The sequence below is a fragment of the Kocuria sediminis genome (genome assembly GCF_009735315.1).
In the GTDB taxonomy this organism is placed as follows: Bacteria; Actinomycetota; Actinomycetes; order Actinomycetales; family Micrococcaceae; genus Kocuria; species Kocuria turfanensis.
This window is the reverse complement of record NZ_WOGU01000008.1, coordinates 1-56189: the sequence shown is the minus strand read 5'-3', so window position 1 is coordinate 56189 and position 56189 is coordinate 1. Positions and strand designations below refer to the sequence as shown.

Annotated in this window: 54 protein-coding genes (1 of these 54 running past the window's edge); 44 read left to right on the top strand and 10 right to left on the bottom strand. The window is 73.9% G+C overall.

Features of this window, described 5'->3' with window-relative positions; all coding sequences use genetic code 11:
- The 9 genes from GMA12_RS10690 to miaA all read left to right on the top strand — a co-directional run.
- A protein-coding gene (locus GMA12_RS10690; RefSeq protein ID WP_156269509.1) for an FtsK/SpoIIIE family DNA translocase crosses the window boundary here: on the top strand, nt 1-2628 show its 3' portion. It extends 360 nt beyond the left edge of the window; the window shows 2628 of its 2988 coding nt (coding positions 361-2988); its start codon lies beyond the left edge, outside the window; it ends in the stop codon at nt 2626-2628.
- A gap of 38 nt (nt 2629-2666) precedes the next feature.
- The gene (pgsA, locus tag GMA12_RS10685; RefSeq protein WP_062736742.1) at nt 2667-3272 is read left to right on the top strand and encodes a CDP-diacylglycerol--glycerol-3-phosphate 3-phosphatidyltransferase; all 606 of its coding nucleotides are present in this window, start codon (nt 2667-2669) and stop codon (nt 3270-3272) included.
- Nucleotides 3269-3763 (top strand): CinA family protein, encoded by a 495-nt coding sequence (locus GMA12_RS10680; protein ID WP_162459733.1) that lies wholly within the window; start codon nt 3269-3271, stop codon nt 3761-3763. Before pgsA ends, GMA12_RS10680 begins: the two co-directional genes overlap by 4 nt.
- 164 nt (nt 3764-3927) lie before the next feature.
- Entirely contained in the window at nt 3928-4359 is a 432-nt protein-coding gene (locus tag GMA12_RS10675; protein ID WP_062736744.1) for a helix-turn-helix domain-containing protein, read from the top strand.
- A gap of 200 nt (nt 4360-4559) precedes the next feature.
- A complete protein-coding gene (locus GMA12_RS10670; protein WP_047802786.1) occupies nt 4560-4781 on the top strand; it encodes a DUF3046 domain-containing protein in 222 nt (73 codons plus the stop codon).
- Between the two features lie 231 nt (nt 4782-5012).
- Nucleotides 5013-6122 (top strand): recombinase RecA, encoded by a 1110-nt coding sequence (recA, locus tag GMA12_RS10665; protein ID WP_156269508.1) that lies wholly within the window; start codon nt 5013-5015, stop codon nt 6120-6122.
- 8 nt (nt 6123-6130) lie between these two features.
- Nucleotides 6131-6763 carry a regulatory protein RecX gene (locus GMA12_RS10660; protein WP_162459732.1) on the top strand — a complete coding sequence of 211 codons (633 nt, stop codon included), beginning with the start codon at nt 6131-6133 and terminating at the stop codon, nt 6761-6763.
- Between the two features lie 112 nt (nt 6764-6875).
- Nucleotides 6876-8402 carry a tRNA (N6-isopentenyl adenosine(37)-C2)-methylthiotransferase MiaB gene (miaB, locus tag GMA12_RS10655; RefSeq protein ID WP_162459759.1) on the top strand — a complete coding sequence of 509 codons (1527 nt, stop codon included), beginning with the start codon at nt 6876-6878 and terminating at the stop codon, nt 8400-8402.
- Entirely contained in the window at nt 8399-9328 is a 930-nt protein-coding gene (gene miaA / locus GMA12_RS10650; RefSeq protein WP_162459731.1) for a tRNA (adenosine(37)-N6)-dimethylallyltransferase MiaA, read from the top strand. Before miaB ends, miaA begins: the two co-directional genes overlap by 4 nt.
- Here miaA and GMA12_RS10645 read toward each other — a convergent pair.
- Nucleotides 9325-10017: a TMEM175 family protein gene (locus GMA12_RS10645; RefSeq protein WP_370831198.1), complete on the bottom strand. Its 693-nt coding sequence runs from the start codon at nt 10015-10017 to the stop codon at nt 9325-9327. The two genes, miaA and GMA12_RS10645, sit on opposite strands and share 4 nt — an antisense overlap.
- Nucleotides 10007-10897: an LssY C-terminal domain-containing protein gene (locus GMA12_RS10640; protein ID WP_370831195.1), complete on the bottom strand. Its 891-nt coding sequence runs from the start codon at nt 10895-10897 to the stop codon at nt 10007-10009. Before GMA12_RS10640 ends, GMA12_RS10645 begins: the two co-directional genes overlap by 11 nt.
- 131 nt (nt 10898-11028) lie before the next feature.
- On the opposite strand from GMA12_RS10640, the gene dapF reads away from it, so the two are divergent.
- Entirely contained in the window at nt 11029-11994 is a 966-nt protein-coding gene (gene dapF / locus GMA12_RS10635; protein WP_162459730.1) for a diaminopimelate epimerase, read from the top strand.
- Nucleotides 11995-12014: 20 nt separating this feature from the next.
- Here the strand turns inward: dapF and GMA12_RS10630 are convergent, their stop codons facing one another.
- On the bottom strand, nt 12015-12677 hold the full coding sequence (locus GMA12_RS10630) for a class I SAM-dependent methyltransferase (RefSeq protein WP_156269506.1): 663 nt from the start codon (nt 12675-12677) through the stop codon (nt 12015-12017).
- 120 nt (nt 12678-12797) lie between these two features.
- On the opposite strand from GMA12_RS10630, the gene hflX reads away from it, so the two are divergent.
- Nucleotides 12798-14444: a GTPase HflX gene (hflX, locus tag GMA12_RS10625; RefSeq protein ID WP_156269505.1), complete on the top strand. Its 1647-nt coding sequence runs from the start codon at nt 12798-12800 to the stop codon at nt 14442-14444.
- 4 nt (nt 14445-14448) lie between these two features.
- Entirely contained in the window at nt 14449-16530 is a 2082-nt protein-coding gene (locus GMA12_RS10620) for an ATP-dependent DNA helicase (RefSeq protein ID WP_162459729.1), read from the top strand.
- Nucleotides 16531-16660: 130 nt separating this feature from the next.
- On the opposite strand, the gene lexA is transcribed toward GMA12_RS10620, so the two are convergent.
- Complete coding sequence (lexA, locus tag GMA12_RS10615) at nt 16661-17344, bottom strand: transcriptional repressor LexA (RefSeq protein WP_370831305.1); 684 nt, start codon at nt 17342-17344, stop codon at nt 16661-16663.
- A gap of 423 nt (nt 17345-17767) precedes the next feature.
- Here lexA and GMA12_RS10610 point away from each other — a divergent pair, with 423 nt between their 5' ends.
- The 9 genes from GMA12_RS10610 (at nt 17768) to GMA12_RS10570 (ending at nt 23624) form a co-directional block, all read left to right on the top strand.
- Nucleotides 17768-18187, top strand: a complete 420-nt coding sequence (locus GMA12_RS10610; RefSeq protein WP_156269503.1) for a LysM peptidoglycan-binding domain-containing protein — start codon at nt 17768-17770, stop codon at nt 18185-18187.
- A gap of 98 nt (nt 18188-18285) precedes the next feature.
- A complete protein-coding gene (locus GMA12_RS10605) occupies nt 18286-18723 on the top strand; it encodes a DMT family transporter (protein WP_156269502.1) in 438 nt (145 codons plus the stop codon).
- Entirely contained in the window at nt 18723-19043 is a 321-nt protein-coding gene (locus GMA12_RS10600; RefSeq protein ID WP_156269501.1) for a DMT family transporter, read from the top strand. The genes GMA12_RS10605 and GMA12_RS10600 overlap by 1 nt, the downstream gene beginning before the upstream one ends.
- A gap of 67 nt (nt 19044-19110) precedes the next feature.
- Complete coding sequence (locus GMA12_RS10595; RefSeq protein ID WP_162459728.1) at nt 19111-20214, top strand: histidinol-phosphate transaminase; 1104 nt, start codon at nt 19111-19113, stop codon at nt 20212-20214.
- A gap of 142 nt (nt 20215-20356) precedes the next feature.
- Nucleotides 20357-20986: an imidazoleglycerol-phosphate dehydratase HisB gene (gene hisB / locus GMA12_RS10590; RefSeq protein WP_156269500.1), complete on the top strand. Its 630-nt coding sequence runs from the start codon at nt 20357-20359 to the stop codon at nt 20984-20986.
- Between the two features lie 17 nt (nt 20987-21003).
- Entirely contained in the window at nt 21004-21750 is a 747-nt protein-coding gene (hisH, locus tag GMA12_RS10585; RefSeq protein WP_156269499.1) for an imidazole glycerol phosphate synthase subunit HisH, read from the top strand.
- Nucleotides 21747-21908: a CG2302 family histidine operon protein gene (locus tag GMA12_RS18445; protein ID WP_156269498.1), complete on the top strand. Its 162-nt coding sequence runs from the start codon at nt 21747-21749 to the stop codon at nt 21906-21908. Before hisH ends, GMA12_RS18445 begins: the two co-directional genes overlap by 4 nt.
- 112 nt (nt 21909-22020) lie before the next feature.
- Entirely contained in the window at nt 22021-22773 is a 753-nt protein-coding gene (gene priA, locus GMA12_RS10575; RefSeq protein WP_156269497.1) for a bifunctional 1-(5-phosphoribosyl)-5-((5-phosphoribosylamino)methylideneamino)imidazole-4-carboxamide isomerase/phosphoribosylanthranilate isomerase PriA, read from the top strand.
- Nucleotides 22770-23624 (top strand): SseB family protein, encoded by an 855-nt coding sequence (locus GMA12_RS10570; RefSeq protein WP_162459726.1) that lies wholly within the window; start codon nt 22770-22772, stop codon nt 23622-23624. Before priA ends, GMA12_RS10570 begins: the two co-directional genes overlap by 4 nt.
- Before the next feature lie 48 nt (nt 23625-23672).
- Here GMA12_RS10570 and GMA12_RS10565 read toward each other — a convergent pair whose 3' ends face one another.
- Nucleotides 23673-24083 (bottom strand): DUF1844 domain-containing protein, encoded by a 411-nt coding sequence (locus GMA12_RS10565; RefSeq protein WP_156269496.1) that lies wholly within the window; start codon nt 24081-24083, stop codon nt 23673-23675.
- Between the two features lie 83 nt (nt 24084-24166).
- On the opposite strand from GMA12_RS10565, the gene GMA12_RS10560 reads away from it, so the two are divergent.
- The 6 genes from GMA12_RS10560 (at nt 24167) to GMA12_RS10535 (ending at nt 27979) form a co-directional block, all read left to right on the top strand.
- Nucleotides 24167-24463 carry a DUF503 domain-containing protein gene (locus GMA12_RS10560; RefSeq protein WP_162459725.1) on the top strand — a complete coding sequence of 99 codons (297 nt, stop codon included), beginning with the start codon at nt 24167-24169 and terminating at the stop codon, nt 24461-24463.
- Between the two features lie 293 nt (nt 24464-24756).
- Nucleotides 24757-25767: a translation initiation factor IF-3 gene (gene infC, locus GMA12_RS10555; RefSeq protein WP_162459758.1), complete on the top strand. Its 1011-nt coding sequence runs from the start codon at nt 24757-24759 to the stop codon at nt 25765-25767.
- A gap of 159 nt (nt 25768-25926) precedes the next feature.
- Nucleotides 25927-26121: a 50S ribosomal protein L35 gene (rpmI, locus tag GMA12_RS10550; RefSeq protein WP_047803998.1), complete on the top strand. Its 195-nt coding sequence runs from the start codon at nt 25927-25929 to the stop codon at nt 26119-26121.
- Nucleotides 26122-26215: 94 nt separating this feature from the next.
- Nucleotides 26216-26605 carry a 50S ribosomal protein L20 gene (rplT, locus tag GMA12_RS10545; protein WP_031282709.1) on the top strand — a complete coding sequence of 130 codons (390 nt, stop codon included), beginning with the start codon at nt 26216-26218 and terminating at the stop codon, nt 26603-26605.
- 13 nt (nt 26606-26618) lie between these two features.
- The gene (locus GMA12_RS10540; protein WP_162459724.1) at nt 26619-27530 is read left to right on the top strand and encodes a TrmH family RNA methyltransferase; all 912 of its coding nucleotides are present in this window, start codon (nt 26619-26621) and stop codon (nt 27528-27530) included.
- On the top strand, nt 27527-27979 hold the full coding sequence (locus GMA12_RS10535; protein WP_370831180.1) for a (deoxy)nucleoside triphosphate pyrophosphohydrolase: 453 nt from the start codon (nt 27527-27529) through the stop codon (nt 27977-27979). Before GMA12_RS10540 ends, GMA12_RS10535 begins: the two co-directional genes overlap by 4 nt.
- A gap of 229 nt (nt 27980-28208) precedes the next feature.
- Here the strand turns inward: GMA12_RS10535 and GMA12_RS10530 are convergent, their stop codons facing one another.
- Nucleotides 28209-28655: an eCIS core domain-containing protein gene (locus tag GMA12_RS10530; protein WP_156269494.1), complete on the bottom strand. Its 447-nt coding sequence runs from the start codon at nt 28653-28655 to the stop codon at nt 28209-28211.
- Nucleotides 28656-28894: 239 nt separating this feature from the next.
- Between GMA12_RS10530 and pheS the strand changes: the two genes are divergently transcribed.
- The 3 genes from pheS to GMA12_RS10515 all read left to right on the top strand — a co-directional run bounded on the left by pheS (nt 28895) and on the right by GMA12_RS10515 (nt 33344).
- Entirely contained in the window at nt 28895-29965 is a 1071-nt protein-coding gene (pheS, locus tag GMA12_RS10525) for a phenylalanine--tRNA ligase subunit alpha (RefSeq protein WP_156269493.1), read from the top strand.
- A gap of 4 nt (nt 29966-29969) precedes the next feature.
- The gene (pheT, locus tag GMA12_RS10520; protein ID WP_156269492.1) at nt 29970-32522 is read left to right on the top strand and encodes a phenylalanine--tRNA ligase subunit beta; all 2553 of its coding nucleotides are present in this window, start codon (nt 29970-29972) and stop codon (nt 32520-32522) included.
- Nucleotides 32523-32726: 204 nt separating this feature from the next.
- Entirely contained in the window at nt 32727-33344 is a 618-nt protein-coding gene (locus tag GMA12_RS10515; RefSeq protein ID WP_156269491.1) for a hypothetical protein, read from the top strand.
- Nucleotides 33345-33468: 124 nt separating this feature from the next.
- On the opposite strand, the gene GMA12_RS10510 is transcribed toward GMA12_RS10515, so the two are convergent.
- Nucleotides 33469-34851 (bottom strand): M1 family metallopeptidase, encoded by a 1383-nt coding sequence (locus tag GMA12_RS10510; protein WP_156269490.1) that lies wholly within the window; start codon nt 34849-34851, stop codon nt 33469-33471.
- Nucleotides 34848-35816 (bottom strand): quinone oxidoreductase family protein, encoded by a 969-nt coding sequence (locus tag GMA12_RS10505; protein WP_240898773.1) that lies wholly within the window; start codon nt 35814-35816, stop codon nt 34848-34850. Before GMA12_RS10505 ends, GMA12_RS10510 begins: the two co-directional genes overlap by 4 nt.
- A gap of 333 nt (nt 35817-36149) precedes the next feature.
- Here GMA12_RS10505 and argC point away from each other — a divergent pair, with 333 nt between their 5' ends.
- The 7 genes from argC (at nt 36150) to GMA12_RS10470 (ending at nt 43813) form a co-directional block, all read left to right on the top strand.
- Nucleotides 36150-37199: an N-acetyl-gamma-glutamyl-phosphate reductase gene (gene argC, locus GMA12_RS10500; RefSeq protein WP_156269489.1), complete on the top strand. Its 1050-nt coding sequence runs from the start codon at nt 36150-36152 to the stop codon at nt 37197-37199.
- Entirely contained in the window at nt 37196-38410 is a 1215-nt protein-coding gene (gene argJ, locus GMA12_RS10495) for a bifunctional glutamate N-acetyltransferase/amino-acid acetyltransferase ArgJ (protein ID WP_370831172.1), read from the top strand. Before argC ends, argJ begins: the two co-directional genes overlap by 4 nt.
- Before the next feature lie 52 nt (nt 38411-38462).
- The gene (argB, locus tag GMA12_RS10490; RefSeq protein ID WP_156269488.1) at nt 38463-39392 is read left to right on the top strand and encodes an acetylglutamate kinase; all 930 of its coding nucleotides are present in this window, start codon (nt 38463-38465) and stop codon (nt 39390-39392) included.
- The gene (locus GMA12_RS10485; RefSeq protein WP_156269487.1) at nt 39389-40720 is read left to right on the top strand and encodes an acetylornithine transaminase; all 1332 of its coding nucleotides are present in this window, start codon (nt 39389-39391) and stop codon (nt 40718-40720) included. The genes argB and GMA12_RS10485 overlap by 4 nt, the downstream gene beginning before the upstream one ends.
- An 8-nt stretch (nt 40721-40728) precedes the next feature.
- Nucleotides 40729-41697, top strand: a complete 969-nt coding sequence (argF, locus tag GMA12_RS10480) for an ornithine carbamoyltransferase (RefSeq protein ID WP_370831169.1) — start codon at nt 40729-40731, stop codon at nt 41695-41697.
- Nucleotides 41694-42188, top strand: coding sequence for an arginine repressor (locus GMA12_RS10475; protein WP_156269485.1), 495 nt, complete (start codon nt 41694-41696; stop codon nt 42186-42188). Before argF ends, GMA12_RS10475 begins: the two co-directional genes overlap by 4 nt.
- A gap of 122 nt (nt 42189-42310) precedes the next feature.
- Complete coding sequence (locus tag GMA12_RS10470; RefSeq protein WP_156269484.1) at nt 42311-43813, top strand: long-chain-fatty-acid--CoA ligase; 1503 nt, start codon at nt 42311-42313, stop codon at nt 43811-43813.
- Here the strand turns inward: GMA12_RS10470 and GMA12_RS10465 are convergent.
- Nucleotides 43810-44244 carry an ankyrin repeat domain-containing protein gene (locus tag GMA12_RS10465; protein WP_370831165.1) on the bottom strand — a complete coding sequence of 145 codons (435 nt, stop codon included), beginning with the start codon at nt 44242-44244 and terminating at the stop codon, nt 43810-43812. The genes GMA12_RS10470 and GMA12_RS10465 overlap by 4 nt on opposite strands.
- A 183-nt stretch (nt 44245-44427) precedes the next feature.
- Here GMA12_RS10465 and GMA12_RS10460 point away from each other — a divergent pair, with 183 nt between their 5' ends.
- Nucleotides 44428-45948, top strand: coding sequence for a long-chain-fatty-acid--CoA ligase (locus tag GMA12_RS10460; protein ID WP_156269483.1), 1521 nt, complete (start codon nt 44428-44430; stop codon nt 45946-45948).
- A gap of 119 nt (nt 45949-46067) precedes the next feature.
- On the opposite strand, the gene GMA12_RS10455 is transcribed toward GMA12_RS10460, so the two are convergent.
- Nucleotides 46068-47741 carry a catalase gene (locus GMA12_RS10455; RefSeq protein WP_156269482.1) on the bottom strand — a complete coding sequence of 558 codons (1674 nt, stop codon included), beginning with the start codon at nt 47739-47741 and terminating at the stop codon, nt 46068-46070.
- A gap of 275 nt (nt 47742-48016) precedes the next feature.
- Here GMA12_RS10455 and GMA12_RS10450 point away from each other — a divergent pair, with 275 nt between their 5' ends.
- From GMA12_RS10450 to tyrS, 6 genes are all read left to right on the top strand, one after another.
- Nucleotides 48017-49228, top strand: a complete 1212-nt coding sequence (locus GMA12_RS10450; protein ID WP_162459723.1) for an argininosuccinate synthase — start codon at nt 48017-48019, stop codon at nt 49226-49228.
- A 159-nt stretch (nt 49229-49387) separates the two neighbouring features.
- The gene (gene argH / locus GMA12_RS10445; RefSeq protein WP_156269480.1) at nt 49388-50836 is read left to right on the top strand and encodes an argininosuccinate lyase; all 1449 of its coding nucleotides are present in this window, start codon (nt 49388-49390) and stop codon (nt 50834-50836) included.
- Nucleotides 50833-51513, top strand: a complete 681-nt coding sequence (locus GMA12_RS10440; RefSeq protein WP_156269479.1) for a DNA-3-methyladenine glycosylase — start codon at nt 50833-50835, stop codon at nt 51511-51513. The genes argH and GMA12_RS10440 overlap by 4 nt, the downstream gene beginning before the upstream one ends.
- A 26-nt stretch (nt 51514-51539) precedes the next feature.
- Complete coding sequence (locus tag GMA12_RS10435) at nt 51540-52076, top strand: adenine phosphoribosyltransferase (protein WP_156269478.1); 537 nt, start codon at nt 51540-51542, stop codon at nt 52074-52076.
- Nucleotides 52077-52195: 119 nt separating this feature from the next.
- Entirely contained in the window at nt 52196-54454 is a 2259-nt protein-coding gene (locus tag GMA12_RS10430) for a HelD family protein (RefSeq protein WP_156269477.1), read from the top strand.
- 61 nt (nt 54455-54515) lie between these two features.
- Entirely contained in the window at nt 54516-55826 is a 1311-nt protein-coding gene (tyrS, locus tag GMA12_RS10425) for a tyrosine--tRNA ligase (RefSeq protein ID WP_162459722.1), read from the top strand.
- Nucleotides 55827-56189: the final 363 nt, after the last annotated feature.

Below are 56189 nucleotides of genomic sequence, written 5' to 3'. Positions count from 1 at the left end.
TGGAGCCTGCCCGCCGCTCCGGCCGCGTGGGTCGCCGTGCCCGCCGCCGTGGTGCACCAGGTGCTCGCCGGCACCTTCGGCTGGATGGCCCTGGTGCTGCCCCTGCCCCTGGCCGGCTTCGCCCTGCGCCGCTTCCGGCACCCGGAGGAGACCTCCGCCAACAACCGGATCGCCATCGGCCTGGGCGCCGCGGTGGTGGCCGGCTCGGGCCTGGCCCACCTGTTCCTGGGCCGCCCCTCGATGAGCGACGGCCGCGAGGCCCTGGGCACCGCCGGGGGCACCGTCGGCTTCCTCGCCGCCGATCCGCTCAGCGCCCTCGTCACCCCGGTCGGGGCGGGCGCGGTGTTCGTCGCCGTCCTGTTCCTCTCCGTGCTCGTGATCACCGCGACCCCCGTGAACCTCATCGGGCCCCGGCTGAAGCAGGGCTACTGGCGGCTGATGGGCCAGGACGGGCCCGTCTCCGCGACCGACCTGTCCTCCGAGCGCCACGACCGCTCCTACCTCGACGAGCACCACGCGCGCGCGGAGGCCGGCAAGACCCGGCGGCAGAAGCGCCGCGAGCGCAAGGAGGCAGAGGCCGAGCGGCGCGCCCTCGACGGCTACCGCGGGGACGAGGCCTTCGAGCGGGCCGTCGTCGACCAGGAGCGGTCCGGGGCCGAGGCGCCCACCCGCGTCTTCGACGTCGACTCCGCCCGCGCCGCCCGGCGGAGGGCCGCCGCCGGGGCCGCCGCCACCGCGGACCCGGCCGGCACACCTGCCGCCACCGAGCAGACGCCGCAGCAGCCGGCCGGCCCGCGCCCGGGGCAGAAGCGCCCCACCCAGGAGCAGCTCGCCGCCACGAGGCTGCGCCGGGAGCAGGGCCTCGAGCCGGCCGCGGACACGGCCGCCGGCTCCGGCTCCCCGGCGCTCGAGGACGTCGCGGCCGCACCGACGGGCTCGACCTCCGTCACCGCCCGCACGCACACCCCCGAGGCCCCCATCCCGGCCCGGGCCGAGCAGCTCAAGCTCGAGGGGGACATCGCCTACTCCCTGCCCACGCCCGGCGCACTCGTGCAGGGCCCCCCGCCCAAGGAGCGCTCGGAGGCCAACGACGCCGTGGTCGCCGCCCTGACCAGCGTCCTGGAGCAGTTCAACGTCGACGCCGTGGTCACGGGCTTCTCCCGCGGGCCCACGGTCACCCGGTACGAGATCGAGCTGGGCTCCGGCACCAAGGTCGAGCGCGTCACGGCGCTGTCGAAGAACATCGCCTACGCGGTCGCCTCCGCCGACGTGCGCATCCTCTCGCCGATCCCGGGCCGCTCCGCGATCGGGATCGAGATCCCCAACACCGACCGCGAGACGGTGTCCCTCGGCGACGTCCTGCGCTCGCACAACGCCCGCAAGACCGAGCACCCCATGGTCATGGGCGTGGGCAAGGACGTGGAGGGCGGCTACGTGGTGGCCAACCTCGCGAAGATGCCGCACCTGCTCGTGGCCGGCGCCACCGGCGCGGGCAAGTCGAGCTTCGTGAACTCGATGATCGTCTCCCTGCTGATGCGCGCCACCCCCGACGAGGTGCGGATGGTCATGGTCGACCCCAAGCGCGTCGAGCTGACCGCCTACGAGGGCGTCCCGCACCTGATCACCCCCATCATCACCAACCCCAAGAAGGCCGCCGAGGCGCTGCAGTGGGTCGTGCGGGAGATGGACGCCCGCTACGACGACCTCTCCCACTACGGCTACAAGCACGTCGACGACTTCAACAAGGCCGTGCGCAACGGCAAGGTCCAGCCCGAGCCCGGCTCCAAGCGGGTGATCCGGCCCTACCCGTACCTGCTCGTGATCGTGGACGAGCTCGCCGACCTCATGATGGTCGCCCCGCGCGACGTCGAGGACGCGATCGTGCGGATCACCCAGCTCGCCCGCGCGGCCGGGATCCACCTGGTGCTCGCGACCCAGCGCCCCTCCGTGGACGTGGTCACCGGCCTGATCAAGGCCAACGTGCCCTCCCGGATGGCGTTCGCCACCTCCTCGGTCACCGACTCCCGCGTGGTCCTGGACCAGCCCGGCGCCGAGAAGCTCATCGGCCAGGGCGACGCCCTCTTCCTGCCCATGGGCGCCTCCAAGCCCATGCGCGTGCAGGGCGCGTGGGTCTCCGAGTCGGAGATCCACGAGGTCGTCGACCACGTCAAGGGCCAGATGAAGGCCCACTACCGGGACGACGTCGTCCAGGAGGCCCCCAAGAAGGCCATCGACGAGGACATCGGGGACGACCTCGACGTGCTCCTGCAGGCCACCGAGCTCGTGGTCACCACGCAGTTCGGCTCCACCTCCATGCTGCAGCGCAAGCTGCGGGTGGGCTTCGCCAAGGCCGGCCGGCTCATGGACCTGCTGGAGTCCCGGGGCGTCGTCGGGCCCTCCGAGGGCTCCAAGGCCCGGGACGTGCTCGTCAAGCCCGACGACCTCGCCGCGACCCTGGCCGTGCTCCGCGGCGAGGAGCCGCCGGCGCCGGTCCCCCCGGCCGGCAGGTCCGTCGACTACGGGGAGGACCCGGTCGAGGCCTCGCTGGCCGCCACCGCGGTCGACCACCACGACGGCGCCGAGGACCCCGAGGGCTCCGAGGACGCCTGGCAGCTCACCGGCCGCTGAGCCCGCACCGACCACCACCACCAGGAAGCGAGCACCCGATGAGCCCCGCGGACCCGGCCTCCAACCTCAACCTGCCCAATGCGCTCACCGCCCTGCGCATCGTGCTGGTGCCCTTCTTCGTCTGGTTCCTGTGGGCGGGCGGCACCCAGGGGGAGGACTCCGCGGCCATGCGGTGGGCCGCCCTCGCGGTGTTCGCCGTGGCCATGTACACCGACAAGCTCGACGGCGACATCGCCCGGGCCCGCGGGCTGATCACCAGCTTCGGCAAGATCGCCGACCCGATCGCGGACAAGCTGCTGACCGGGGCCGCCTTCGTGGTGCTCTCGATGCTGGGGGAGCTGTGGTGGTGGGTCACCGTGGTGATCCTGGTGCGCGAGTGGGGCATCACGGTGCTGCGCTTCGTCGTGATCCGCTACGGGGTGATGGCCGCCTCCAAGGGCGGGAAGCTCAAGACGGTCCTGCAGACCGTCGCCCTGCTGCTGCTGCTCCTGCCGCTGGCCCCGCTGGTGGGTGCCTGGTGGCCGTGGCTGGGCTGGACCGTCATGGGCGCCGCGCTGGTGGTCACGGTGGTGACCGGCGTGGACTACGTGGTCAAGGCCGTGCAGCTGCGCCGCCGCTCGCTGGCCGGGCGGAACCCGGCGTGAGCGGCCCGCGGCCGGGCGCCCGCGCGCTCGTCGAGGCGGCCGTCCGGCGGGGCCTGACGATCGGCACCGCCGAGTCCCTGACCGGGGGCGCGCTGGCCGCCGCCGTGGTCGACGTCCCCGGGGCCTCGGGGTGCTTCGAGGGCGCGGTCGTGTCCTACTCCAACCGGGTCAAGACCGAGGTCCTCGGCGTCCCGGCGGCGCTGCTGGCCGAGCGCGGCTCCGTGGACCCCGACGTCGCGGCGGCCATGGCCGAGGGCGCCCGCCGGGTGCTGGGCACGGACTGGGCCGTGGCCACCACCGGCGTGGCCGGCCCGGAGCCGCACGACGGCCGGCCGGTGGGCACGGTCTTCCTCGGCCTGGCCGGCCCCCGGGGCGCGACCGCCCTGGAGCTGCAGGCCACGGGCGACCGCGCGGCCGTCCGGGCGGCCACCGTGGCCGCCGCCCTGGAGCGGCTCACCGCCGCCATCCTGCTCCCAGACAACTCCCAGTGAAAAAGTGCGGTCGGCGGGGAAGAATGGAAACGTCAGGGTGGTTAGCAATGATCGCAGGCTCGAGTTGAGCCGTTCGAAGTCAAGATGTCGACCGGCCGGCGCCGGGGACACCGTCCGCAGCAGGCGGTGACACTGCCGCACACATGAGGAGACAAGCGATTCACATGACGAAGCAACCCGTGTCCGTCAATGGCGTCGTCCGTTGGAAGGACGTGGGCCTGGACGAGCACAGCGGTACCGAGACGAAGGACATGAAGATGGGTGTACTCCGCCAGGAGATCGGTGAGGTTCTCCGCAACGTCCGTCAGCGTCAGGGGCGCACCCTCCGGGAGGTCTCCCACAGCGCCCGTGTCTCCCTCGGCTACCTGAGCGAGGTGGAGCGCGGGCAGAAGGAGGCCTCCTCGGAGCTGCTCGCCTCGATCTGTGCCGCCCTCGACATCCCGATGTCCCAGATGCTTCGCGAGGTCGCGGACCGCCTGGCCTACGCCGAGGGCCTCCTGGTCCCGGACACGGTGCCCAGCGACCTGACCGAGCAGTACTCGCGGGAGTTCGGGCGCGTCAACGGCGGCGAGGCCGCCGCGGCCGGCGCCCGCTGAGCACCCCGGGCGGGATCCCGCCCACCACGACGTCCCGGAGGGCTCGTCGGTCCCAGGACCGCCGGGCCCTCCGGCACGTGACCCGCCGGCCCCCCGGCCGGCGCACCGTGACCGGCACCGCACGGCGACGCACCACGACGGGGCACGGCACGACCACGCACTGCGGCCGGCGGGCCGCAGCACGACCGAGGAGGACGCGCATGAGGCTCAGCAGCTTCTGGGAGCTGATGGCCGACGAGTTCGGGGCGGGCTACAGCAAGGTCCTGGCCCGGGACCTCGTGCTCGGGGAGCTCGGTCACCGCACGGCCGCGGAGGCCATCGAGGACGGGGTGGACCCGCGCACCGTGTGGTTCGCCCTGTGCCGGGCCCAGGACGTGCCGGAGTCGCGCTGGTGGGGCGCGGACCGGCCACCGCGGAGCTGATCGGCGCCGGCCCCGGCGCGCCCGTGGACCCCGGGAGAGTTCGAAGGTATATTCGACACCGCAGCGTGGACTGCACAGCCCGCTCCCGCCCGGGCCGCCGGCCGGCGGGCGTCCCCAGGCCCGGTGCGCAGGCCTTAGGGTGTCCGACGGCGGCGATACCGTGGAACACGAAACGACCAGCAAGAACGGTTCCGGCCGCACCGGCGGAACCCCCCGACCACGAGGTGAACCATGGCAGCCAAGGGCAACAAACAGAGCGCCGACCAGCAGTTCGGCAGCGACCGCGAGAAGGCTCTCGAGACCGTCCTCGCGCAGATCGACAAGAACTACGGCAAGGGCTCGGTGATGCGCCTGGGCGACCGCCCGGCGACCAAGATCGAGACCATCCCCACCGGCTCCATCGCGATGGACGTCGCGCTGGGCATCGGGGGGTTCCCGCGCGGGCGCGTCGTGGAGATCTACGGCCCGGAGTCCTCCGGCAAGACCACCGTGGCGCTGCACGCGGTGGCCAACGTGCAGAAGGCCGGCGGGATCGCCGCCTTCATCGACGCCGAGCACGCCCTGGACCCCGCCTACGCCGAGAAGCTGGGCGTGGACACCGACAGCCTGCTCGTCTCGCAGCCGGACACCGGTGAGCAGGCCCTCGAGATCATGGACATGCTGGTGGGCTCCGGGTCCATCGACATCATCGTGATCGACTCGGTGGCGGCCCTGGTCCCCAAGGCCGAGATCGAGGGGGAGATGGGCGACAGCCACGTGGGTCTGCAGGCCCGGCTCATGAGCCAGGCGCTGCGCAAGATCACCGGGCGGCTCTCGCACTCGAACACCACCGCGATCTTCATCAACCAGCTGCGCGAGAAGATCGGCGTGTTCTTCGGCAGCCCCGAGACCACCACCGGTGGCAAGGCGCTGAAGTTCTACGCCTCGGTGCGCGTGGACGTGCGCCGCATCGAGACGCTCAAGGACGGGGCGAACCCGGTGGGCAACCGCACCCGCGCCAAGATCGTCAAGAACAAGATGGCCCCGCCCTTCAAGCAGGCCGAGTTCGACATCCTCTACGGGGAGGGCATCTCCACCGAGGGCGGGCTCATCGACATGGGGGTGGAGCACGGCATCGTGAAGAAGTCCGGGGCCTGGTTCACCTACGAGGGCGACCAGCTCGGGCAGGGCAAGGAGAACGCCCGCCGGTTCCTCAAGGACAACCCGGAGCTGGCGGAGGAGATCGAGCGCCGGATCCTGGTCAAGCTCGGGATCGTGGCCGAGCCCGAGAGCGCCGCGGAGGTCGAGGAGGAGTCGCCGGTCGCCGGACTGCCCTCCGAGGTCGGCGGCCCGGCCTTCTGAGCGGGTCCGTGACCGAGAGCCCCTACGCACGCCGGCGCCGCCGGTCCTCCGCCCGCCACCGCGGGCCGGAGGGCCCGGCGGCGTCGGCGTCCGCCGCCCAGGACCCGGAGCCCGACCCGCGGGAGGTCGCCCGCGCGATCGTGCTGCGCCAGCTCACGGCCTCGGCCAAGAGCCGCAAGCAGCTCGAGGACAAGCTCGCCGACCGCAACGTCCCCGAGGACGTGGCCCGGGAGGTGCTGGACCGCTTCGAGGAGGTCAGCCTCGTCGACGACGCCCAGTACGCGGAGCTCTACGTCCGCTCCCGCGCCGGCTCCCGCAAACTGGCCCGCTCCGCGATCCGCCGGGAACTGGCCACCCGCGGCGTCTCCGGCGAGCTCGCCGAGGCGGCGCTCGAGCAGCGCACCGACGAGGACGAGCGGGCCGACGCCGCGGAGCTGGTGCGCCGGAAGCTGCCGGCGGGACTGGACCTGACGGACCGCACCGAGCGGGACCGGGCGGTGCGCCGGCTGGTCGGGATGCTCGGGCGCAAGGGCTACGCCCCGGGACTGGCCTTCGCCGTCGTCAAGGAGGAGCTCGAGGCCCGCACCGGCGCCGGTGCGGACGACGACGGCGTGGACGAGGCCTACCCCGACACCCCCTGACCGGAGGACGGGCTCCGCGCGCCCAGCCTCCGGGGGCACCGGCCCTTGCGCATCCGGTGCCCCGGGACCGGACGGGACGGGCGCCGCGCGCGGCCCGTACAATTGACCGGTGATCTCGACCCCTGCCGCCCAGCCCTCGGACCCGACCGCGTCCTCCGCCGCCCCCGCTCCGCGCTCCTACGAGGTGCGCACCTTCGGGTGCCAGATGAACGTCCACGACTCCGAGCGGATCACCGGTCTGCTCGAGGCCGCCGGCTACGTCCCGGCCGCCGGCGGCGAGCCGGACCTCGTGGTCTTCAACACCTGCGCGGTGCGCGAGAACGCCGACAACAAGCTCTACGGCAACCTCGGCCAGCTCGTGCCGGCCAAGAAGCGCAACAAGGACCTCCAGATCGCGGTGGGCGGCTGCCTGGCCCAGAAGGACCAGGACACGATCCTGGAGAAGGCCCCGTGGGTCGACGTCGTCTTCGGCACGCACAACATCGGCTCGCTGCCGACCCTGCTGGAGCGCTCCCGGCACAACGCCGAGGCCCAGCTCGAGATCCTCGACGCCCTCGAGGTCTTCCCCTCGACGCTGCCGACCAAGCGGGACAGCGCCTACTCCGGGTGGGTGTCGATCTCCGTGGGCTGCAACAACACCTGCACGTTCTGCATCGTGCCCTCGCTGCGCGGCAAGGAGCGCGACCGCCGGCCGGGCGACGTCCTCGCCGAGGTGCAGGCGCTGGTGGACGACGGCGCCGTGGAGGTCACCCTGCTCGGGCAGAACGTGAACTCCTACGGCGTCGAGTTCGGGGACCGCGGCGCCTTCGCCAAGCTCCTGCGCGCCTGCGGGGGAATCCAGGGCCTGGAACGGGTGCGCTTCACCAGCCCGCACCCGGCGGCCTTCACCGACGACGTCATCGACGCCATGGCCGAGACCCCCAACGTCATGCCCCAGCTGCACATGCCGCTGCAGTCCGGCTCGGACCGGGTGCTCCGGCAGATGCGCCGCTCCTACCGCTCCCGGCGCTTCCTCGACATCCTGGACACGGTCCGTGAGCGGATCCCGCACGCCGCGATCACCACCGACATCATCGTGGGGTTCCCGGGGGAGACCGAGCAGGACTTCCAGGACACCCTCGACGTCGTGGCCGCCTCCCGCTTCTCCTCGGCCTACACCTTCCAGTACTCGATCCGGCCCGGCACTCCCGCGGGGGAGATGGCCGACCAGGTGCCCAAGGCCGTGGTGCAGGAGCGCTTCGAGCGCCTCGTGGCCCTGCAGGACCGGATCGCGGCGGAGGAGAACCGCCGGATCGTCGGGCGCCGGGTCGAGCTGCTCGTCACGGCGGAGGCCGGCAAGAAGTCCGGGCTGACCCACCGGCTCTCCGGCCGCGCCCAGGACCAGCGGCTCGTGCACTTCACCGTGCCGGAGGGCGCCGAGGCCCCCCGGCCCGGCGACTTCGTGACCGTCACCGTGACCGACGCCGCCGCCTATCACCTCATCGCCGACCCCCGCGAGCCGGGGGAGTACGCGCTGCGGCGCTCCCGGGCCGGTGACGCCTGGGACCGCCGCCAGGCCGAGTCCTGCGGCGTGCCCGCCGCCGACGGCGCCGGCCCGCGGCCCGTGAGCCTGGGCATGCCGAGCCTGCCCGTCCGGTGAGCGCCGAGGCCCTGCCGGTCGTCGCCGTCGTCGGCGCCACGGGCACCGGCAAGACCGCCCTGGGCGTGGAGCTGGCCCTGCGGCTGGGCGGCGAGGTGGTCAACGCCGACTCGATGCAGTTCTACCGCGGCATGGACATCGGCACCGCCAAGGCCACCGCCGAGGAGCGGCGCGGGGTGCCCCACCACCTCCTCGACGTCCTGGACGTCACCGAGGAGGCCTCGGTGGCCGACTTCCAGCAGCAGGCCCGGTCCTGCTTCGCGCAGATCCGCGCCCGCGGCCGGGTCCCCGTCCTGGTCGGCGGTTCGGGGCTCTACGTCCGTGCCGCCCTGGACGTGCTGGAGCTGCCGGGCACGGACCCGCGGATCCGGGCCCGGCTCGAGCGGGAGCTCGCCGTGGAGGGCCCCGGCGCGCTGCGCGAGCGCCTGCTCCGGGTCGACCCGGAATCCGCGGCCCGGGTGCGCGACGACCGCCGGCTGGTGCGCGCCCTCGAGGTGTGGGAGCTGACCGGGCGCCCGTTCGCCTCCTTCATGCCCCGCCGGGAGTACGTGGCGCCCACGGTGCAGCTGGCCCTGGACGTCGACCGCGCGGAGCTGCACGCCCGGCTCGCCCGGCGGGTCGAGGCGATGGTGGCGGCCGGGCTGGAGGCCGAGGTGCGCGCGCTGGCCGGGCGCGGCCTGCGCGCCGGGCGCACCGCCTCCCGCGCCCTGGGCTACGGGCAGTTCCTCGACGTCGTCGACGGCCGCGCCTCGGCCGCGGACGCCGCCGAGGCCACGGTGGTGGCCACCCGGCAGTTCGCCCGCCGCCAGCTGACCTGGTTCCGGGCGGACCCGCGGGTGCACTGGCTGGACGCCGCCGGGCCCGGGCTCGCCGAGCGGGCCGTGCGGCTCGTGCAGCGGTCCCCGGCCGATCCCGGCGCCCCTTAGCCGGACGGGCCGTCGACCGCGGCGGAGCGGCGCAGCCACCACCCGTCCGCGGCGGACACCGGGGCGATGAGCAGCCAGCTCCACGCGGCGAACCCGGGCTCCCAGAACGCCACCGGGATGCTGAGGGCGAAGACGACCGGCGCCGGCAGGAGCCCGCGCAGGACGTAGCGGTACAGGTCGGCGTCGACCTCGGGGGCCATCAGCCCGGCGTGCCACGCGTGGGCCCACACCAGGTTCAGCGAGGCGTAGACGGCCGCCGACACCGCGGCGTACAGCGCCTCCGGCCAGGGCGAGCTGTCTCCGCCGTAGTCGCTGAGCAGACTCGTGGGCATCGGCAGCAGGGCGATGAAGAACAGGGACAGCAGGTTCAGCCACTGCAGGCGCCCGTCGATGCGGCGGATCACGGTGAACCGGCGGTGGTGGCTCATCCACGCCGTGCCGATGACGGCGAAGCTCAGGACGTAGGCGAGGAACTGCGGCAGATGAGCCCGCAGCGCCGGCTCGAGCCGCTCCGGCGGGAGGTCCCCGGGGAGGATGAGCTGCAGGACCAGCAGCGTCATCGCGATGGCGAACACCGCGTCGCTGAAGAACACGGTCCGATCGGTGGACTCACCGGTGCCGAACAGCCGGCGGTACTTCTGGGCAGGCCCGGCACGGCGTGCCGGGCGGTCCGGCGACTCATCGGCCACCGGACCCACCTCCCGGGCCCCGAGCCGGCAGGGCCGGCCGCACGTCGAGGACGGGCAGGTGACCGTCGGTCTCGATCGCGTCCCCGCCCCCGTTGCGGGCGTGGTAGCCGGAGGAGAAGTTGCGCAGCACGTGCACCCGGGCGCCGGCGGAGCGCAGCGCGGCGACGACGAGGTCCCGCTCGGCGTCGGTGCGCTCGGCGACCTTGTGGGTCACCTGCAGCGTGAAGAGGGACAGCCCGACCCGGCGGTCGAAGGTCGCCGCGCCCACCAGGTCCACCAGGGCGCCCCCGGGCAGCCGCCAGTCCGGCGGGCAGACCCAGAAGCGCACGTGGTGCCGCTTGGCGGGACTGTCCGCGACCTCGCGCTCGAAGGCCAGCGCCTGACGGCGGCCGAAGACGTAGAGCGGGCTGACCGGGGCGGCCGGGTAGCTGCGGTGCAGCACCGCGGCGCGGGCGATGTGCCAGGCCGTGGCAGGCGTCAGCGGATCGGCGGGGGTCCAGCCCGCCGCGCGCATGGCCGCGGCCAGCCGCTGCGGGGTGCCCGTGACCGCCAGGTTGACCGGGTCGCCCAGCAGCCCGTCGGCGGTGCGGGCGCGCCCGATGAAGTAGTGGGGCACGTAGAGGCCGGTGAGCACCCGGTTCAGGAACGGGAGCAGCACGTACGCCGACAGCGCCCAGACGGGCACGAACGCCCACACCAGGCGCCCCTCGTCGTCGACGTCCTCGAGCACGAGGTGGTACACGCCCCAGCCCGCCAGCAGTGCGGTCGCCAGCCGCCCGGAGCGGTGCAGCCACAGGACCGCGGTCGGACCCGGCCCCCGCCGGGCACCCGGAACCGCGCTCCGCGCATCCGGTGCCCGGTCGCTGCCTCGTGCGTCCACCTGGCCGTCCTCGCCCCCGCGTGCTGCACCGGACCCCCGGCCGGTGTGCCCCCAGGCTAGCCAGGGCGGCGGCACCGGGGAAGGCCGTGACCCCGCCCCGGCCCGCCGGCGGGGCCGCGTATCATGTCCGGGTGACCTCAGCGCAGCCCGAGACCCGCCCGACCGCCCCGTCCCCGGACGCCGCCGTGCCCTGGGGGGAGCTGCGCGGGCGCGGCTTCGCGAAGGGCCACGGCACGGGCAACGACTTCGTCCTGCTGACCGATCCGGACGCGCAGCTCGCGCTCGACGCCGACCTCGTGTCCCTGGTCTGCGACCGGCACCGCGGCATCGGCGGCGACGGCCTGATCCGGGCCGTGCGCAGCGAGGCCCTGCCCGAGGGCCGGGCCGTGCTGGAGACCGCCCCGGACGCCGAGTGGTTCATGGACTACCGCAACAACGACGGCTCGATCGCCGAGATGTGCGGCAACGGCGTGCGCGTGTTCGTCCACTACCTCGTCCAGCGGGGCCTCGCGGAGGTCCCCGAGGGCGAGGTCCTGCGGATCGGCACCCGGGCCGGGGTGAAGACCGTGGCGCGCACCGACTCCGGCTACGCCGTGGACATGGGCCCCTGGAGTTTCCTGGACGGCGGGACCGCCCGGTCCCGCGGCTCGGACGCCGTCGTGACCGCCAAGGGGCTCAAGGTGCCCCGCCCGGCGCTGTCCATCGGGATGGGCAACCCGCACACGGTCGTGGCGCTCGCCGAGGGGGAGAAGCTCGACCAGCTCGAGCTGTTCACCGCCCCGGTCGTGCGCCCGGAGCCCGAGGACGGCACGAACGTCGAGTTCGTCGTGCCCGCCGACGGCGACGACGACGGTGTGGGCCGGGTCCGGATGCGGGTGCACGAGCGCGGGGTGGGCGAGACCCAGTCCTGCGGCACCGGCGCGTGCGCGGCGGCGGCCGCGACCCGGTTCTGGGGCGGGCCCACCGCCCCGGACCAATGGCTCGTGCAGGTGCCCGGCGGGGTCGTCTCCGTGACCTTCGTGCCCGCCCCCGACGGCGCGGAGCACGTGGTCCTCGCCGGCCCCGCCGTGCTCGTGGCCGACGGCACCTTCGTCTGAGCCCCGCCGCCCGGACCGGCTCAGGCCGGCCGGTCGACCCGCAGCACGCGGAACCCCTTGTCGGTGGCGTGCCGGGAGACCCGGAAGGACCCGCCCAGCTCGGCCGCCAGCCACCTCTGCAACGAGTCGGCCCCCAGGTTCTTCTGCACCACCAGCCACGCGCTCCCGCCGGGGCTCAGCCGCGGCAGCCACCGGAGCAGCAGCTCGTGCAGCTGCTGCTTGCCGATCCGGATGGGCGGGTTGGACCAGATGGTGTCGAAGCGCCGGTCCGCCGGCACCTGCTCGGGCAGCAGCACCTCGACGTTGCCCAGGCCCAGGGCCGCGGCGTTGTCACGGGTGAGCCCCAGTGAGCGCTCGTTGACGTCCACCGCCGTGACCCGGGCCCCGGGCGCGGCCTCCGCCAGGCTCAGGGCGATCGGGCCCCATCCGCACCCGACGTCCAGCAGCTCCGCACCGGCCGGATCGGGAACATTTCGGAGCAGCACGGACGTTCCCTTGTCGAGACCTCGCGGACTGAAGACGCCGTTGGAGGTCTGCAGGACGACCTCCCGACCGCGCAGGGCCACGGTCACCGGGCGGCGCACCTCCGGCACCGCGGGATCCTCCGAGAAGTAGTGCTCGGTCCCCGGGTTGGGGGCCGCCGGTCCGGCGGCGGGATCGGGGGAGTCGGAACGCCGTGTCATAGATGTTCATGCTACCGACCGCGCGGACCCGGCCCGCTCCGCGCAGCCGCCCGTCCGCGGACCCGCTCGTCGGAGACCGCGACTAGAATTCCGAGAACCACATCCTTTCCGAAAGGAACCATGACCCAGTCTCACAACACCCCTGCCGACCACAGCACCGCGGCTCCCGCGGTGGAGGCCGACCACGGCCTGAGCCGGCAGGACCTCGAGGACGTCGTCGAACGCGTCCTGTCCCGGGCCCGGGCCCGGGAGGCCGACGCCGGAGAGCGCGCCGACCGCCGGCACGAGGACTCCGGGGCCGCCGGGAACGGCCTGCTGAGCGGCCGCGCCCGCGAACTGGCCGACAGCGGCCAGGAGCACTCGCAGCACGACGGCGAGCAGCAGGACCTCGACGAGCGCCGCGCCCTGCGCCGGGTCGGGGGCCTGTCCACCGAGCTCGAGGACGTCACGGAGCTCGAGTACCGCCAGCTGCGCCTCGAGCGCGTGGTCCTGGCCGGTCTCTGGACCGAGGGCACGCTCGAGGAGGCGGAGAACTCCCTGCGGGAGCTCGCCGCGCTCGCCGAGACCGCCGGCTCCGAGGTGCTGGACGGCATCGTCCAGCGCCGGCTCAAGCCGGACCCCGCCACGTTCCTGGGCTCCGGCAAGGCCAAGGAGCTACGCGACATCGTCGCCGCCACCGGCGCCGACACCGTCATCGTGGACTCCGAGCTCGCCCCGTCCCAGCGGCGCGGGCTGGAGGACGTCGTGAAGGTCAAGGTCATCGACCGCACCGGTCTGATCCTCGACATCTTCGCCCAGCACGCCAAGTCCAAGGAGGGCAAGGCGCAGGTCGAGCTCGCCCAGCTCGAGTACCTGCTCCCGCGCCTGCGCGGCTGGGGCGAGTCCCTGTCCCGCCAGGCCGGTGGCCGCGCCGCCGCCGGTGAGGGCATCGGCTCGCGCGGGCCCGGTGAGACCAAGATCGAGCTGGACCGCCGCCGGATCCGCACGCGGATGGCCAAGCTGCGCCGCGAGATCGCCGCCATGAAGCCGGCCCGGGAGACCAAGCGGCTCAACCGCCGCCGCAACTCCGTGCCCTCCGTGGCGATCGCCGGCTACACCAACGCGGGCAAGTCCTCGCTGCTCAACCGGCTCACCGACGCCGGGGTGCTCGTGGAGAACGCCCTGTTCGCGACCCTGGACCCCACGGTCCGCCGGGCGCAGACCCCGGACGGCATCGGCTACACGCTCTCGGACACGGTCGGCTTCGTGCGGTCCCTGCCGACCCAGCTCGTGGAGGCCTTCCGCTCCACGCTGGAGGAGGTCGCCGACGCCGACCTCATCCTGCACGTGGTGGACGCCTCCCACCCGGACCCGGAGGGCCAGATCCGGGCGGTGCGCCAGGTGTTCACGGACATCGACGCGCAGAACATCCCGGAGATCATCGTGCTCAACAAGGTCGACGCCGCCGACCCCTTCGTGGTCGAGCGGATCCGCCAGCGCGAGCGCAACGTCGTGGTGGTCTCCGCCCGCACCGGTGAGGGCCTCGAGGCGCTGCGGGAGCGGATCAGCCAGTCCATCCCGCGCCCGGAGACGGTGCTGGACCTGTTGGTCCCGTACCAGCGCGGCGACGTCGTGAGCCGGCTGCACGACTGGGACGCGGAGATCCTGCGCACCGAGCACCTGCCCGAGGGCACGCACCTGCTGGTGAAGGTCCGCGAGGACCTGGCGGCCGAGCTCGCGGAGTTCGCCCCGGAGCGCGCGCCCGGCTTCGGCGCCGAGAGCGCCTGAGCCGGTGCCCGCAGCATTCGTCGACGAGTCCGGGCAGGACGTCTCCGGCACGCGGCCGGAGACCCTGCCCGGGGCCCAGGACGCCCTGGGCCTGCTCGACACCGCCGTCACGGCGATGGGCGGGCAGGTCCGGGACGGGCAGCGGCTGATGACCGCCAAGGTCGCGGAGGCCCTCGACCGCGGCCGGCACCTGCTGGTCCAGGCGGGGACCGGCACCGGCAAGTCCCTCGCCTACCTGGCCCCGCTCGTGGCGCACGCCCAGCACGCGGACAAGCCGGTGGTGGTGGCCACCGCGACCCTCGCCCTGCAGTCGCAGATCGTGGGCCGGGACGTCCCCCGCCTGCTGGCCGCCCTGGAGGGGGAGCTGGAGCACGAGGTCGACGTCGCCCTGCTCAAGGGCCGCAGCAACTACGTCTGCCTGCACAAGCTTGAGGGCGGCTATCCGTCCGAGGACGACCCGGGTGCGCTCTTCGCCCTGCCCGACGCCGCCCCGCACCCCGGTGCCGCGCAGCCGGAGACCACCGAGCAGCCCGGCCGGCTGGGCCAGGAGGTCCAGCGCCTGCGCGAGTGGGCGCGCGCCACGGACACCGGTGACCGCGACGAGCTGCTGCCGGGCGTGAGCGACAAGGCGTGGCGCCAGGTCTCCGTGACCGCCAAGGAGTGCCTGGGCCGCAGCTGCCCCCTGGTCGAGGAGTGCTTCGCCGAGCTCGCCAAGCAGCGGGCCGGGGAGGCGGACATCGTGATCACCAACCACGCCCTGCTCGCGATCAACGCGTTCGAGGGCATCACGGTCCTGCCCGAGCACGACGTCGTGGTGATCGACGAGGCGCACGAGCTGCAGGACCGGGTCACGGGGGCGGTCACCGGCCAGCTCTCCGCCGCCATGGTGCGTGCGGCGGCGGCCTCGGCGCGCAAGCACACCGCCGCGAACCCCGACTCCCTCACCGCCGGGGCCGCCAACCTGGAGGCCGCGCTGCTGGGCGCGCCCGCCGAACTGCTGCACCGGGGCCTCGACGACGCCCAGGCGGCGGCCGTGGCCCAGATCCGGGACGCCGCCCGCACGGTCATGAGCGAGTCCAAGGGCGGCTCCGGGGGCGAGAAGGACGGGGACGCCGGACGGCAGATGGCCCGCTCGCGGGTCAGCGACGTGCTGGAGCTGGCCGAGCGGATCCTCGCCGCCGCCGACTCCCGCGAGGTGCTGTGGATCTCGCGGCAGGGCGGCTGGGAACCCGGCCGCGGCTACGTCCCCGCCGAGGACACCGACCCGGCCACCCTGCACGTCGCGCCGCTGTCGGTGGCCGGGACCCTGCGGGAGGGCCTCTTCGACGGCCGGACCGTGGTGCTGACCTCGGCCACCCTCTCCGTCGGCTCCTCCTTCGACGCCGCCGCCGGGGCCCTCGGCCTCCGCGGCGAGGGCGCCCCGCGCTGGGAGGGCGTGGACGTGGGCAGCCCCTTCGACTACCCGAAGCAGGGGATCCTCTACCTCGCCAAGCACCTGGAGAAGCCGGGCCGGCGCCTGACCGAGGCCCAGCTGGAGGAGATGCTCGCCCTGCTCGAGGCCTCGCGCGGCGGGGCGCTGGGCCTGTTCTCCTCCCGACGAGCGGCGGAGGAGGCCGCGGAGGCCCTGCGCGGGCGCACCGACCTGCCGATCCTCTGCCAGGGGGAGTCCTCGCTGGCGGGACTCGTCCAGGAGTTCACCGACGACCCCGCCACGAGCCTGTTCGGGACGATGAGCCTGTGGCAGGGCGTCGACGTCCCGGGGGCCTCGTGCCGGCTGGTGATGATCGACCGGATCCCCTTCCCGCGCCCGGACGACCCGCTGTCCACGGCCCGCAGCCGGGCGGCCGAGCGGGCGGGCGGCAACGGCTTCATGTCCGTCTCGGCGACGCACGCGGCCGTGCGGCTGGCCCAGGGCGCCGGCCGGCTCATCCGCGCCGGCGGGGACCGCGGGGTCGTGGCGATCCTGGACTCCCGGATCGCCACGGCCCGCTACGGGGGGTTCCTGCGGGGGTCGCTGCCGCCGCTGTGGACCACCACGGACCGCTCGGTGGTGCTCGGGGCCCTGGCGCGCCTGGCGACGGCCTGACCCGCTCAGGACACGGCACGGGGCCCGGCCGATCGGCCGGGCCCCGTGCCGTGTCGCGAGCCGGGCAGCGGAGGCCGAACAGCGGATGCCGGACTGCTGATGCCCGACGGCGGATCTCGGGCGGCAGGCGTCAGAGGCTGCGCAGCACCGAGACGACCTTGCCCATCACCGTGGCGTGGTCCCCGAGGATGGGTTCGTAGCGCGTGTTCTGCGGGAGCAGCCAGGTGTGCCCGTCACGCTGGCGGAAGGTCTTCACCGTCGCCTCGTCGTCGAGCAGGGCGGCCACGATGTCCCCGTTGTCGGCGGCGCTCTGCCGGCGGACCACGACCCAGTCGCCGTCGCAGATGGCGGCGTCGATCATCGAGTCGCCCTTGACCCGCAGCATGAACAGCTCGCCGTGGCCGACCAGCTGGCGGGGCAGCGCCAGCACGTCCTCCACGTCCTGCTCGGCGGTGATGGGCCCGCCGGCGGCGATGTGGCCCACCAGGGGCACCATGGTCACGTCCGCGGAGGTGGACAGCTCCGCCACCCCGCCCGGTGCGACGGCGCGCGGACCGCGGGGCGCGTCCGCCGGCTCGTGCGGCCCCTCCGGGACGGCTGCGTCGCGCAGCTGCAGGGGCGCGAGCACCTCCATCGCCCGCGGGCGCTTCGGGTCCCGGCGCAGGTAGCCCAGCTTCTCGAGCTGCGAGAGCTGGTGGGTGACGCTGGAGAGCGAGGCCAGGCCCACGAGGTCGCCGATCTCGCGCATCGACGGCGGATAGCCGTGCTCGGCGATGGAGCGCTGGATCGCCTCGAGGATGGTGCGCTGGCGCACGCTGAGACCCCTGCCGCGCGCGCGGGTGCCGGAGCGCGCGGCCCGGGCGCGGGACTCCTCGGGGGTGGGGGGCTGAGCCATGGGAGCGTCGTCCTTTCGCGTCCGGCTGGTGGTGCCTCCGGTGCGCGCCGGCCCCGTTCCGATGTCGGACCCGGATGCTTCGATGGGTCCCAGCCAGCGGGAAGCCGGGGTGTCGGAACGCGTGCCGGCCCGAGGCCCGAACGTGCTCCCAGCCTAGGCGACACGCCGTGTGTCTTCAAACATATGTACGACCGGGTGTCGACAGCCTTCGCAGACCCATGCTAGACATGGGTCATCGGTATTCGAAAGTATGTTCGATCGCATGCAGGCCCGGACGGGCCGCCGGTCGGACCGGTGTTCGAGATCGCCCGCTCCCTGCGGGAACGTCAAGGAGTTCATGTCATGAGTGCCAGTGCCACCCTCAGTGCCGTCGCCGCGCGCCGCCCCCGATCCCTCGGCGGCCCGGCACGCTCGGCTCGCCGGGCCCGCGCGTCGGCAGGGGCCTCCCGCGCTCCGCTGGTCCTGACCCGGCGGGGCCGCCTGGTGCTGCTGGGCCTGCCCGTGCTGGCCGGCTCCGCGGCCCTGGTGGTGCTCGCCGTGATCTTCCTCGTCCCGTCCACGGCCACGGCCACCAGCGAGCCCGTGACGGGCCCCGGGACGGAGCTGGCCACGGTGCACCCCGGGCAGAGCCTGTGGGACCTCGCCGTGCAGGCGGACCCGGAGCGCGACCCGCGGGACGTCATGGACGAGATCGTGGAGCTCAACGACCTCGACAGCTCCGTCCTCCAGGCGGGCCAGCTCGTCGAGGTCCCCGCTGCCTGAGCGGCGGCCCGTCCGCCGGCCCGTCCGCCGGAGCGGGTGCCGGGCCGCCGCCGGGCACCCCGCCCCGGAGCGCGCCGGGCATCGGTAGGGTCGAGGGCATGAGCACCGGCGCCCTCCACCCGCGTCCCGACCGCGGGACCTCACCGACCCCCGGGTCCGCCGGCGCTGCCCGGCGGCCTGCCCGGAGCCGGTCGAGCACCGTCCGGCCGCTGCTGGCCGGCGCGATCTGCAGCGAGGTGGCCGCCTCACTGGCCCTGAAGGCCGCCCTGGAGCACCCCGGCTGGTACCTGCTGGTGGTCACCGGCTACGGCGCCGCGTTCGTGCTCCTCGCGGCGGTGCTGCGCCGCGGTCTGCCCGTCGGCGTGGCTTACGGCATCTGGGCGGCGACGGGCGTGACGCTCACCGCCCTCCTGGCGGCCCTGGTCTTCGGGGAGGCGCTGAGCCCGCTGGTGCTCGCCGGCATCGTCCTGGTCGTGGCCGGGGTGCTGTGCGTGGAGGTCGGCGCCCACCGGGCCGCCCGGGACGGCGGCGCCTGATGGCCTGGCTCTACCTGACCGGGGCGATCCTCACCGAGGTCACCGCCACCCTGTCCCTGCGGGTCGCCGCGGAGGGCCGCCGGCGCTGGTACGCCGCCGTGGTGGCCGGCTACCTGCTCGCGTTCACGTTCCTCGCCCTCGCCCTGCGCCACGGACTGGGGCTGGGCGTGGCCTACGGCATCTGGGCCGCCGCGGGCGTGGCGCTCACCGCGATCGCGGGCCGGCTGCTCTTCGGCGAGCCCCTGAGCCGGGTCATGGCCCTGGGCATCGCACTCATCATGGGCGGCGTGCTGCTGATCGAGCTCGGCGCCGCCCACTGACCCGCCCGTCACCGACCGCCCCGCCCGACCCGCGGGCGGGCACCGGGGGCAGGTCTAAACTGTTCGGGTGACGCAGAACCTGGACCGACTCAACGCCCTCCCGCTGCGCGACGACCTGCGCGGCAAGGCCCCCTACGGCGCCCCGCAGCTGGACGTCGCCGTGGCGCTCAACACCAACGAGAACACCCACCCGGTCCCGGCGGACGTGCACACCGCGATCGTGGAGGAGGTCGCCGCGGCGGCCTGGACCCTCAACCGGTACCCGGACCGGGAGTTCACGGCCCTGCGGGAGGAGCTCGCCGCGTACCTGGGCCACGGGCTGGGGGCCGAGCACCTCTGGGCGGCCAACGGCTCCAACGAGATCCTGCAGCAGATCCTGCAGGCCTTCGGCGGCCCCGGGCGCTCCCTGCTCACCTTCGTCCCGACCTACTCCATGTACCCGCTGCTGGCCGCGGGCACGCACACCGCCTTCGTGGCGGGGGAGCGGTCCGCGGACTTCGGGCTCACCGCGCAGTCGGCGGCCGAGCAGGTCCGCCGGCACCGCCCCGACGTCGTCTTCCTCTGCTCGCCCAACAACCCCACGGGCACGGCCCTGGGCGAGGACGTCGTCACGGCCGTGTACGAGGCCGGTGAGCCGTTCCGGACCGTCGTGGTGGTGGACGAGGCCTACGCGGAGTTCTCCCACGCGGGCACGGGCACCGCGCTCTCCCTGCTGGCGGACCGGCCCCGCCTCATCGTGACCCGCACCATGAGCAAGGCCTTCGCGCTCGCCGGCGCCCGGCTGGGCTACTTCGCGGCGGCCCCCGAGGTCGCGGACGCGATCCGTCTCGTGCGCCTGCCCTACCACCTCTCGGCCGTCACCCAGGCGACCGCCCTGGCCGCCCTGCGCCACTCGGAGGCGCTGCTGGCCAACGTCGAGGACATCAAGCGCCAGCGGGACCGCATCGTCGAGGAGCTAGGCCGGCTCGGGCTCGCACCGGCGGCCTCGGACTCCAACTTCGTGTTCTTCGGCGGGATGCCGGACTCCCGGGCCATGTGGCAGGCGCTGCTGGAGGACGGGGTGCTCGTGCGCGACGTCGGGATCCCCGGTCACCTGCGGGTCACCGCCGGCACGGAGGAGGAGACCACCGCCTTCCTGACCAGCATGGAGCGGATCGTCTCCGCCGGCTGAGGCCCCGGGAGCCGGGGCCTCCCGTCCCGGATAGCATGGAGGCAGACAACCACCGGGCCCGACGCCCCGCCCGCCCGGGGCGGCCCGGGCCACCCCGCGGCCCGTCGACGGCCGCGCCGCGCCCGCGAGGAGTTCCACCCGCATGACCGACCAGAGCCCCACCGGCACCCGTGCCCCCCGCCGCGCCTCCCTGGAGCGGCGCACGAGCGAGTCCTCGGTGTCCGTCGAGATCGACCTCGACGGCACGGGCGTGAACGACATCGACACCTCGGTGCCGTTCTACGACCACATGCTCACCGCCCTGTCGAAGCACTCCCTCATCGACATGCGGATCCGGGCGACCGGCGACACCCACATCGACGTCCACCACACGGTCGAGGACACGGCCATCGTCCTCGGCGACGCGCTGCGGCAGGCCCTGGGCGACAAGGCCGGCATCCGCCGCTTCGGCGAGGCCACCGTCCCGCTGGACGAGGCCCTGGCCAACGCCGTGGTCGACATCTCCGGCCGCCCCTACGCGGTGCACACCGGGGAGCCCGAGGGCCAGCAGTACCACCTCATCGGCGGGCACTTCACCGGTTCGATGGTCCAGCACGTCTTCGAGTCCCTGGCCCACCACGCCGGGATCTGCCTGCACATCACGCTGCTGGCCGGGCGGGACCCGCACCACATCGCCGAGGCGCAGTTCAAGGCCCTCGCGCGCGCCCTGCGCCAGGCCGTGGAGCCCGACCCCCGGGTCAGCGGCGTCCCGTCGACCAAGGGCGCCCTGTGAGCGCCGAAGGAGATCGCATGCCGGAGCAGGCCGCCCGCCCCACCGTCACCGTCCTCGACTACGGCGCGGGCAACGTCCGCTCGGCCGTGCGCGCCCTCGAGGCCGCCGGGGCCGACGTGGTGCTCAGCGCCGACCCCGAGGCCGTCCTGGACGCGGACGGGCTCGTGGTCCCCGGCGTCGGCGCCTTCGCCGCGGTCATGGAGGGCCTGCGCTCCGTCGACGGCCTGCGCCTGATCGGCCGCCGCCTCGCCGGCGGGCGCCCCGTGCTGGGCATCTGCGTGGGCCTGCAGGTCCTCTTCGACTCCGGCGTCGAGCACGGCCAGGAGACCGAGGGCATGGGCGAGTGGCCCGGCGTCGTCGAGCGGCTGAAGGCCGACGTGGTCCCGCACATGGGCTGGAACACGGTCGACCCGCCCGAGGGCTCGGTGCTGTTCCGGGGCCTCGAGGACGAGCGCTTCTACTTCGTGCACTCCTACGGGGTGCAGGAGTGGGACTTCCCGCAGAACATCCTGAAGATGAAGCCGCCGCAGGTCACCTGGTCCGAGCACGGGGGACGGTTCATCGCCGCCGTGGAGAACGGGGCGCTGTGCGCCACGCAGTTCCACCCGGAGAAGTCCTCCGAGGCCGGCATCCAGCTGCTGCGCAACTGGCTGGGCACCCTCCCGCGGACCGGCCGGCTGGACCACCTCAAGGCCGGGGACCCCCTGGGCGGGGACACCCTGGCCGGGCGGCCGACCCTCCAGCAGGAGGGCGACGACGCGTGAGCGCCGCCGTCGTCGTGATGGTCCTCGGCGCCTTCGTCGCCGGCGGCGCCATCTCCTTCCACCGGCAGAAGATGCCGGCCTGGACGGTGGTGGCCCTGGCCCTGGTCGCCGCCGGGCTCATCGGCTACGGCTGGTACGCCTGGTTCCAGGCCCGCTGAGCCCGCCCGTCCCGCACGTCCCCGACCCGGAGCGGCTCCCCGAGCCGCTCCACCACCCGAGCAGCCCCGGACGGCCCCGCGCCGCCCGGGAGCCCGAGAAGGAAGAGATCCCATGCCCCTGAGTGAGACCCCCCGCCTGCAGCTGCTGCCCGCCGTCGACGTCGCCGACGGCCAGGCCGTGCGCCTGGTCCAGGGCGAGGCCGGCTCCGAGACCGGCTACGGCGACCCCCTGGAGGCGGCGCTCGCCTGGCAGGAGGCCGGGGCGGAGTGGATCCACCTCGTGGACCTCGACGCCGCCTTCGGCCGCGGGGACAACATCGAGGTGCTGCGCCGCGTCGCGGCCGAGCTCGAGCTGAAGGTCGAGATGTCCGGCGGGATCCGGGACGACGCCTCGCTGGAGCGGGCCCTGTCCCTGGACCCGGCCCGGATCAACCTCGGCACGGCCGCCCTCGAGAACCCGGAGTGGACCCGGAAGGTGATCGCCGAGCACGGCGAGGCCATCGCCGTGGGTCTCGACGTGCGCGGCACCACGCTGGCCGCGCGCGGCTGGACCGAGGAGGGCGGTGACCTCTGGGAGGTCCTGGACCGCCTCGAGGAGCACGGCTGCGCCCGGTACGTGGTCACCGACGTGACCAAGGACGGCACCCTCAAGGGCCCCAACCTGGAGCTGCTGAAGGAGGTCGCCACCCGCACGGACAAGCCGGTGGTCGCCTCCGGCGGCATCTCCTCCCTCGACGACCTCGCGGCCCTGCGCACCCTCGTGCCCTCCGGCGTGGAGGGCGCCATCGTGGGCAAGGCCCTGTACGCGGGCCGGTTCACGCTCGGGGAGGCCCTCGACGTGGCGGGCCGTCCGGCGGCGCGGTGACGGAGCGCCCACTCCCCGCCCACATCGCGGCCCAGCTCGCGAGCGCCGGCGGCACGGAGGACACCGGCGGGCAGGCCTGGGCGGGACGCAACCTGGGCGAGGGCACCAGCCACACCCACCGGTTCCCCGACGACGACGGCGCCGCCGCCGCGGCGGTACTCGACGCGCTCGCCGGCCTGCGGGCCGGCACCGGGGACGAGTCGCAGGTGGTCGCCGCCCTGGCGGGCACGCGGGTGTTCGTGCCGGTCGTGGCCGAGGTCTCCTCCTCGACCGTGACCGCCTCCGGGCACGTGGCCGACAAGGAGGCGGACATGGCGCTGGTGTCCCTGCGGGCGGCCGACGGCCGCCCGGTGCTGCCCGTGTTCACGTCCACCGCCGCCCTGTCCGCCTGGCACCCCCAGGCCCGGCCCGTGGCCACCGACGTCCGCCGGGCGGCGGTGGCCGCGGTGAAGGACGGCACCCAGCTGCTCGTGCTCGACCCCGGCGCGGACCTGCCCTTCGTGGTGCGCCGGCCGGCGCTCTGGGCGCTGGCCCAGGGCCGGGCCTGGACGCCGTCCTACCGCAGCCCGGCCGTCGCCGACGCCGTGCGCCGCTGCGCCGAGGGACTGCCCGGGGTGGCATCGGCGGGGACCGCGTCCGGCAGCGGCGTCGCGGCCCGGGCCGCGGACGGCACGGTCGTCGACGGCGGGGGAGCCGGCCCGGAGCTGGCGGTCGTGCTCGCCCTGCGCGCCGGGCTGGACCGCACCCAGGTGGACGACGTGCTCGCCCGCTTCCAGGCCCGGCTCAGCGTCGAGCCGGCCCTCGCCGAGGACGTGGACTCGATGCAGCTGCGCCTCACGACCGCGGGCTGATCCGGCGCACCGGATCAGCCCGCGTCCACGAGGCGCTCGGGAGCCCGGTCAGTTCACCGGGCCGGTGAACTTCTCGCCCGGGCCCTGACCGGGGGCGTCCGGGTAGAGGGAGGCCTCGCGGAACGCCAGCTGGAGCGTGCGCAGGCCGTCGCGCAGCGGGGCGGCGTGCTGAGAGCCGATCTCCGGGGCGGCGGCCGTGACGAACCCGGCCAGGGCGGTGATGAGCTTGCGCGCCTCGTCCAGGTCCTTGAGCTCGTCCGCGTCCTCGCCGGCGGCCAGGCCGCACTTCACGGCGGCAGCGCTCATGAGGTGGACGGCGGCGGTCGTGATGACCTCGATGGCGGGGACCTCCGCGATGTCGCGCATCTGCTCGTCGACGGCCTGCACCGTCTCCTGCGGGAGGTCCTGGCCGGAGCGGGCGGCGTCGTCGTCGAAGCGGAAGGTGTTCTCGGAAGTCATGGTCCAACTCTGCCACACCGCCCCTGCCCGCCGGGCCTATCCTGCTGGGGAGGCCGGCGCCGGCCGGAGAGGGGCGGAACGCGGTGTGGATCGGGTGGATCGAGTTCGACCTGCTGCTGGGGGACGTGCACTCGCTGAAGGCCAAGCGGTCGCTGGTGCGGCCCCTCGTGGCCGAGCTGCGCCGCCGGTACCCGGTGAGCGCCGCGGAGGTCGGCCACCTCGACCTGCACCGCCGGGCCCTCGTGGGGGCCGGCGCGGTCGCGGGGGACTCCGCCCACCTCGTCGACGTCCTCGACCAGCTCGAGCGCTTCGTGGCGGCCCGCCCCGAGACGGAGCTGCTCTCGGCACGCCGCGGCCTGCACAGCACCGAGGACGAGTGAGGGGCCCGGTTCCCCAACCCCCGGCCGATGGGCTAGACTGTCCGGCAGTGTGCAAGTGGAGGAGACTCCCACCCGCGCCGACCACGGTCGCCGGGTTCGCGACGACATCGTCCGCACGACGGCCCGCCGGGTTCCCCGAGTCGGTGCTGTCACGCAGCGCACCATCTCCGGGTGGTGCGCCGATGAGCCTCCGCTTGCCGACCGCAGCGGGGGCTTTTGCCGTTGCGGACCGGACCGGACCATGAGGTCCCCGGAAACCTCCGGGCGATCACGCAAAACATCAGGAGCACGGCATTAGCGATCCACGTATCAATGACAGAATCCGAGTCCCCGAAGTCCGCCTCGTCGGACCCGCAGGCGAGCAGGTCGGCATCGTCCGCGTCGAGGACGCACTGAGGCTGGCCCGCGAATCGGATCTCGATCTGGTCGAGGTGGCGCCCAACGCCAAGCCGCCGGTGGCCAAGCTCATGGACTTCGGCAAGTACAAGTACGAGGCCGCGGTCAAGGCCCGGGAGTCGCGCAAGAACCAGACGAACACGGTCCTCAAGGAGGTCCGGTTCCGGCTCAAGATCGACACCCACGACTACGAGACCAAGGTCGGCCACGCCAAGCGCTTCCTCGGCGCCGGCGACAAGGTCAAGGCCATGATCCAGTTCCGCGGCCGTGAGCAGCAGCGCCCCGAGATGGGCGTGCGCCTGCTCGAGCGCTTCGCGAACGACGTCGCCGAGGTCGGGGCGGTCGAGTCGAGCCCCCGGGTCGACGGGCGCAACATGGTCATGGTCGTGGGCCCGCTGAAGAACAAGGCCGAGGCCAAGGCCGAGGCGCGCCGCCAGAAGCAGCGCGAGGAGGCCCGGGCCGAGAACGACCGCAAGGCCAGGGAGAAGGTCGACACCTCCTCCGCCGAGCCCGTGACCCAGTCGATCGGGGACGCGTTCCCGGCCGAGCTGCGCGAGCAGGCCGCCCGGACCGAGGAGCCGGCGCAGCAGACCGCGCCGGAGCCCCAGGTCCAGGAGACCGCGCCGGAGCCCCAGGTGCAGGAGACCGCGCCGGAGCCCCAGGTGCAGGAGACTGCGCCGGAGCCCCAGGTCCAGGAGGTGGCGCCCGCGCCCGAGGCCCAGGAGGCGGCGCCCGCCGTCCCCGCGGCCACGGAGCAGAAGGCGGCACCCGCCGCCCGCACGGAGCCGGCACCGCGGCCCGCGGCACCGGCCGCCCCGAAGGCCTCGGCCCCCGAGGCGCCGCGGCCGGCGCCCAAGGCCCCGCGGCCCGGCCCGAAGCCGGGCGCCAAGCCCGGTCCCCGGGCCTGAGCGGGCAGCAGGACCTTCCGCGCGAGCGGAGCAGAACTGACAACGCCCCGCGGGCGCAGCCGGTCCCGGCTGTGCCCGGGGGGCACCGTTGAGGTGCGACGGACGTCGTCGTGCCCTCCGGTGACCACCACCGGAAGAGACGCAAGGAGAACGGCCCACATGCCGAAGATGAAGACCCACAGCGGGGCGAAGAAGCGCTTCAAGCTCACCGGTACCGGCAAGGTGAAGCGCCAGCAGGCCAACCGCCGCCACTACCTGGAGCACAAGTCCTCCCGCCTGACCCGCCGCCTGGCCTCCGACCAGATCGTCACCCCCGGCGAGGCCAAGGTCATCAAGAAGATGCTGGGCAAGTAACCCCCACCGCATCCTCCGGGGAGCCCGCCTCCCCGCCCCGCACAGATTTGACCTCCCGGCCGAGCGGCCGGGACCGAAGTGAAGGAGTACACACGTGGCACGTGTGAAGCGGGCGGTCAACGCCCACAAGAAGCGCCGGGAAATCCTCGAGCAGGCCTCCGGCTACCGCGGCCAGCGCTCGCGCCTCTACCGCAAGGCGAAGGAGCAGGTCACCCACTCGTTCGTCTACAGCTACAACGACCGCCGCAAGCGCAAGGGCGACTTCCGCCGGCTGTGGATCCAGCGCATCAACGCCGCTGCCCGCGCCAACGGCCTGACCTACAACCGCTTCATCCAGGGCCTGAAGGCCGCTGAGGTGGAGGTCGACCGCCGCATGCTCGCCGAGCTGGCCGTCAACGACCAGCAGGCCTTCGCCGGGCTGGTCGAGATCGCCAAGAACGCCCTGCCGGAGGACACCTCCGCGCCGCGCGAAGCCGCAGCCTGACCCCGTCGGAGCTGTGAACCTCACGGAGCGCCTGGCCGACCGGCCGATGTCCAACCCCCGAGCCGATCGGGTGCGGGACGTCGCGGGACTGGCCGGGCGCTCCGCGCGCTCCAAGCGCGGGCTGTTCCTCGCCGAGGGACCGCAGAACGCCCGGGAGGCCCTGGCCCGGCACCTGGAGTCCCCGTGCGTGGACGCCGTCTACGTCACCGGGGACGCGCTGGCCCAGCACCCGGACATCACCGCCCTGCTCGAGCGCGTGGCCGCCGACCGCGCCGTGTTCGTCCGCCTGGTGACCCGGGAGGTGCTCGCGGCGATGAGCGACGCGGTGAGCCCGCAGGGCGTCGTCGTGGTGTGCCGGTCCCTGGACGTTCCCGCGGCCGGGATCCTCCGGCCCGCCCCGCAGCTGGTGGCCGTCCTGGCGCGGGTGCAGGACCCGGGCAACGCGGGCACGCTCCTGCGCGCCGCGGACGCGGCGGGGGCCGACGCGCTGGTGCTCAGCACCGGCAGCGTGGACGTCTACAACCCGAAGGCGGTCCGGTCCACCGCCGGGTCCCTGTTCCACCTGCCCGTGGCCGTGGGCGCGGACCTGCCCGAGCTGGTCCGCGCCGCCCGCGCGGCCGGCTGCGGGATCCTCGCCGCCGACGGCCGCGGGGACGTCGACCTCGACCGGCTCCAGGACCTCTCCGCCGCCCGCGCCGCCGGTGCCCCGGTCGAGGACACCGGCTACGACCTGGCCCGCCCCACCGTGTGGCTCTTCGGCAACGAGGCCCAGGGGCTGTCGGAGGAGGAGAAGGCCCTGGCCGACCACCGCGTGGCCGTGCCGGTGTACGGCCGGGCGGAGTCCCTCAACGTGGGCACCGCGGCCACTGTGTGCCTATACGCCTCCGCGCGCGCGCAGCGACGGGCCGGGCGGGCGCACCGGTGACCGCGCCGCTGCCCGCCGCGTTCCGCACCCAGGTGGTCGGTGCCGCCCTGCTGGACGACCTGCACCGTCCCACGGCCTTCCTCGCCGCCCAGCGCGCCTATCCGGCGGGGCTGCGCGGGCTGTGGGAGTTCCCCGGCGGCAAGCAGGAGCCCGGCGAGACCTGCGAGGCCGCCCTGCGGCGCGAGTGCGCCGAGGAGCTCGGAGCGGCCGTGGAGCTGCTGGCCGAGGTGCCCGGCCCGCACCCGCAGGGCTGGCCCCTCCAGGAGACGGCGGCGATGCGCGTCTGGACCGGCGTGCTCGCGGCGGGATCGCCCGACCCCGCGGCCGGGCAGGACCACCTCGCCGTGCGCTGGGTGCCGCTCGGGAACGCCGCCGCCGCACTGGCGATGCCGTGGATCCCGGCCGATCTGCCGATCGTGCGGGCGCTGCTCGACCAGCTGGCCGACTGACCGGCCGACCGCCGCCCTCCGGGCCGCCCCGGACCCCCCGCCTGGCCACGATCGCCCTGGCGGACGTCGAGAACCCCGACCGACCACGGCTTCCCCGACTGATCACGTCTTCCTCAACCGATCACGGCTCCCCGGCCGACCACGGCCCCCTGCTGACCACGGCTTCCCCGAGTGAGCACGTCATCCCCGAGTGACCACACGGTCCCGTGGTCACTCGGGAGAACCGCGGTCAGTTCCGGGCGGGTGCGCCGCCCCGGCGGCGGGGCCGGGCGCGGTAGCCGCCGTCGGCCAGGCCCGCCCGCACCTCGAACGGGTTGTGCGGGGCCGGGTGCCCGCAGCGCAGCACCGACCACCCGGCGGCGGCGGCGTAGAGGGGCAGGAACGGCAGGCCCAGGCACAGGGCGTACTGGCTGGCGTGGCGGGACTCGTGGGCCAGCAGCCGGGGGCGGGCGGCGACGTCGTCGGGCCCGGCCCGGAAGAGCACCACGTTGCCCACGGTGAACGCCCCCGCCCTGGGCAGCCGCGGGCGGTAGCCGAAGCCCAGCAGCAGCCCCTCGGGCCCGCGGACCACCCGCGTGCCGGTGAGCGCGGCCACCAGCAGCCCCAGCGGGGTGGACAGGTTCGCCAGGTTCCAGGCCGCGCGCTGGCGGGCCCGGCGGTGGGCCGGAGCGTTCATGGGCCCAGACTAGGCCGCGGGCCACCGGGCCGCGACCGCCCGTCCGTCGCGGTCGAGGGCCGGGGTCGCGGCGCAGGCCGGGGAGGCGGCCGGCCCCACCGGCACCGCGGACCACGTGCCATAGACTGGGGTCCGCCCGCGATCCGCGCCGATCCGGGCTTTCCCGTGCCACTGGACTCACGGAACGTGAGCCGGCGTGCCCGGACGCCACTGTCCCCGAGCCGAAGAAGCCAGTGCTGATGTCTGAACTGCCATCCGAGACCGCGCCGAGCGGCGCGGTCGCCCCGACCGACGAGGCCGCGGTCGCCGCCGCCGTGGAGGCGGCCCTGGCCGCCGTCGAGAACGCCCAGGACCTCGACGAGCTCAAGGAGGTCCGGCTCGCGCACGCGGGGGAGCGGTCCCCGCTGGCGCTGGCCAACCGGCAGATCGGCTCGCTCGACAAGACGCAGAAGGCCGCTGCCGGCAAGCTCGTGGGCCAGGCCCGCGGCCGCGTGAACCAGGCGATCGCCGCCCGCACCACGGTGCTCGAGGAGGAGCGCGACGCCCGGATCCTGGTGGAGGAGGCGGTGGACGTCACCGCCGCCGGCCGCCGCCGCGAGCTGGGCGGCCGGCACCCGCTGACGAACCTCATGGAGCGCATCGGCGAGACCTTCGTGGCCATGGGCTGGGAGGTCGCCGACGGGCCCGAGGTCGAGTCGGAGTGGTACAACTTCGACTCCCTGAACTTCAAGCCGGACCACCCCGCCCGGGAGCTGCAGGACACGTTCTTCGTGGACCCGCCCGAGGCCCACCTCGTGCTGCGCACGCACACCTCCCCGGTGCAGATGCGCACGCTGCTGACCCGCGAGCTGCCGGTCTACGTCGTCGTCCCCGGGCGCACTTACCGCACCGACGAGCTCGACGCCACGCACACCCCCGTCTTCCACCAGGTCGAGGGCCTGGCCGTGGACAAGGGACTGTCGATGGCCGACCTCAAGGGCACGCTCGAGCACTTCGCCCGGCAGATGTTCGGCCCGGAGGCGAGGATCCGGCTGCGCCCCAACTACTTCCCGTTCACCGAGCCCTCGGCCGAGCTGGACGTGTGGCACCCGAACGCCAAGGGCGGGCCCCGGTGGATCGAGTGGGGCGGCTGCGGCATGGTCCACCCCAACGTGCTGCGCGCCGCCGGCATCGACCCCGAGGTGCACTCGGGCTTCGCGTTCGGCATGGGCATCGAGCGGACCCTGATGTTCCGCAACAACGTCCCGGACATGCACGACATGGTCGAGGGCGACATCCGCTTCAGCGAGCACTTCGGGATGGAGATCTAGAGACATGCGAGTTCCTTTGTCATGGCTGCGCGAGCACGCCCCCGTCCCCGCGGACGCCACCGCCGAGGACGTCCTGGCCACCCTGGTGCAGGTCGGCCTCGAGGAGGAGGACGTCCACCGCCCCGCGGACGAGCTGCACGGCCCGGTCGTGGTGGGCCAGGTGCTGTCCAAGGAGCCGGAGACCCACTCCAACGGCAAGACCGTCAACTGGTGCACGGTGCGCGTGGTCCCCGAGGGCCGGCAGCAGACCCTGACCGGGAAGGGCATCGACCCCTCCGGGGTGCAGGGCGTGATCTGCGGGGCCCACAACTTCGAGGTCGGGGACAAGGTCGTGGTGACCCTGCCCGGCGCCGTGCTGCCCGGCAACTTCCGCATCTCGGCGCGCAAGACCTATGGGCACACCTCCGCCGGGATGATCGCCTCGGTGCGCGAGCTCGGCATCGGGGAGGACCACGACGGCATCCTCGTGCTCTCGACCCTCGGCCTGGACCCGGAGATCGGCACGGACGCCCTCGAGCTGCTCGGGCTCCACGACGAGGCCGCCGAGATCAACGTGACCCCGGACCGCGGCTACGCCTTCTCCGTCCGCGGGGTGGCCCGCGAGTACTGCCACGCCGTGCACCAGCCCTTCACCGACCCGGCCGAGGCCGTGTCCGCCCGGGTGCCCGCCCCCACCGCGGGCGGCTTCCCCGTGACCGTCGACGACGCCGCCCCCATCCACGGCAACCCCGGGTGCACCCGCTTCGTCGCCCGCACCGTGACCGGCATCGACGCGACCGCCCCCACGCCCCCGTGGATGTCGGCGCGGCTGCGCCTGGCGGGGATCCGCTCGATCTCCCTGCCGGTGGACATCTCCAACTACGTGATGCTCGAGTTCGGCCAGCCGCTGCACTTCTACGACCTCGGGGCCCTGGACGGCGGGCTCACCGTGCGCCGGGCCGCCGCGGGGGAGACCCTCACCACCCTCGACGGCAAGCAGCGCGCCCTCGATCCCGAGGACCTGCTCATCACGGACGGCTCCGGGCCGATCGGCCTGGCCGGGGTCATGGGCGGGGCCACCACCGAGGTCTCCGACGGCACCGCCGACGTCCTCGTGGAGGCGGCCCGCTTCGACGAGGTCTCCGTCGCCCGCACCACCCGCCGCCACCGGCTACCCTCGGAGGCGTCCAAGCGCTTCGAGCGCGGCGTGGACCCGCAGATCGCCCCGGTGGCCGCCCAGCGGGCCGTGGAGCTGCTCGTGGAGCTGGCCGGAGGCACCGCCGGGCCCGAGGTGACGGACGTGGACGCGACCACCGCCCCGGAGCCCATCGAGCTGCCCTGGGACTACGCGGGCCGGCGGGTGGGCGTGGACTACACGGCCGAGCAGGTCGTCTCCGTCCTCACCGAGCTCGGCGCGCAGGTCGAGACCACCGACGAGGGCTGGCGCGTCGTGCCGCCGTCGTGGCGCACGGACCTGGTCGCCAAGGAGGACCTCGTCGAGGAGATCGCCCGGCTCGTCGGCTACGACACCATCCCCTCGCGGCTGCCCGTGGCCCCGCCCGGCCGGGGCCTGACCCCCGAGCAGCAGGCCCGCAAGCGCGTGGCGGACGCGCTCGCCGCCGCGGGACTGACCGAAGTGCTCGCCTACCCGTTCGTCTCCCAGGCCGACAACGAGCTGTGGGGCGCCCCCGAGCCCGGCGCCCCGGTGCTCTCCGTCAAGCTGGCCAACCCGATCAGCGAGGCGCAGGGGATGCTGCGGGTCTCCCTGCTGCCGGGGCTGCTCGAGGTGCTGCGGCGCAACACCTCCCGCGGCTTCCGCGACCTGGCCCTGTACGAGGTCGGCCGGGTCTTCCGGCCCGTGCAGCAGCTGGTCACCCGGACCCTCCCGCCGTTGGGGGCGCACCCGGGCCAGGAGGTGCTCGAGGAGCTGGAGACCGGGATCCCGGTCCAGCCGCGCCACCTCGCGGCGGTCTTCGCCGGCCGGGACGCGGCCGAGAGCCCGTGGGTCACCCCGCGGCCGGTCGACTGGCAGGACGCCCTGGACGCCGCCCGGCTCGCCGGGGAGGTCCTGGGCGTGGAGCTGACCGTGCGGCAGGGCACGCACCAGGCCTTCCACCCGGGCCGCACGGCCGTGCTCAGCGCCCCGGACGGGACCCCGCTGGGCTACGCGGGCGAGCTGCACCCGCAGCTGGTGGCCGCCCAGGACCTGCCCGCGCGCACCGTGGCGATGGAGCTGAACCTCAGCTCGCTCATCGACGCGGAGGTCGACGTGGTCCAGGCCCGCCCCATCTCCGGCTATCCGGCCGCCACGCAGGACGTGGCGCTCGTGGTCGAGGACTCCGTCCCGGCGGCCGAGCTGCGCGCCGCCCTGGAGGAGGGGGCGGGCGAGCTGCTCGAGGACGTCCGCGTCTTCGACGTCTACCGGGGCGCCGGGATCGAGCCGGGCCGGAAGTCGGTGGCCCTCGCGCTGCGCTTCCGGGCCCCGGACCGCACGCTGACCGCGGACGAGGCCTCCGCCGCCCGCGAGGCCGCCGTCGCGGTGGCCGCCGAGCGCCACGGCGCCGTGCTGCGCGGCTGACCGGCCCGCTGCCGCACGGCCCGCTCCCCGCCCCCGGGGAGCGGGCCGTGCGCCGTTCCGCGGTCGCGCCGGCACCGGGCCGGTCACACTCGCGCCCTGCTCCCGGGGGACGGTGGTGATCTTCGGTACTGTGGCACCGGGTCCCCGACCTCGGCCCGGCGCCGCGGTCGTCCCCCTTTCCCGACCCCGTTCCAGGAGCTCAGCATGACCGAGGAGACCACCGACAGGCAGGAGGCGTTCTTCGCCTTCGACGACGACGACGAGCGGGAGAACGGGCGCTCCCGCCGGCCGATCGCCTGGAAACCGACCGCGGTGGGCCTGCTCGGGCTGCTCCTGGGCCTGATGCTGGCCGTGAGCGGCGCCCTGGCCTGGGACGACTCCCGGAAACTGGCCGGCTACGCGGACCGGTCGTGGGTGATCGCCGGGACGTACCAGGACATGACCAACGACCTGCAGACCAAGACGTACAACCCCATCTACCGGGGGGCCCTGCCCGACGACGAGGCGGTCACGGCGCAGCCCTTCGACTCCGGGCTCGCCGACCCGCGTGTCCCGGAGGCGGGGGAGGAGATCGTCTTCCGCGGCACGCAGACCGGCGACCGCGAGGGCGACTTCCACCAGGAGGCCGACGCCCTGCTCGCCGTCGAGGACGGCACGCTGCAGGTCGTCGAGACCGCCGAGGCCGGCGAGTTCGGCAACGGCATCACCGCCGGGACGATCACGGGCAAGCGGGTGCAGGCCGCGCTGCTGCTCCTCGCAGGCCTCGGCGCGGCCGTGGGCGGGATCTGGTACGCCCGCCGGCTCTACTCCGCCGGGCACTGACCGGCAGACCCACGGCCCGGGGCCCCCGCAGGACGCACCGCGTCCGGCGGGGGCCCCGGGCCGTGCCGGGCCGCCGTGGGACGGACCGCCGCAGGACGGGCCGCCGCGGGCGTGCCGGGACGGGTCAGCGCCGGGCGGGGGCGGGCAGGGCGGGCAGCTCCGGGCGGAGCAGCCACGCGTCCAACAGGCCGTCGAGCTCGGCCCAGCGCTGCGGGGGCGCCCAGGAGCGCAGGTGCTCGCGGAAGCCGGCCGTGCTGACCCACCCGTCGCGGTGCGCCGTGACCCAGCCGCGGAGCATGCCCCGGAAGGCCTCCTCGCCCAGGGCCTCGCGCAGGGCGTGGACGGTGAGGGCGCCGCGCACGTAGACCACGTCGTCGAACAGGCGCACCTGCCCGGGATCGCCGATCACGAGGTCCTGGCGCATCCTGGAGAGGGTCCTGTGGGCCTTCTCCGCGTGCCAGCGGGCCGGCTTGTCCCCGGAGGCCTCGGACCAGACCCACTCCGCGTAGGACGCGAAGCCCTCGTTGAGCCAGATGTCCTGCCAGGAGGCGAGCACGAGGCTGTTGCCGAACCACTGGTGGGCCAGCTCGTGGGCCACCAGCCGCTGCTCCTCCCAGTCCGTGCCGAGCTGGTTCTTGCCGAACACGGAGCAGGCGAAGCACTCGAACGGGTCCTCGAGCGACTCGTCCACGACCACCACGGTGTAGCTGGGGAAGGGGTAGGGGCCGAACCACTCCGTGAAGGCCTCGAGCATCCTGCCCTGCTCGGCGAAGGTCTTCTCGGCCTTCTTCTGCCGCTTCTTCGAGCACACGAGGTACTGCGGGACCCGGGAGCCGGTGAGCTCGCTGCGCCGGTACGGCCCGATCTGCACGGTGGCCAGGTACGGCGGCAGCGGCACCCGCGACGTGTAGACCCAGTGGCGCTCGCCGCCGCGCTCGGCCACCGACTCCAGCTCGCCGTGCACCACGACCTCGTAGTCGGCGTCGGCGTGCACGCTCACCCGATAGGTCGCCCGGTGGGAGGGGTGGTCCACGCACGGGAACCAGGTGGATGAGCCGGTGGGCTGCCCGGCGACGAGCACGCCGTCGTCGAGCTCGGCCCAGCCGATCTCGCCCCACGGTCCGTCGAGGGACTCCGGGTAGCCCTCGTAGGCCACGGTGAGCACGAAGGACTCCCCGGCGGCGACCGGCCGCGGCAGGGTGAGCACGAGCCGGCTGCCCCGGTGCTGCACGCCCACCTTGCGGGGACCCAGCAGCCCGCCGAGCCCGCCGTGACCGACGCGGGCGTCGGTCACGGCGAGCTCGGTGAGGTCCAGCTCGATCCGGTCCGTGTCCCGCAGGGCGCGGCAGGTCAGGGTCGCCCGGGCCTCGAGCCCGTTGTCCTCGACGTCGTAGTCGAGGTCCAGGTCGTAGTGCTCCACGGTGGCCGCGCAGCACCCGACGAACGGGGTGTAGGGGTCCCGGGCGCCGTCCGCCCCGAGGTAGCGGTGCATCGGTGCCGCGCTCACGGGACCAGCAGCAGCTTGCCCTGGGCGGCCCGGGACTGGAGCACCTCGTGCGCCTGCCGTGCCTGCGCCAGCGGGAAGGTCTGGGCGACGCGCACGGTCAGGGACCCGTCGAGCACCGCGTCGAAGAGCTCGCCGGCGCGCCAGTTGCGCTCCTTCTCGTCGAGCAGGTAGTCGTTGAGCGTGGGACGGGTGACGTACAGGGAGCCGTGCCGGGCGAGGCCCTGCAGGTCGAACGGGGGCACCTGGCCGGAGGAGCCGCCGAAGAGCACCAGCACGCCGCGCTTGCGCAGCGCCCGGAGCGACTCGTCGAAGGTGTCCCTGCCCACGGAGTCGTAGACCACGTCCGCGCCGCGGCCGCCGGTGAACTCCCGGACCCGCTCGGCGAAGCCCTCGTAGCCGACGAGCGCGTGGTCGGCGCCCAGCGAGCGCGCCGTCTCCGCCTTGGCCTGCGAGCCGACCAGGGCCACGACCGTGGCGCCCAGCGACCTCAGCAGCTGCACCACCAGACCGCCGACCCCGCCCGCGCCCGCGGTGATCACGGCGACGTCGCCCTCCTGCACCGGGTAGGTGGAGCGGACCAGGTAGTGGGCCGTGAGGCCCTGCAGGGGCAGGGCCGCCGCGACCTCGTCGGAGACCCCGGCGGGCACCCGCAGGGCCTTGTCCGCGTCGACCAGGAAGGCGTCCGCGTACGTGCGGGCGGCCTGGGACGTGGTGACCCGGTCGCCCAGGGCGAAGTGCTCCACCGCGGAGCCGACGCCCGTGACCACGCCCATGCCCTCGGAGCCCGGCGTGAAGGGGTGCTCCACGGGGTAGACGCCCTCGCGCTGGTAGACCTCGATGAAGTTCACCCCCGCGGCGCGGGTCTCGACGAGCAGCTGCTGCGGGCCCGGCTCGAGGTCCGGGCGCTCGCCGAGGGACAGGACCTCGGGGCCTCCGGGCTGCTCGACCATGACGGAACGGACCATGACGGGTACCTCCTGGACTTCGCGGACGGAACGCCCTCATCGTAGGCACGCCGTCCTGGGCGGCACTGCCCGCGGCGGCCCTCCGGGGGTAGCGTGAGCACAAGTGGGGGCACGGGAGGACCCCCGTCATGATCGAGGTTTGCGTCCGGAAAGCGTAGATTCGGGGGCAGAGCCGTTCCGGGGGGAACGACGGACGGCCTCGGCCGGAGCGACACCCGGCGACCCGTGCTGCGACCCAGCGGCCCGGGCGCCGCGCCGGAGGCCGGCGGTGTTCTCCCGTCACGGTGCATAATTATTGAAGAGCATGCATAAATTTGAGCTAGAGTGGGCCGTATGACGTTCAGCGCAGCAGTGTCGGGAGCATCCGGGTACGCCGGGGGGGAGGTCCTCAGGATCCTCGCGGGCCACCCGGGGATCGAGATCGGGGCCGTGGGGGCCCACTCCAACGCCGGTCAGCGGCTGGGGGAGCTGCAGCCGCACCTGCACTCCCTGGCCGACCGCGTGCTCGTCGACACCACGGTCGAGAACCTGGCCGGGCACGACGTCGTCTTCCTCGCCCTGCCGCACGGGGCCTCGGCCGCGATCGCCGCGCAGCTGCCGCCGGAGACCGTGGTGATCGACGCCGGGGCCGACCATCGGCTGGAGTCCGCCGAGGACTGGGACCAGTTCTACGGCTCGGCCCACGCGGGGACCTGGCCCTACGGGCTGCCCGAGCTGATCGTCGACGGGGAGGGCGCCCGCCAGCGCGAGCAGCTGCGCGGTGCCACGCGCATCGCGGTGCCGGGCTGCTACCCGACCAGTGCCCTGCTCGCCCTGGCCCCGGGCTTCGCGGCCGGGCTGCTGGAGCCAGAGGACGTCGTGATCGTCGCCGCCTCCGGCACCTCGGGCGCCGGCAGGGCCGTCAAGCCGCACCTGCTGGGCTCCGAGGTCATGGGCTCCATGGCCCCCTACGGGGTGGGCGGGGCGCACCGGCACACCCCCGAGATCGAGCAGGGCCTGTCCCGGGCCGCGGGCGAGCGCGTGCGGATCTCCTTCACCCCGACGCTGGCGCCCATGCCGCGGGGCATCCTCACGACCGCCACCGCCCGCGTCGCCGAGGGGGTCACCGCTGACCGGTTGCGGGAGGCCTGGCTGAGCGCCTACGCGGCGGAGCAGTTCGTGACCGTCCTGCCCGAGGGCACGTGGCCGGCCACGAAGTCGGTGGCCGGCTCCAACCACGCCCAGCTCCAGCTCGCTTTGGACCCCCGCGCGGGCCGGGTGGTCGTCACCTGCGTCATCGACAACCTCGTCAAGGGCACCGCCGGCGGTGCCGTCCAGTCCGTGAACCTCGCCCTCGGCCTGCCGGAGGACACCGGCCTGAACCTCCAAGGAGTCGCACCGTGAGAACGTACCCCTCCCAGCAGCCCGCCGGCACCCTCCGGGTGGACACCGGACGCGGGGTGGCCGCGGCCCAGGGCTTCCGCGCCGCCGGCACCGTCGCCGGGTTCAAGGACTCCGGCGGACCCGACCTCGCCCTCGTCGTCAACGACGGGCCGCAGCACCACGTCGGGGCGGTCTACACGACCAACCGGGTCTCGGCCGCCCCCGTGCAGTGGTCGAAGGCCGCGACCGCCGACGGGCGGGCCGCCGCGGTGGTCCTCAACTCCGGCGGGGCCAACGCCTGCACCGGCCCGCAGGGCTTCCAGGCCGCCCACCGCACCGCCGAGCTCGTGGGCGAGGCGCTCGGCGTCGGGGCGGGCGACGTGGTGGTGTGCTCCACCGGGCTCATCGGCGTCCAGCTGCCCATGGACGTGATGGAGCGCGGTCTGCCCGCGGTCGTCGAGGCCCTGGGCGGCGACGACGAGGCCGGGGCCGCCGCCGCCCGGGCCATCATGACCACCGACTCCGTCTCCAAGCAGGCCGCCTACGTCCGCGACGGGTGGACGGTCGGCGGCATGGCCAAGGGCGCGGGCATGCTCGCCCCCGGCCTGGCCACGATGCTCGTGGTCCTCACCACCGACGCCGAGCTCTCCTCGGACGCCCTGCAGTGGGCCCTGGAGGACGCCGTGAAGGTCACCTTCAACCGCACGGACTCCGACGGCTGCATGTCCACCAACGACACCGTGGTCCTGCTGGGCTCGGGCGCCTCCGGGGTCACCCCGGACGAGTTCGAGTTCAGCCAGGCGGTCACGGCGGTGTGCCACTCGCTGGCCCAGCAGCTCATCACGGACGCCGAGGGTGCCTCCCACGACATCGCGATCACCACGGTCAACGCGGCGACCGAGAAGCAGGCCGAGGACGTGAGCCGCTCGGTGGCCCGCTCCAACCTGTTCAAGGCCGCGATCTTCGGCAACGACCCCAACTGGGGCCGTGTGCTGTCCGCGGTGGGCACCACCGAGGCCGCGTTCGATCCCGACAAGCTCGACGTCACCATCAACGGGGTGACCGTGTGCCGCAACGGGGCGATCGGCGACCCCCGGGAGGACGTGGACCTCGCCGCCGACCGGCGGGTCAGCGTGCTGATCGACCTCAAGGCCGGGGACGCGGACGCGACCGTGTGGACCAACGACCTCACCCACGACTACGTCGAGGAGAACAGCGCCTACTCCAGCTGACCGTTCCACCGCCCACCGCCCACCGCAGAACCGCCCACGGCGCAGGAGAACCATGCCCCACCCGAGTGACCCGACCCGCTACGAGACCGCCCAGCTGAAGGCGGGCACCCTGATGGAGGCCCTGCCCTGGATCCAGCGCTACGCCGGCGCCGTGATGGTCTTCAAGTACGGGGGCAACGCCATGGTCTCCGAGCCGCTGCGCGAGGCCTTCGCCCAGGACATGGTCTTCCTGCGCCACGTCGGCGTCCGGCCGGTGGTCGTGCACGGCGGCGGCCCGCAGATCAACCGGATGCTGGAGCGGCTGGGCATCGCCTCCGAGTTCCGCGGCGGCCTGCGGGTGACGTCCCGGGAGGCCGTGGACGCGATCCGGATGGTGCTCACGGGCCAGGTCCAGCGCGAGCTCGTCTCCCTGCTCAACGCCACCGGCCCCTACGCCGTCGGGCTGTCCGGGGAGGACGCCGAGCTCTTCCGCGCGGTGCGCCGGGGCACCGTGGTGGACGGCGTCGAGGTGGACCTGGGCCACGTGGGCGAGGTGGTCGGCGTCAACGCCGAGCCCCTCACGCAGCTCCTCGACGCCGGGCGGATCCCGGTGGTCTCCTCCGTGGCCCCCGAGGTCGACGACACCGGCCGGCCGACCGGGGAGATCCTCAACGTCAACGCCGACACCGCAGCGGCCGCGGTCGCCGTGGCCCTGCGCGCGGAGAAGTTCGTGGCGCTCACGGACGTCGAGGGCCTCTACGCGAACTGGCCCGACCGGGACTCCCTCATCGCCTCGCTCTCCACCTCGGAGCTGCGGGCCATGCTCCCGGGCCTCCAGGCGGGGATGATCCCCAAGATGGAGGCGGCCCTGCGGGCCGTGGAGGGCGGGGCGCGCCGGGCGTCCATCGTGGACGGGCGCAGCCCGCACACGTGCCTGCTCGAGATCTTCACCGACACCGGCATCGGAACCCAGCTCGTCCCCGACCACGGAGCCTCGTCATGACCGCCGCCCAGCACACCACCTCCCGCTTCTCCGCGCAGGCCACCCTGCTCGGGGAGTACTCCGACTCCCTGCTCGGCGTCTTCGGCAGCCCCTCCCTCGTGCTCACCCACGGCCACGGCGCCGTGGTCACCGACGCCGACGGCCGGGACTACCTGGACCTGCTCGCGGGCATCGCCGTCAACGCCCTCGGCCACGCCCACCCCCGCTGGGTGGAGATCGTCTCCCGCCAGCTGGCCACGCTGGGCCACGTCTCCAACTTCTTCACCTCCCCGCAGCAGATCGCCCTCGCCGGGAAGCTGCTGTCCCTGGCCGGGGCCCCCGCCGGGTCCCACGTGTTCTTCGCGAACTCCGGGACCGAGGCGAACGAGGCCGCGTTCAAGCTCGCCCGGCGGCACGGCCAGGAGCACCCCGGCCCGGACGGCCGGCCCCGCAGCACGGTCCTCGCCCTGGAGTCGGCCTTCCACGGGCGCACCATGGGCGCCCTCGCCCTGACCGCCAAGGAGGCCTACCGGGCCCCCTTCGAGCCGCTGCCCGGCGGGGTGCGGCACATCCCCGCCACGGTCGAGGCCCTCGAGCAGCACCTCGACGGGACGGTCGCCGCGCTCGTCGTGGAGCCGGTGCAGGGCGAGGCCGGCGTGCGCGAGCTCCCCGAGGGCTTCCTCCGGCGCGCCCGGGAGCTGACCCGCCGGCACGGCGCGCTGCTGATCGTGGACGAGGTGCAGACCGGCGTGGGCCGCACCGGGCGCTGGTTCGCGTCCTCGACCGAGCTCACCGGGGACGACCTGCCGGACGCGCTCACCCTGGCCAAGGGGCTGGGCGGGGGCTTCCCCATCGGGGCGATGCTCACCGTGGGGCCCGAGGTCTCCGCCCTGCTGGGCGCCGGCCAGCACGGCACCACCTTCGGCGGCAACCCTCCGGCCACCGCCGCGGGCCTGGCCACCGTCACGGTCATCGAGGAGGACGGACTGCTCGAGCACGCCCGCACGGTCGGCGCTCTGCTCGGCGACGGGCTGCGGGCGGTCCCCGGCGTCGGCGAGGTGCGCCAGCGCGGCCTGCTCATCGGCGCCGACCTCCTCGTCCCCGAGGGCGCCACCGCCCCGTTCGGACCCGCCGTGGTCGAGGCCGCGCGGGAGGCCGGCTTCATCGTCAACGCCACCGGTCCCGCGACCCTGCGCCTGGCCCCGCCCCTGATCCTCACGGAGGAGCAGGCGCGCACCTTCCTCGAGGCCCTGCCCGGGATCCTCTCCACCGCCACCACCGCCGTCGCGGCCCCCGCCGCGGCCCCGGCCGGCACCCCTCCGGCCGCCGTCCCACCGAAAGAAGCATGAAACCGTCCATGACCCCCCGCCACTTCCTCGTCGACACGGACCTCACCCAGCAGGAGCAGGCCGAGGTGCTCGAGCTGGCCCTCGCGCTCAAGGCCGACCGCTGGGCCCACCGCCCCTACGCCGGCCCGCAGACCGTGGCCGTCATCTTCGACAAGACCTCCACCCGCACCCGGGCCTCCTTCTCCGCCGGCATCGCCGACCTCGGCGGCAACCCCCTGATGATCAACCCGGGGGAGTCGCAGCTGGGCAAGGAGAGCGTGGCCGACACGGCGCGCGTGTTCTCCCGCATGGTCTCCACGATCGTCTGGCGCACCTACGCCCAGTCCGGGCTCGAGGAGATGGCCGCCGCCTCGGACGTGCCCGTGGTGAACGGGCTCTCCGACGCCTACCACCCCTGCCAGATCCTCGCCGACCTGCTCACGGTCCGCGAGCACCGGGGCGACCCCGCCGGGCTGACCTTCGCCTACCTCGGGGACGCCGCCAACAACATGGCCCACTCCTACCTGCTGGGCGGGGCCACCGCCGGCATGCACGTGCGGGTGGCCGGGCCGCAGGGCTACCTGCCGGACCCGGCAGTCGTCCGGGCCGCCGAGGAGCGGGCCGCCCGGACCGGCGGGTCGGTGCGGGTGACCACCGACCCGGCCGAGGCGCTCACCGGCGCGGACGTGGTGTGCACCGACACCTGGGTGTCCATGGGTCAGGAGGCCGAGACCGAGGCCCGGGCCCGGATCTTCAGACCCTACTGCGTGGACGCCGCCGCCATGGCCCGGGCCGAGCCCGGGGCGCTGTTCCTGCACTGCCTGCCCGCCTTCCGGGGCTCGGAGGTCGCCGCGGAGGTCATCGACGGCCCGCAGTCGGTCGTCTGGGACGAGGCCGAGAACCGCCTGCACGCGCAGAAGGCCCTGCTCGTGTGGCTCATGGCCCGGTCCGGGCGCTACGACCTCGACGCCGCCCGCTCCCCGGGCCTGCCGGCATGAGCATCCCGGCGACGAAGACCGCCCGTCAGGCCCGGATCGTGGCCCTGGTGACCGGCGGCGCCGTCCACTCCCAGGCCGAGCTGGCGGCCATGCTGGCCCAGGACGGCGTGCAGGTCACGCAGGCCACGCTCTCCCGCGACCTGGTCGAGCTCGGCGCCGTCCGGGTCCGGGACGGGTCCGGCGCCCTCGTCTACGCGGTCCCGCAGGCCGGGGCCGACCGCTCACCCGCCTCCGGGATCACCCAGGAGGTGCTCGACGCGCGGCTGGCGTCCCTGTGCCGCGAGCTGCTCGTCACCGCCGAGGCCAGCGCCAACCTCGTGGTGCTGCGCACCCCGCCGGGGGCCGCCCAGTACTTCGCCTCCGCCATCGACACCTCCGTGCTCCCGGCGGTGCTCGGGACCATCGCCGGCGACGACACCATCATGGTGGTCTGCCGGGAGGCCGACGGCGGCGAGGCCGTGGCCCGCCGGTTCCTGGACCTCGCCGACTGATCCCCGCCGACCGCTCCCCGCCCCCGCGGGAACCGGTCGCGGGACGGCCGCGGACACAGGCCGGACCCCGTCCGGTGTGGTGCAATGACCTCCACGTCGTCCGCCCCGGAAGGAACCCCGTCATGCCGAACCTGGCGTCCCTGCTCGCCGACACCGCCGCCCGCCACCCCGACCGCCCGGCCGTGCTGCTGGACGACCGGGTCCTCGGCTACGCCGAGCTCGACGGGCTCGCGGCCCGGGCCGCGGGACTCCTGCACGCCACCGGGGTGCGCGCCGGGGACCGGGTGGCGCTCATCGCGCCGAACGTCCCGCAGATGCCGATCGCCTACTACGGCGCCCTGCGCGCCGGGGCCGTGGTCGTGCCGCTGAACCCGCTGCTCACTCCCCGGGAGCTGGCCCACCACTTCCGCGACGCCGAGGTCACCGCCGTGGTGGTGTGGGAGGCGATGGCGGAGGCCGCCCGGGCCGCGCTCGCCGACCTCGGGCTCGAGGTCCCCGTGGTCGAGCTCGGCGCCGGGACCGGGCAGCAGCTCGCGGCGGCGGATCCGCTGCCCGCGGTCGTGGAGCGCGCGGGGGACGACATGGCCGTGCTGCTCTACACCTCCGGCACCACCGGCCGTCCCAAGGGGGCCATGCTCACCCACGACAACCTGCTCGGCAACGCCGCGATGGTCGTGGACCTGTTCCGGATCACCGAGCGGGACGTGTTCTTCGGCGGGCTGCCGTTCTTCCACGTCTTCGGCCAGACCGTGGCGCTCAACGCGGTGGTGGCCGCCGGCGCGGCGGTGACGCTGCTGCCCCGCTTCGCCCCGCGCACCGTGCTGGAGATCCTCGCGCGGGACGGCGTCACGGTGTTCGCCGGGGTGCCCAGCATGTACGTGGCGCTGCTCGAGGCGCTCGGGGAGCGGGCCGCGTCCTTCCCCGCGCTGCGGGCCGCGATCTCCGGCGGGGCCGCGCTGCCGGTCGAGGTGCTCCGGCGCTTCGAGGAGGCGTTCGGCACCCGCCTGCTCGAGGGCTACGGGCTGTCGGAGACCTCCCCGGTGGTCTGCTTCAACCGGTTCGAGGGCCCGCGCCGGCCGGGCTCGATCGGCACGGCGGTGCCCGGGGCGGACCTGCGGGTGCTGGACGACCGGGGACGGGAGCTGCCGCGCGGGGAGGTCGGCGAGCTCGTCGTGGCGGGGGAGTACGTGATGGCCGGCTACTGGCGCAACCCCGAGGCCACCGAGGCGGCGATCCGCGACGGCTGGTTCCGCACCGGCGACCTCGCGCGCGTGGACGAGGACGGCTTCCACTACATCGTGGACCGCAAGAAGGACATGGTGCTGCGCGGCGGCTACAACGTGTACCCCCGCGAGATCGAGGAGGTGCTGTACGAGCACCCCGCCGTCGCGGAGGTCGCCGTCGTCGGCGTCCCGGACGAGGCGCAGGGCCAGGAGGTCGCGGCGTTCGTGGTGCTCACGGCCGAGGCCGCCGCGGACGGCGAGCGCCTGGTGCCCGAGCTGCGGTCCTGGGTGCGCGAGCGCCTGGCGTCCTACAAGCGCCCGCGGCTCTACCGGGTCGTCGGGTCCCTGCCCAAGGGGCCCACCGGGAAGATCCTCAAGCGCGAGGTGGAGCGGCTGGCCTAGCGGCCGGCGTACTCCTCGAGCACCGGGAGCAGGTCGGCGCGCTCGAAGACCCGGGCGAAGTCGGCGGCGGAGTGGGCGCCGGCCGTCTGGGAGGCGCCGGCCTCGAGCAGCGCCCGGACGACGGCCTCGTTGCCCCGGAAGACGGCGCTCAGCAGCGCGGTCTGGCCGTTGTCGTTGACCCGGTCGGGATCCGCCCCCGCCTCGAGCAGCGCCGCGACGGTCTCCTCCTGCTGGTGGTACGCGGCCAGGATCAGCAGGGTGTCGCCCTTGCCGTTGGTGAGGTTCACCGGGACGCCGGCGCGCACGGCGGGCAGCAGGTCCTCGGTGCGGCCCTCCCGGGCCATGTCGAAGAGGGTCAGCACGTAGGCCATCTCCTCCTCGGTCAGCTGCGGGGCGGCCGGGTCCTGGGGCGGCTGGGGGTTCTCGGTCACGGCGGGTCCTTCGGGGTCGTCGGGCGGGTCCTGAACGGGCAGTTTACCGGGGTCGGCGACGCGCCGGGACTCCGCGGTACCCGGGTCTTGACGTTGCAGTAACCACCTGGCACGCTCGTGTGACACAGCTCACCCCGCCCGTTCCTCGCGCCGGTGCCCGCGCACCGGGGATCCGGAGTCCCCATGACCAATCTCGCCACCCTCCTCACCGACTCGGCCGCCGCGACCCCCGACGCCCGGGCGATCGTGCTCGACGACAGGGCCCTGAGCTACGGGGCCCTCGACGACCTCTCCGCGCGGGTGGCCTCGATGCTCTGTGCCAGCGGCATCCGGGCGGGGGACCGCGTGGCGATGATCCTGCCCAACGTCCCGCACATGCCGATCGCCTACTACGGCATCCTGCGGATGGGCGGCGTGGTCGTGCCGCTCAACCCCCTGCTCAGCCCGCGGGAGCTCACCTACCACTTCCAGGACGCCGAGGTCTCCCTCGTGCTGGTCTGGGAGGCCATGGCCGAGGCCACCCGCACCGCCGTCGCGCAGCTGGAGCGGGAGGTGCCCGTGGTCGAGGTGACGGCCGCCGGGACGCTGCAGAGCCTCGGCGAGGTGCCGCCGATGCCGGAGCTGGCCGAGCGGGCCGACGACGAGCCCGCCGTGCTGCTCTACACCTCCGGGACCACGGGCCGGCCCAAGGGCGCGGTGCTCACCCACCACAACCTGCGGACCAACGCGGAGCTCTCCGCGAGCCTCTTCGGCATGGGACCCGGGGACGTCATGTTCGGCGGGCTGCCGTTCTTCCACGTCTTCGGCCAGACGGTGGCGCTCAACGGCGTCATCGCCTCCGGGGCCGCCGTCACGCTGCTGCCCCGCTTCGACCCCGCGAAGGCCCTGGAGATCCTCGTCCGCGACGAGGTGACCGTCTTCGCCGGGGTGCCCAGCATGCACATCGCGCTGCTGCACGCCGCCGGCGAGGGACCCGTCGAGGTGCCGCACCTGCGGGCCGGGGTCTCGGGCGGCTCCCCGCTGCCGGTGGAGATCCTCGAGCGCTTCGAGAGGGTCTTCGGGGCCCCCATCTACGAGGGCTACGGCCTGTCGGAGACCTCCCCGGTCGTCTGCTTCAACCAGGAGGCGCACGGGCGCAGGCCGGGGTCCATCGGGACCGTGGTGCGCGGGGCGCAGCTGAGGGTCGTCGACGACCGGGACGAGGACGTCCCCGTCGGGGAGATCGGCGAGCTCGTGGTGGCGGGGGAGTACGTGATGGCCGGCTACTGGCGCAACCCCGAGGCCACCGAGGCGGCGATCCGCGACGGCTGGTTCCACACCGGCGACCTCGCCCGCGTGGACGAGGACGGCTTCTACTACATCGTGGACCGCAAGAAGGACATGGTGCTGCGCGGCGGCTACAACGTGTACCCCCGCGAGGTCGAGGAGGTCATCTACCAGTTCCCCGGGGTCGCGGAGGCGGCCGTGGTCGGGGTGCCGGACGAGACGCTGGGCGAGGAGGTCGCGGCGGTCGTGGCCTTCCGGGACGTCCTCGAGGCCGGGACGGACGCCCGGATCGACGAGCTCGACGCGTTCGTGCGCGAGCGCGTGGCCAAGTACAAGCACCCGCGCTACTACAAGGTGGTCGACGAGCTGCCCAAGGGCCCGACCGGCAAGATCCTCAAGCGCTCCCTCGACCTGGAGGGCGCCGGGCGCCGCGGCTGAGCCCGGCACGCCGGAGGGCCCGGCCGCGATCCGCGGCCGGGCCCTCCTCGTCCTGCCCCCCGGCGGTCCGCCGGGGGCACCGATCCGGCCGGGGCCCGTCCAGGACCCCGGCCCGAGGATCAGTTGGCCATCATGGCCGGGTTCTCCCGGGGCTCGCGCTCCACGGACACGTGCTCGTTGGGCACGCAGTGGGTCATCGTCAGACCCTCCACGCTGCGCGGGCCGTTGTTGCCGAGGTTGGCCACGCGCCGCTGCTCCTCCTCGGTCAGGCGCTGGGTGGGCAGCGGGCCGAGGTCCTTGACGTCCTCGAGGGAGACGCCGATGCCGTCGCCCACGCGGCGGCCCATCTCGTCCTCCACCATGTAGAAGTGCCAGACCATGCGCTCCTGGATCGGTCGGTCGCACTGGGACAGCGCGTCGACCAGGTTGGCGATGAGCTCCTCCTTCTCCCAGTCCTCCTGGAGCTGGAAGCGCTCACCGGCCTGCTTGTAGTCGTTGGTCCGCTCGATCTGGGCGCGGGTCAGGCGCGCGGTGATCTGCGGGCCGACCTCGGGCCGGTAGCCCTCGGGCTTCGGGGCCTCCTGGACACCGCCGATGATGGACGGCTCGTAGTTCACGTGCGGGTTCTGCCCCGGGGCGTGGTCCACGGCGTAGGCCATCTGGCCGTCGCGCTGGTTGGTGGCCACCGGCGCCTTCGGCGCGTTGACCGGCAGCTGCAGGTAGTTCGGGCCCACGCGGTAGCGCTGGGTGTCCGAGTAGGAGAAGGTGCGGCCCACGAGCATCTTGTCGTCGGAGAAGTCCAGGCCGTCCACCAGCACACCGGTGCCGAAGGCGATCTGCTCGTTCTCCGCGAAGAAGTTCTGCGGGTTGCGGTTGAGCACCATGCGCCCGACCGGCTTCGGCGGGAACAGCTCCTCCGGCCACACCTTGGTGTCGTCCAGCGGGTCGAAGTCCAGCTCGGGGTGGTCGTGGTCCTCCATGACCTGGACCTGCAGCTCCCACTCGGGGTAGTCGCCGGCCTCGATCGCGTCGTAGAGGTCCTTGGTGTGCGAGCCCAGGGTCTGGGCCTGGATGTTCGCCGCGTCCGCGGAGGTCAGGGACTTCACGCCCTGCTTCGGGATCCAGTGGTACTTCACCAGCACGGACTCCCCGGCGGCGTTGACCCACTTGTAGGTGTTCACGCCGAAGCCCTGCTGGTGGCGGTAGTCCGCCGGGATCCCGCGCGGCGAGAACAGGATCGTGACCATGTGCATCGCCTCGGGCGACTGGCTCCAGAAGTCGAAGGCGCGGTTGGCCACGCCGGCCTCGAAGTTCACGGGGTCCGGCTTCTGGGAGTGGATGAAGTCGGGGAACTTGATGGCGTCGCGGATGAAGAACACCCCGAGGTTGTTGCCCACGAGGTCCCAGTTGCCGTCCTCGGTGTAGAACTTCACGGCGAAGCCGCGCGGGTCCCGGGCGACCTCGGAGGAGTCGCGGCCGCCGGCCACGGTGGAGAAGCGCACGGCCACGTCGGTGCGCTTGCCGGCCTGCTGGAAGAGCTTCGCGCGGGTGTACTCGGCGATGGGCTCGTCGCCGTACTGGCCGTAGGCCTCGAAGTAGCCGAAGGCGGTGGTGCCGCGGGCGTGCACCACGCGCTCGGGGATGCGCTCGCGGTCGAAGTGGCTCATCTTCTCGAGGAACGCGTAGTTCTCGAGGGTCGCGGGGCCGCGCGAACCGACGGTGCGGGTGTTCTGGTTGTCGTGGACCGGGTGGCCCTGACGCGTGGTGAGGGTCTGCTCGGGAACGTTCGTCATGGGGTTCCTCTCGGGGTAGGGACCGGGTGTGCAGCACGGCCGGGACGCGGAGGCCCCGACGTTGCGGGTGGGCTCGTCCGGCGCGGACGAGACCGTGCCCTCAGTATGTCGGAAGCGCCTGGCTATTGCTAGCTATTCATAATTGCGGTGGGTCGCCGGCCCCAGGGCCCGTCGGGACCCGCCCGAGAGTGCATAAATACAACTTACCGTGTATAGTCATGCACAGAGACGGGGCCCACGCCGTGGTGCCCGGACCACCGACGAAGGAGAACACCGTGACCGAGCGCGTAGTGCTGGCCTACTCCGGAGGCCTCGACACCTCCGTGGCCATCGGCTGGATCGGCGAGGCGACGGGGGCCGAGGTCATCGCCGTGGCCGTCGACGTGGGACAGGGCGGGGAGGACCTCGAGACCATCCGGCAGCGCGCCCTGGACTGCGGCGCCGTCGAGGCCTACGTGGCCGACGCCCGCGACGAGTTCGCGGCCGAGTACTGCATGCCCGCGCTGCAGGCCAACGCCCTGTACATGGACGCCTACCCCGTGGTCTCGGCGCTGTCCCGTCCGGTGATCGTCAAGCACCTCGTGGCCGCGGCCAAGCGCTTCGGCGCCTCGACCGTCGCCCACGGCTGCACCGGCAAGGGCAACGACCAGGTCCGCTTCGAGGTCGGCATCCAGACCCTGGGCCCGGAGCTCAAGTGCATCGCCCCGGTCCGCGACCTCGCCCTGACCCGCGACAAGGCCATCAGCTACGCCGAGAAGCACGACCTGCCGATCGCCACGACCAAGAAGAACCCCTTCTCGATCGACCAGAACGTCTGGGGCCGCGCCGTGGAGACCGGGTTCCTCGAGGACATCTGGAACGCCCCCACCAAGGACGTCTACGACTACACGGACGACCCCACCTTCCCGCCCCCGGCCGACGAGGTCGTCATCAGCTTCAAGGGCGGCATCCCCGTGGCCATCGACGGCCAGCCCGTCACCCCGCTGCAGGCCATCCAGGAGATGAACCGCCGCGCCGGGGCGCAGGGCGTGGGCCGGATCGACATCGTCGAGGACCGGCTGGTGGGCATCAAGTCCCGCGAGGTCTACGAGGCCCCCGGCGCCATGGCCCTGATCGCCGCCCACCGCGAGCTGGAGAACGTCACGATCGAGCGCGAGCAGGCCCGCTTCAAGCGGACGGCCACCCAGCGCTGGACCGAGCTCGTCTACGACGGCCAGTGGTTCTCCCCGCTGAAGCAGTCCCTCGACGCGTTCATCCAGGACACCCAGAAGTACGTCGACGGCGACATCCGGATGACCCTGCACGCCGGCCAGGCCACCGTCACCGGGCGCCGGTCCGCCACGTCCCTGTACGACTTCAACCTCGCCACCTACGACGAGGGGGACGCCTTCGACCAGTCCCAGGCCCGCGGGTTCATCGAGCTGTTCGGCATGTCCTCGAAGGTCGCGGCGTCCCGCGACCAGCGCCTCGCGGCCGAGGGAAAGTAGACCAGGAGCACGTAGGCTCGTGCCGAGCAGGAACGGGCACGACGACGGAGGGCCCCATCCCGGCGGTGGGGCCCTCCGCGCACGCCGGGGGACCGCCCCGGTCCGCACCGACGGGACCGCCAGGGCGGCAGAGACCGCCCGGACGGCAGAAGGAGAGACATGGCGCAGCAGGACAAGCACGGCACCAACGAGGGCGCGCTCTGGGGCGGGCGCTTCGCCGGGGGGCCGGCCGACGCCCTGGCGGCCCTGAGCCGGTCGACGCACTTCGACTGGCGGCTGGCCCCCTACGACATCGCGGGCTCCCGCGCGCACGCCCGGGTGCTGCACACCGCGGGGCTGCTGAGCGGCGAGGAGCTCGAGGGCATGCTCGCGGCCCTGGACCGGCTCGAGGCGGACGTCCGCTCCGGCGCCTACACCCCCGCCCCCTCGGACGAGGACGTGCACGGCTCCCTCGAGAGGGGGCTGATCGAACGGGCCGGCCCCGAGCTCGGCGGCAAGCTGCGCGCCGGGCGCTCCCGCAACGACCAGATCGCGACCCTCGGGCGGATGTACCTGCGCGACCACGCCGCGATCATCGCCCGCAACGTGCTCGACGTGGTCCAGGCCCTGCTGGACCAGGCGAAGGCCCACCCGGAGGCCCCCATGCCCGGGCGCACCCATCTCCAGCACGCCCAGCCCGTCCTGCTGTCCCACCACCTGCTCGCCCACGCCTGGGCGATGCTGCGCGACGTCCAGCGCCTGGTCGACTGGGACGCCCGCGCCGCGGTGTCCCCCTACGGCTCCGGGGCCCTCGCCGGGTCCTCCCTGGGCCTGGACCCGGCGGCCGTGGCCGCGGAGCTGGGCTTCGACTCCGCCGTGCACAACTCCATCGACGGCACGGCCGCGCGCGACGTCTACGCCGAGTTCTCCTGGGTCACCGCGATGATCGCGGTGGACATGTCGCGGATCTCCGAGGAGATCACCACGTGGGCCACCAAGGAGTTCTCCTTCGTCACGCTCGACGACGCCTTCTCCACGGGCTCCTCGATCATGCCGCAGAAGAAGAACCCGGACATCGCCGAGCTCGCCCGCGGCAAGGCCGGCCGGCTCATCGGCGACCTGACGGGCCTGCTGGCCACGCTGAAGGGCCTGCCGCTGGCCTACAACCGGGACCTCCAGGAGGACAAGGAGCCGGTCTTCGACGCGATCGACCAGCTCGAGGTCCTGCTCCCGGCCGTCGCGGGCATGATCGGCACGCTGGCCTTCAACACGCAGCGCATGGCCGAGCTCGCGCCCCAGGGCTTCGCCCTGGCCACGGACGTGGCCGAGTGGCTCGTGCGCCAGGGCGTGCCCTTCCGCGACGCCCACGAGATCGCCGGGGACGCGGTGAGGGTCTGCGAGCAGCGCGGGATCGAGCTCTGGGACCTCTCCGACGCCGACTTCGCCCAGATCTCCGCGCACCTGAGCCCCGGCGTGCGCGAGGTCCTCACGGTCGAGGGCTCGCTGGCCTCGCGCAGCGCCCAGGGCGGCACGGCCCCGTCCGCCGTCGCGGCCCAGATCGGGGAGCTCGAGCGGCAGACGGCCGAGGTCGCCGCGTTCTCGCGGCGGGCCCCGATCGTCGCGGGATGAGGCCCGGGGCGCCCGTGGACGGGACCGCGCTGCTCGCGCTGCTCTCGCGGCCGGCCCCCGAGGTCGCGCCGCGCCTGCTCGGCGGCCTGTTCGGCCACCGCGGCGAGGACGGCGCCGTGGTCGTGCGGATCACGGAGATCGAGGCCTACGGCGGGCCGGCCGGCTCCGACCTGCCGGACCCCGGCGCGCACACCTGGGGCGGGCGCACCGCGCGCAACGCCTCGATGTTCGGCCCGCCGGGCCACGTCTACGTGTACTTCACCTACGGCATGCACCACGCGGTCAACCTCGTCTGCCGGCCCGAGGGAGCGGCGGGCGGGTGCCTCGTGCGGGCCGGGGAGGTCGTGGAGGGCGTCGAGCTGGCCCGCGCCCGCCGCGCCCGGGGCCGGTCGAGCCCCGTGCCCGACGCCGGGCTGGCCCGCGGTCCCGGCAACCTGGCCAAGGCGCTGGGCATCGACCTCGGCCACGACGGCGCCGCGCTCGCGGCCGGGGATCCCGCCGCCCCGGGCTTCTTCCTGGTCCCGCCCGAGGACCCGCAGCAGCAGCCGGTGGCCTCGGGGCCGCGCACGGGCGTGTCCGGGCCGGGAGGTACCTCCGAGTTCCCCTGGCGCTGGTGGATCCCGGGGGAGCCCTCCGTCTCCCCGTACCGTGCCGCCGTTCCGCGCCGCCGCCGCTGACCCGGCGGCCGCGCAGGGCGGCTAGCATGACGAGCGTGAGCGAATCCGTTGAGCAGATGATCGAGCGCCTGTGCGTGAAGATCCCCGACTACCCGGAGCCGGGGGTCCTCTTCCGGGACCTCACGCCCCTGTTCGCGGACGCCGCCGGCTTCCGGCGGACCATCGACGCCCTGGTCGACGCCTTCCGCGGCCAGTTCGACTACGTGGCCGGGATCGAGGCGCGCGGCTTCCTCATGGCCGGGGCCGTGGCCTACGCCTCCGGCGTCGGCCTGATCCCGGTGCGCAAGGCCGGGAAGCTGCCGCGCGAGACCTTCCGCGAGGAGTACGTCCTCGAGTACGGCTCGGCGGTGCTGGAGATCCACACCGACGACGTGCCCCGCGGCGCCCGGGTGCTCGTGCTCGACGACATCCTGGCCACCGGCGGCACCCTGGGCGCCACCGCCCAGCTGCTGCACCGGGCCGGCCTGCACGTCGCCGGCTTCGGGCTGGTCATGGAGCTCACGGACCTGCGGGGCCGGAGCCGCCTCGGCGGCCACCGTGTCCGGGCCCTGTACCGCGTCTGACCGGGGACGTCGTCCCCGGCGTTGCGCCTGTTACGCAACGTGCGGCGGCGCGACCGTGGGATCGCCGTGCGTACCGGTAGAATCGATGGTCTGTTCGATCCGGAACGAGGTGTCCACCCATGGCAGAGACTGTCGCCACGATGGCGGCCGAGCAACTTGCTGTCGAGCGCGCGTACGTCGCGATGCTCTACGACCGGCTCGACGAGCTGCGGGCCGAGAAGACGGCGGAGCTCGCGGCCGTGCGCCGCAGCGAGTCGGCCGGCAACCACCAGAACCGCGCGGAGCGCGACGCCTTCGCCTCCCACTACGAGGACCGCCTCGCCCAGCTGGAGGCCGTGGACCACCGGCTCGTCTTCGGGCGGCTGGACACGCACGAGGGCGACCGCCGCTACGTCGGGCGCATCGGCCTGGCCACCCAGGACCACCAGCGGCTCATGGTCGACTGGCGCGCCCGGGAGGCCGCCGCGTTCTACCAGGCGACCGCGCAGAACCACATGGGCATCCGCCGGCGCCGGCACCTGATCCTGGAGGGCCGGGACGTCGCCGCCCTGGAGGACGACGTGCTGGACCCGGACATGCTCGACGACGAGGGCGTGCTGCACGGGGAGGGCGCCCTGCTCGCGGCGCTGAACCAGAAGCGCACCGGGCGGATGTCCGACATCGTCGCGACCATCCAGGCGGAGCAGGACAGGATCATCCGCGCCCCGCTGCCGGGTGTGCGCGTGGTGCAGGGCGGGCCCGGCACCGGCAAGACCGCCGTGGCGCTGCACCGGGCCGCGTACCTGCTCTACGAGCACCGGGAGCGACTGCGCAAGGCCGGGGTGCTCATCGTGGGCCCGTCGTCGTCGTTCCTGTGGTACATCGAGCGCGTGCTGCCCGCGCTGGGGGAGACCGGCGTGGTCATGTCCTCGCTGGCCGAGCTGTTCCCCGGCGTCGCCGCGGTCCCGGAGCGGAACCCGCGGACGGCGCGGCTGAAGTCGGGCCTGGACATGGCCGACGTCGTCGCCCGTGCCGTGCGCGACCGGCAGAAGGTCCCCGCTCAGGCCCAGGTGCTGCGCGTCGACACGCACCGGGTGACGCTGACCCCGCGCACCGTCAAGCGTGCCCGGGACAGGGCCCGCGCCACGGGCAAGCCGCACAACGAGGCGCGCAACACCTTCGTCAAGATCGTGCTGCGCGAGCTCACCGAGCAGCTCGGCGAGCACCTCAACACCACCAGCGGCAACGTGATGGACCGCTCCTACCTCGCCGAGGACATCCGGCAGGCCCGCGACGTGCGGATCGCCCTGAACCTCGCGTGGATGCCGCTGTCCCCGCAGACGCTGGTCGACCAGCTGTTCAGCAAGCGGCACTACCTCGAGTCGGCGGCCCCGCACCTGGACGCCGGCCAGGTCGAGGCGCTGCTGCGCCCGGCCGGCAGCCCGTTCACGGTGGCCGACGTGCCGCTGCTGGACGAGGCCGCCGAGCTGCTGGGCGACCTGGAGCAGGCCGGGGTGCGCCGGCGGGCCGAGTCGGAGCGCGAGCAGCGCAAGGCCACGGACAACGCCGAGCGTGCGCTGCAGAACATGCACCAGAGCCTCGAGGACGTCGGCGCCGACGGCATCGTCACCGCCTCCCAGCTGACGGACTTCAACGCCGCGACCCAGCACCGCATGACCGCCGCCGAGGCGGCCACCGCCGACCGCACGTGGGCCTACGGGCACGTCGTCGTCGACGAGGCGCAGGAGCTGTCCCCGATGCAGTGGCGGGTGCTGATGCGCCGTTGCCCCATGAAGTCCTTCACCGTGGTCGGGGACATCGCCCAGGCCGGCTCGGCCACCGCGGCGCACAGCTGGGGCGACGCCCTCGAGCCGTTCGTGGGGGAGCGCTTCGTCCTCGACGAGCTCACGGTGAACTACCGCACCCCGGCCGCGATCGCGGAGGCCGCCGTCGACGTCGCCCGTGCCGCCGGCCTGGACATCTCCGCGCCGCGGGCCGTGCGGGAGGGCGAGCCCCCGGTCGTCACCCGGGTCGGCCCCGCGGAGGTCGTCGAGGCGGTGCTCGAGCAGGTCCGGTCCGAGCTCGAGCTCGTCAACGGGGGACTCGTGGCCGTGATCGTGCCCGAGGACCGCGTGCCCGAGATCGGCGCCGCCCTGGCCGAGGAGATGCCCGGACTGGTCGGCGCCGGAGTGCGCCGCCTGGACCGGCAGGTCGTGGTGCTCTCCGCCTGGGACGCGAAGGGCCTGGAGTTCGACTCCGTCGTCCTGCTGGAGCCGCAGGCCCTGCTGGACGAGGTCGGCGGCGGGGTCGGCAACCTGTACGTGGCCATGACCCGCCCCACCCAGCGCCTGCGCATCGTCGCGGCCGCCGGGCTGCCGGCCGGTCTCGACCGCTTCTGACGCCGGACCGGGGACGGGGCGCGGACGGGCTGCCCGTCCGCGCCCTGGTACCTTGGAATCCGTGTCGAACGCAATTGATCTGAACTCCCAGCACAACGACCCGGCCTTCGCCAACATCTGGCAGGAGCTGCAGTGGCGCGGCCTGGTGCACGTGTCGACCGACGAGGCGGCGCTCGAGACGTCGCTGTCGGAGGAGAAGGTCACCTATTACTGCGGGTTCGACCCGACCGCCGCGTCCCTGCACCTGGGCCACCTGGTCCAGCTGCTGCTCATGCGCCGGCTCCAGCTGGCCGGGCACCACCCGATCGGGCTGGTGGGCGGGTCCACCGGGCTGATCGGCGACCCCCGGCAGAGCTCCGAGCGGGTCCTGAACTCCAAGGAGACGGTGGCGCAGTGGGTGGACCTGCTGCGCGGGCAGGTCGAGCGGTTCCTCTCCTTCGAGGGGGAGAACCGGGCGGTGATGGTCAACAACCTGGATTGGACCTCCCAGCTGTCGGCGATCGACTTCCTGCGCGACATCGGCAAGCACTTCCGGGTGGGCACGATGATCAAGAAGGAGATCGTTGCCAAGCGCCTGAACTCGGACGAGGGAATCTCCTACACCGAGTTCAGCTACCAGATCCTGCAGGGCCTGGACTACCTGAACCTCTACCGGGAGCACGGCTGCACCCTGCAGACCGGCGGCTCCGACCAGTGGGGCAACCTCACCTCCGGCACCGAACTGATCCGCAAGGTCGAGGGCACCGCCGTGCACGCGATCGGCACGCCGCTGATCACCAACTCGGACGGCACCAAGTTCGGCAAGTCCGAGGGCAACGCGGTGTGGCTGGACCCCGAGCTCACCTCGCCGTACGCCTTCTACCAGTTCTGGCTCAACACCGCCGACGCCGACGTGGTCGACCGGCTGAAGGTCTTCACCTTCAAGTCCCGCGCGGAGATCGAGGAGCTCGCCCGGCGGACCGCGGAGGAGCCGTACAAGCGGGAGGCCCAGAAGGTGCTGGCCTGGGAGGTCAACTCGCTGGTGCACGGGGTCGAGGCCACCGAGAAGGCGATCGCGGCCTCGGCGGCGGTCTTCGGCCGCGGTGAGCTGGGGCAGCTGGACGCCGGCACCCTGGAGTCCGTGGCCCGGGAGCTGCCCGGGGCCAGCGTGGAGGCCGGCCGGCTGCAGGTGGCCGACCTGCTGGTGGCCACCGGCCTGTCCGAGTCGAAGTCCGCCGCGCGCCGCACCCTCAAGGAGGGCGGGGCCTACGTCAACAACGAGAAGGTCGTCGGCGAGGACGCCGAGCTGGGCCCGGAGCAGCTCCTGCACGGGCGCTGGGCCCTGCTGCGCCGGGGAAAGAAGCACCTTGCCGCGGTGACCGTGCATCCCTGATCCACGACCGTTCGGAGCCGGCACCCCCGCCGGGGAACCGCGTTTGCGGCACCCCGGACGGGGGTGTAGTGTTCATCGAGTCGTCAGGCGGGGCCGAGAGGCCGGCCGGCGACAGTCCCGCAAAGAGCAGCCCGGCAGAGCGCCGAGCCAAGTTCATGCGGGAACGACCGTCCTGACGGGACCGGATCGGGTGCCAGCGTCAAGTTGACACGCCGGAGACGGGCCGCGTAGGATGGACGAGCTGCCTGAGGCTGGGAACGCTGGTTCCGAGTCGGAGGGCGCGGATAAGATTCCACTCACGAGTTTCGGGGCCCTGGGGGTCCTGGTTCTTGGTCTGTTGTTTGAGAACTCAATAGTGTGCCA

What these genes read in the sequence shown, in the direction of transcription:
- pgsA (WP_062736742.1), top strand. Translation starts at nt 2,667, where the DNA reads ATGAGCCCCGCGGACCCGGCCTCCAACCTCAACCTGCCCAATGCGCTC.
- GMA12_RS10675 (WP_062736744.1), top strand. Translation starts at nt 3,928, where the DNA reads ATGACGAAGCAACCCGTGTCCGTCAATGGCGTCGTCCGTTGGAAGGAC.
- GMA12_RS10670 (WP_047802786.1), top strand. Translation starts at nt 4,560, where the DNA reads ATGAGGCTCAGCAGCTTCTGGGAGCTGATGGCCGACGAGTTCGGGGCG.
- recA (WP_156269508.1), top strand. Translation starts at nt 5,013, where the DNA reads ATGGCAGCCAAGGGCAACAAACAGAGCGCCGACCAGCAGTTCGGCAGC.
- GMA12_RS10630 (WP_156269506.1), bottom strand. Translation starts at nt 12,677, where the DNA reads ATGACACGGCGTTCCGACTCCCCCGATCCCGCCGCCGGACCGGCGGCC.
- hflX (WP_156269505.1), top strand. Translation starts at nt 12,798, where the DNA reads ATGACCCAGTCTCACAACACCCCTGCCGACCACAGCACCGCGGCTCCC.
- GMA12_RS10610 (WP_156269503.1), top strand. Translation starts at nt 17,768, where the DNA reads ATGAGTGCCAGTGCCACCCTCAGTGCCGTCGCCGCGCGCCGCCCCCGA.
- GMA12_RS10605 (WP_156269502.1), top strand. Translation starts at nt 18,286, where the DNA reads ATGAGCACCGGCGCCCTCCACCCGCGTCCCGACCGCGGGACCTCACCG.
- GMA12_RS10600 (WP_156269501.1), top strand. Translation starts at nt 18,723, where the DNA reads ATGGCCTGGCTCTACCTGACCGGGGCGATCCTCACCGAGGTCACCGCC.
- hisB (WP_156269500.1), top strand. Translation starts at nt 20,357, where the DNA reads ATGACCGACCAGAGCCCCACCGGCACCCGTGCCCCCCGCCGCGCCTCC.
- hisH (WP_156269499.1), top strand. Translation starts at nt 21,004, where the DNA reads ATGCCGGAGCAGGCCGCCCGCCCCACCGTCACCGTCCTCGACTACGGC.
- priA (WP_156269497.1), top strand. Translation starts at nt 22,021, where the DNA reads ATGCCCCTGAGTGAGACCCCCCGCCTGCAGCTGCTGCCCGCCGTCGAC.
- GMA12_RS10565 (WP_156269496.1), bottom strand. Translation starts at nt 24,083, where the DNA reads ATGACTTCCGAGAACACCTTCCGCTTCGACGACGACGCCGCCCGCTCC.
- rpmI (WP_047803998.1), top strand. Translation starts at nt 25,927, where the DNA reads ATGCCGAAGATGAAGACCCACAGCGGGGCGAAGAAGCGCTTCAAGCTC.
- GMA12_RS10530 (WP_156269494.1), bottom strand. Translation starts at nt 28,655, where the DNA reads ATGAACGCTCCGGCCCACCGCCGGGCCCGCCAGCGCGCGGCCTGGAAC.
- pheS (WP_156269493.1), top strand. Translation starts at nt 28,895, where the DNA reads ATGTCTGAACTGCCATCCGAGACCGCGCCGAGCGGCGCGGTCGCCCCG.
- pheT (WP_156269492.1), top strand. Translation starts at nt 29,970, where the DNA reads ATGCGAGTTCCTTTGTCATGGCTGCGCGAGCACGCCCCCGTCCCCGCG.
- GMA12_RS10515 (WP_156269491.1), top strand. Translation starts at nt 32,727, where the DNA reads ATGACCGAGGAGACCACCGACAGGCAGGAGGCGTTCTTCGCCTTCGAC.
- GMA12_RS10505 (WP_240898773.1), bottom strand. Translation starts at nt 35,816, where the DNA reads ATGGTCCGTTCCGTCATGGTCGAGCAGCCCGGAGGCCCCGAGGTCCTG.
- argC (WP_156269489.1), top strand. Translation starts at nt 36,150, where the DNA reads ATGACGTTCAGCGCAGCAGTGTCGGGAGCATCCGGGTACGCCGGGGGG.
- argB (WP_156269488.1), top strand. Translation starts at nt 38,463, where the DNA reads ATGCCCCACCCGAGTGACCCGACCCGCTACGAGACCGCCCAGCTGAAG.
- GMA12_RS10485 (WP_156269487.1), top strand. Translation starts at nt 39,389, where the DNA reads ATGACCGCCGCCCAGCACACCACCTCCCGCTTCTCCGCGCAGGCCACC.
- argF (WP_370831169.1), top strand. Translation starts at nt 40,729, where the DNA reads ATGACCCCCCGCCACTTCCTCGTCGACACGGACCTCACCCAGCAGGAG.
- GMA12_RS10475 (WP_156269485.1), top strand. Translation starts at nt 41,694, where the DNA reads ATGAGCATCCCGGCGACGAAGACCGCCCGTCAGGCCCGGATCGTGGCC.
- GMA12_RS10470 (WP_156269484.1), top strand. Translation starts at nt 42,311, where the DNA reads ATGCCGAACCTGGCGTCCCTGCTCGCCGACACCGCCGCCCGCCACCCC.
- GMA12_RS10460 (WP_156269483.1), top strand. Translation starts at nt 44,428, where the DNA reads ATGACCAATCTCGCCACCCTCCTCACCGACTCGGCCGCCGCGACCCCC.
- GMA12_RS10455 (WP_156269482.1), bottom strand. Translation starts at nt 47,741, where the DNA reads ATGACGAACGTTCCCGAGCAGACCCTCACCACGCGTCAGGGCCACCCG.
- argH (WP_156269480.1), top strand. Translation starts at nt 49,388, where the DNA reads ATGGCGCAGCAGGACAAGCACGGCACCAACGAGGGCGCGCTCTGGGGC.
- GMA12_RS10440 (WP_156269479.1), top strand. Translation starts at nt 50,833, where the DNA reads ATGAGGCCCGGGGCGCCCGTGGACGGGACCGCGCTGCTCGCGCTGCTC.
- GMA12_RS10435 (WP_156269478.1), top strand. Translation starts at nt 51,540, where the DNA reads ATGACGAGCGTGAGCGAATCCGTTGAGCAGATGATCGAGCGCCTGTGC.
- GMA12_RS10430 (WP_156269477.1), top strand. Translation starts at nt 52,196, where the DNA reads ATGGCAGAGACTGTCGCCACGATGGCGGCCGAGCAACTTGCTGTCGAG.